44 protein-coding genes (1 of these 44 running past the window's edge) are annotated in these 57,671 nt (G+C 50.6%); 19 read left to right on the top strand and 25 right to left on the bottom strand.

All coding sequences use genetic code 11. The features are described from left to right. From NDI52_RS24050 to NDI52_RS24020, 7 genes are all read right to left on the bottom strand, one after another. On the bottom strand, positions 1-1,894 hold the 5' portion of the coding sequence (locus NDI52_RS24050; protein WP_190772156.1) for an alpha/beta hydrolase. 59 nt of this gene lie to the left of the window's left edge; only the first 1,894 of its 1,953 coding nucleotides appear in the window; the start codon lies at positions 1,892-1,894; the stop codon falls past the left edge of the window. A 237-nt stretch (positions 1,895-2,131) separates the two neighbouring features. After that, positions 2,132-3,235 carry an FAD-dependent oxidoreductase gene (locus NDI52_RS24045; protein WP_190772157.1) on the bottom strand — a complete coding sequence of 368 codons (1,104 nt, stop codon included), beginning with the start codon at positions 3,233-3,235 and terminating at the stop codon, positions 2,132-2,134. Between the two features lie 128 nt (positions 3,236-3,363). Then, positions 3,364-3,810 carry a photosystem II protein PsbQ gene (gene psbQ, locus NDI52_RS24040; protein ID WP_190772158.1) on the bottom strand — a complete coding sequence of 149 codons (447 nt, stop codon included), beginning with the start codon at positions 3,808-3,810 and terminating at the stop codon, positions 3,364-3,366. A gap of 133 nt (positions 3,811-3,943) precedes the next feature. Beyond that, positions 3,944-6,676: a CHAT domain-containing tetratricopeptide repeat protein gene (locus NDI52_RS24035; protein ID WP_190772159.1), complete on the bottom strand. Its 2,733-nt coding sequence runs from the start codon at positions 6,674-6,676 to the stop codon at positions 3,944-3,946. Positions 6,677-7,083: 407 nt separating this feature from the next. Next, positions 7,084-8,004, bottom strand: coding sequence for a hypothetical protein (locus tag NDI52_RS24030; RefSeq protein ID WP_190772160.1), 921 nt, complete (start codon positions 8,002-8,004; stop codon positions 7,084-7,086). Positions 8,005-8,224: 220 nt separating this feature from the next. Further along, positions 8,225-10,507, bottom strand: a complete 2,283-nt coding sequence (locus NDI52_RS24025; protein ID WP_190789278.1) for an FG-GAP repeat protein — start codon at positions 10,505-10,507, stop codon at positions 8,225-8,227. Positions 10,508-11,266: 759 nt separating this feature from the next. Next, on the bottom strand, positions 11,267-14,482 hold the full coding sequence (locus NDI52_RS24020; protein WP_190772162.1) for an alpha-mannosidase: 3,216 nt from the start codon (positions 14,480-14,482) through the stop codon (positions 11,267-11,269). 255 nt (positions 14,483-14,737) lie between these two features. On the opposite strand from NDI52_RS24020, the gene NDI52_RS24015 reads away from it, so the two are divergent. The 6 genes from NDI52_RS24015 (at position 14,738) to NDI52_RS23990 (ending at position 21,429) form a co-directional block, all read left to right on the top strand. Further along, entirely contained in the window at positions 14,738-15,904 is a 1,167-nt protein-coding gene (locus NDI52_RS24015) for a hypothetical protein (protein ID WP_190772163.1), read from the top strand. A 77-nt stretch (positions 15,905-15,981) separates the two neighbouring features. Continuing rightward, positions 15,982-16,098 carry a photosystem II reaction center protein I gene (locus NDI52_RS24010; RefSeq protein ID WP_190772164.1) on the top strand — a complete coding sequence of 39 codons (117 nt, stop codon included), beginning with the start codon at positions 15,982-15,984 and terminating at the stop codon, positions 16,096-16,098. A gap of 96 nt (positions 16,099-16,194) precedes the next feature. Then, on the top strand, positions 16,195-19,359 hold the full coding sequence (locus tag NDI52_RS24005) for a DUF3769 domain-containing protein (protein WP_190772165.1): 3,165 nt from the start codon (positions 16,195-16,197) through the stop codon (positions 19,357-19,359). Between the two features lie 21 nt (positions 19,360-19,380). Next, positions 19,381-20,064 (top strand): hypothetical protein, encoded by a 684-nt coding sequence (locus tag NDI52_RS24000; protein WP_190772166.1) that lies wholly within the window; start codon positions 19,381-19,383, stop codon positions 20,062-20,064. Positions 20,065-20,233: 169 nt separating this feature from the next. Further along, on the top strand, positions 20,234-21,007 hold the full coding sequence (locus NDI52_RS23995) for a hypothetical protein (protein ID WP_190772167.1): 774 nt from the start codon (positions 20,234-20,236) through the stop codon (positions 21,005-21,007). 143 nt (positions 21,008-21,150) lie between these two features. Next, positions 21,151-21,429 carry a DUF2087 domain-containing protein gene (locus NDI52_RS23990; protein WP_190772168.1) on the top strand — a complete coding sequence of 93 codons (279 nt, stop codon included), beginning with the start codon at positions 21,151-21,153 and terminating at the stop codon, positions 21,427-21,429. Between the two features lie 40 nt (positions 21,430-21,469). Here NDI52_RS23990 and NDI52_RS23985 read toward each other — a convergent pair whose 3' ends face one another. Continuing rightward, a complete protein-coding gene (locus NDI52_RS23985) occupies positions 21,470-22,357 on the bottom strand; it encodes a phosphodiester glycosidase family protein (RefSeq protein ID WP_190772169.1) in 888 nt (295 codons plus the stop codon). Between the two features lie 275 nt (positions 22,358-22,632). Here NDI52_RS23985 and asnS point away from each other — a divergent pair, with 275 nt between their 5' ends. The 6 genes from asnS to NDI52_RS23955 all read left to right on the top strand — a co-directional run bounded on the left by asnS (position 22,633) and on the right by NDI52_RS23955 (position 29,602). Further along, the gene (gene asnS / locus NDI52_RS23980; protein ID WP_190772170.1) at positions 22,633-24,027 is read left to right on the top strand and encodes an asparagine--tRNA ligase; all 1,395 of its coding nucleotides are present in this window, start codon (positions 22,633-22,635) and stop codon (positions 24,025-24,027) included. A 105-nt stretch (positions 24,028-24,132) separates the two neighbouring features. Then, positions 24,133-26,343, top strand: a complete 2,211-nt coding sequence (locus tag NDI52_RS23975) for an ATP-binding protein (protein WP_190772171.1) — start codon at positions 24,133-24,135, stop codon at positions 26,341-26,343. A gap of 1,147 nt (positions 26,344-27,490) precedes the next feature. Next, complete coding sequence (locus NDI52_RS23970; RefSeq protein ID WP_190772172.1) at positions 27,491-27,868, top strand: hypothetical protein; 378 nt, start codon at positions 27,491-27,493, stop codon at positions 27,866-27,868. A 427-nt stretch (positions 27,869-28,295) separates the two neighbouring features. Continuing rightward, entirely contained in the window at positions 28,296-28,493 is a 198-nt protein-coding gene (locus tag NDI52_RS23965; RefSeq protein ID WP_190772173.1) for a hypothetical protein, read from the top strand. 239 nt (positions 28,494-28,732) lie between these two features. Beyond that, the gene (locus NDI52_RS23960) at positions 28,733-29,119 is read left to right on the top strand and encodes an alr0857 family protein (RefSeq protein ID WP_190772174.1); all 387 of its coding nucleotides are present in this window, start codon (positions 28,733-28,735) and stop codon (positions 29,117-29,119) included. A 42-nt stretch (positions 29,120-29,161) separates the two neighbouring features. After that, positions 29,162-29,602, top strand: coding sequence for a DUF202 domain-containing protein (locus NDI52_RS23955; RefSeq protein WP_190772175.1), 441 nt, complete (start codon positions 29,162-29,164; stop codon positions 29,600-29,602). Positions 29,603-29,824: 222 nt separating this feature from the next. On the opposite strand, the gene NDI52_RS23950 is transcribed toward NDI52_RS23955, so the two are convergent. Beyond that, entirely contained in the window at positions 29,825-30,223 is a 399-nt protein-coding gene (locus NDI52_RS23950; RefSeq protein WP_190774635.1) for a DUF202 domain-containing protein, read from the bottom strand. A gap of 277 nt (positions 30,224-30,500) precedes the next feature. On the opposite strand from NDI52_RS23950, the gene NDI52_RS23945 reads away from it, so the two are divergent. Together NDI52_RS23945 and NDI52_RS23940 are read left to right on the top strand one after the other, a co-directional pair. Then, the gene (locus tag NDI52_RS23945; RefSeq protein WP_190774636.1) at positions 30,501-30,893 is read left to right on the top strand and encodes a DUF202 domain-containing protein; all 393 of its coding nucleotides are present in this window, start codon (positions 30,501-30,503) and stop codon (positions 30,891-30,893) included. 147 nt (positions 30,894-31,040) lie between these two features. Next, a complete protein-coding gene (locus NDI52_RS23940) occupies positions 31,041-32,468 on the top strand; it encodes an MFS transporter (RefSeq protein ID WP_348256528.1) in 1,428 nt (475 codons plus the stop codon). Between the two features lie 72 nt (positions 32,469-32,540). On the opposite strand, the gene NDI52_RS23935 is transcribed toward NDI52_RS23940, so the two are convergent. Beyond that, positions 32,541-34,043: a protein kinase gene (locus tag NDI52_RS23935; RefSeq protein ID WP_199307685.1), complete on the bottom strand. Its 1,503-nt coding sequence runs from the start codon at positions 34,041-34,043 to the stop codon at positions 32,541-32,543. Positions 34,044-35,127: 1,084 nt separating this feature from the next. Between NDI52_RS23935 and NDI52_RS23930 the strand changes: the two genes are divergently transcribed. Next, the gene (locus NDI52_RS23930) at positions 35,128-37,659 is read left to right on the top strand and encodes a response regulator (RefSeq protein WP_190774638.1); all 2,532 of its coding nucleotides are present in this window, start codon (positions 35,128-35,130) and stop codon (positions 37,657-37,659) included. 404 nt (positions 37,660-38,063) lie between these two features. On the opposite strand, the gene NDI52_RS23925 is transcribed toward NDI52_RS23930, so the two are convergent. Together NDI52_RS23925 and NDI52_RS23920 are read right to left on the bottom strand one after the other, a co-directional pair. Next, the gene (locus tag NDI52_RS23925) at positions 38,064-38,579 is read right to left on the bottom strand and encodes a pentapeptide repeat-containing protein (protein ID WP_190774639.1); all 516 of its coding nucleotides are present in this window, start codon (positions 38,577-38,579) and stop codon (positions 38,064-38,066) included. Between the two features lie 179 nt (positions 38,580-38,758). Further along, positions 38,759-39,103 (bottom strand): hypothetical protein, encoded by a 345-nt coding sequence (locus NDI52_RS23920; RefSeq protein WP_190774640.1) that lies wholly within the window; start codon positions 39,101-39,103, stop codon positions 38,759-38,761. Between the two features lie 467 nt (positions 39,104-39,570). Between NDI52_RS23920 and NDI52_RS23915 the strand changes: the two genes are divergently transcribed. Together NDI52_RS23915 and NDI52_RS23910 are read left to right on the top strand one after the other, a co-directional pair. Continuing rightward, positions 39,571-40,605 (top strand): isochorismatase, encoded by a 1,035-nt coding sequence (locus tag NDI52_RS23915; RefSeq protein ID WP_190774641.1) that lies wholly within the window; start codon positions 39,571-39,573, stop codon positions 40,603-40,605. A gap of 385 nt (positions 40,606-40,990) precedes the next feature. Next, the gene (locus NDI52_RS23910) at positions 40,991-41,227 is read left to right on the top strand and encodes a lipopolysaccharide assembly protein LapA domain-containing protein (protein ID WP_190774642.1); all 237 of its coding nucleotides are present in this window, start codon (positions 40,991-40,993) and stop codon (positions 41,225-41,227) included. A gap of 70 nt (positions 41,228-41,297) precedes the next feature. Here the strand turns inward: NDI52_RS23910 and NDI52_RS23905 are convergent, their stop codons facing one another. After that, positions 41,298-42,092 carry a hypothetical protein gene (locus NDI52_RS23905; protein WP_190774643.1) on the bottom strand — a complete coding sequence of 265 codons (795 nt, stop codon included), beginning with the start codon at positions 42,090-42,092 and terminating at the stop codon, positions 41,298-41,300. A gap of 305 nt (positions 42,093-42,397) precedes the next feature. Between NDI52_RS23905 and NDI52_RS23900 the strand changes: the two genes are divergently transcribed. Next, positions 42,398-43,450 (top strand): Fe(3+) ABC transporter substrate-binding protein, encoded by a 1,053-nt coding sequence (locus NDI52_RS23900; RefSeq protein ID WP_190774644.1) that lies wholly within the window; start codon positions 42,398-42,400, stop codon positions 43,448-43,450. A gap of 399 nt (positions 43,451-43,849) precedes the next feature. Here the strand turns inward: NDI52_RS23900 and NDI52_RS23895 are convergent, their stop codons facing one another. The 7 genes from NDI52_RS23895 to NDI52_RS23865 form a co-directional block, all read right to left on the bottom strand. Beyond that, on the bottom strand, positions 43,850-44,113 hold the full coding sequence (locus NDI52_RS23895; protein ID WP_190774645.1) for a phycobilisome linker polypeptide: 264 nt from the start codon (positions 44,111-44,113) through the stop codon (positions 43,850-43,852). 166 nt (positions 44,114-44,279) lie between these two features. After that, the gene (locus NDI52_RS23890) at positions 44,280-45,143 is read right to left on the bottom strand and encodes a phycobilisome linker polypeptide (RefSeq protein WP_190774646.1); all 864 of its coding nucleotides are present in this window, start codon (positions 45,141-45,143) and stop codon (positions 44,280-44,282) included. 115 nt (positions 45,144-45,258) lie between these two features. Then, the gene (locus NDI52_RS23885; protein ID WP_190774647.1) at positions 45,259-46,077 is read right to left on the bottom strand and encodes a phycobilisome linker polypeptide; all 819 of its coding nucleotides are present in this window, start codon (positions 46,075-46,077) and stop codon (positions 45,259-45,261) included. A gap of 113 nt (positions 46,078-46,190) precedes the next feature. Further along, positions 46,191-46,679 carry a phycocyanin subunit alpha gene (gene cpcA / locus NDI52_RS23880; RefSeq protein ID WP_190774648.1) on the bottom strand — a complete coding sequence of 163 codons (489 nt, stop codon included), beginning with the start codon at positions 46,677-46,679 and terminating at the stop codon, positions 46,191-46,193. Between the two features lie 86 nt (positions 46,680-46,765). After that, on the bottom strand, positions 46,766-47,284 hold the full coding sequence (locus tag NDI52_RS23875; RefSeq protein ID WP_190774649.1) for a phycocyanin subunit beta: 519 nt from the start codon (positions 47,282-47,284) through the stop codon (positions 46,766-46,768). 791 nt (positions 47,285-48,075) lie between these two features. Continuing rightward, positions 48,076-48,435 carry a hypothetical protein gene (locus NDI52_RS23870; protein ID WP_190774655.1) on the bottom strand — a complete coding sequence of 120 codons (360 nt, stop codon included), beginning with the start codon at positions 48,433-48,435 and terminating at the stop codon, positions 48,076-48,078. 308 nt (positions 48,436-48,743) lie between these two features. Beyond that, positions 48,744-50,660: a response regulator gene (locus tag NDI52_RS23865; RefSeq protein ID WP_190774650.1), complete on the bottom strand. Its 1,917-nt coding sequence runs from the start codon at positions 50,658-50,660 to the stop codon at positions 48,744-48,746. 254 nt (positions 50,661-50,914) lie between these two features. Here NDI52_RS23865 and NDI52_RS23860 point away from each other — a divergent pair, with 254 nt between their 5' ends. After that, positions 50,915-51,607, top strand: a complete 693-nt coding sequence (locus NDI52_RS23860) for a glutathione S-transferase family protein (protein ID WP_190774651.1) — start codon at positions 50,915-50,917, stop codon at positions 51,605-51,607. Between the two features lie 56 nt (positions 51,608-51,663). On the opposite strand, the gene NDI52_RS23855 is transcribed toward NDI52_RS23860, so the two are convergent. From NDI52_RS23855 to NDI52_RS23835, 5 genes are all read right to left on the bottom strand, one after another. Then, entirely contained in the window at positions 51,664-52,020 is a 357-nt protein-coding gene (locus NDI52_RS23855) for an iron-containing alcohol dehydrogenase (RefSeq protein WP_242035678.1), read from the bottom strand. Beyond that, positions 51,914-52,630 carry an iron-containing alcohol dehydrogenase gene (locus tag NDI52_RS23850; RefSeq protein WP_347280017.1) on the bottom strand — a complete coding sequence of 239 codons (717 nt, stop codon included), beginning with the start codon at positions 52,628-52,630 and terminating at the stop codon, positions 51,914-51,916. The genes NDI52_RS23855 and NDI52_RS23850 overlap by 107 nt, the downstream gene beginning before the upstream one ends. Then, the gene (locus tag NDI52_RS23845; protein WP_190774653.1) at positions 52,602-52,862 is read right to left on the bottom strand and encodes a hypothetical protein; all 261 of its coding nucleotides are present in this window, start codon (positions 52,860-52,862) and stop codon (positions 52,602-52,604) included. Before NDI52_RS23845 ends, NDI52_RS23850 begins: the two co-directional genes overlap by 29 nt. 543 nt (positions 52,863-53,405) lie before the next feature. Then, positions 53,406-53,657 (bottom strand): ChaB family protein, encoded by a 252-nt coding sequence (locus NDI52_RS23840; protein ID WP_190769811.1) that lies wholly within the window; start codon positions 53,655-53,657, stop codon positions 53,406-53,408. 303 nt (positions 53,658-53,960) lie between these two features. Continuing rightward, positions 53,961-56,822, bottom strand: a complete 2,862-nt coding sequence (locus NDI52_RS23835; protein WP_190769812.1) for an FG-GAP-like repeat-containing protein — start codon at positions 56,820-56,822, stop codon at positions 53,961-53,963. Between the last annotated feature and the right edge of the window lie 849 nt (positions 56,823-57,671).

The raw sequence follows: 57,671 nt of genomic DNA, 5'->3' as shown, positions 1-57,671 counted from the left end.
TTTGCCGGAAAAAACGCCCCGCCGAGAGGGGAAAACTACCTGGCAAAATAAACATGGCTACGGGCACCCCGAGCAACAGGAATGTGATGCCAGCATAGGTAAACGTCAGCACCCGAGCCTTTTGGGGCTGTTCGGGGCCAGGGGTGAGGGTCATTTGATCCAGGGGCATTGCCGCCATGTGCAGCCAGTTCGACAGCTTGGGTGGCACTTTAGTATTCAACCGCAGTTTTATGGCTTCGGTGGAAAAGGACTGGGCGTAAGCGGGGGTTAAAAAAGACCGATAGCGGGCAGCTTCGGGAGTTTCCTGCTTAGCAAAGGACAGGGCTACCCCTTGCAGAAGGCGTCGTAAAGCCTCGGTTTGATCGTTACCGCGCTCCCGAGCAAACAGACTGCGACTGAGAGCGGGATTTAGATTCTCTGGATCACCAACACTGAGATGGGTTGCGCCAATGGCCGTGAGCAAATAACGTTCATCTCCATGGAGATGGGTGTAGGGCAGGAGCTGCTGACTCACCGCAGGGGTAATGGCGTCGGCAGTAGAGGCCACCATCAGCACAGGAATGCGAACGTTTTTCTCCAGGCTAGATGTATCAAATAAACGGCCGATGAGGGGGTTGAGGGTGATAATACGGCGCACCCGGCGATCGCGCAGATCTGGTACATCTTTAGGCAAATCTACGGCTGTACATTGCAACCAATCGGCTACAGAAAGGCCAAACTCTTTCGACCCGTTGCAGAACTGGCGGAGATTATCCAAATTTAGTTCTGCCCCTGCCAGAGCCAGAGCTGTATACCCTCCCAGAGAGTGGCCAATCACAATGGTGTCATCGGTATTGAGCTTGCCCTGGAGATAGCCAGGGTTGTGATTGATGCGCTGTAACTCGCTGAGGAGAAAACTGACGTCCCGAGGGCGGTCAATGAATTCCGACGCGGGTAATAGATTAATAAAGCTATTGTTGAGGACGCGCCCACTGATAACGGCCGACAACCAGGTAACGTTACTACCGGGATGCTCCAAGGCCGCCACGGTAAAACCATGGGAAGCCAGATGATAGGCAAGGTAACCCATGAATCGGCGATCGGCCCCAAAGCCATGGGAAATGACCACGAGTGGCCCTGAACTGTGGCGTGACCAGTAAAGGTCAACGGGGATGGTGCGATGGCGATCGCGATCGCGCAGCACCATAGTTTGCCGCCGTACCCACAGGTAGCCGTTTTCAGTGGGGTCTAGTTCATGGGCAAAGGCCGCCGCCTGGGGCACCGTCAGTTCCCGCTCCAGAACCGAGCTGAGAGACTGGCTCTGCCAGTAGGGCAAGTTCATCTCAGAGGTGAGTGTGAACAGCGCCGTAAGGTCAACGGTTACCTCCTTCTGCGGGAGCTTTTGCATAAAACCCAGAAAGGTCAACCCTTCAGGCCGGGTAGCCGCTTCTGTCAGTGCCTTAAACAGATCAGCACGCTTGGTTTGGGGAAGAATGGTTTCGAGGGTTTTGAGGAGGCGATCGCCCGCAGAGGTTTGCAGCAAATCACTGACCACCTCACGCCCCACAGTCGGTTCTAGAGGAACCCGGCTGGTTAAAAGCTGCCGGGCCTGATCGTTCAAAAGCCAGCCATACAATCGCAGCGAATCGGGTACATCCCCCGTTTTGGCATACTGGCTTAGCTCTTTAACCGTCACGCTCTGTTGCAACGGACCCGCCTTGACCGTTAATCGTTCAGCGGCCCCAGCGGGTAGAGTGCCACCGAGCAACCACCCCAGCAACGTACTACAGGCTAGGGAACCGAGCGCCTTCACTCCCCACCGGAGTCGTCGCCTCGGGCAGGGCAATGTGCTGGAGGCTGCATCAGAGTCCGCAGCATGACAGGAGGTGTGAGAGTGAGCGTCAGGCCAGTTCACGGGCTTCTACTCGAATACGAGGGTGCGACAAATATCGGCCCTTGTGAGGCCGATAGCTTTTGCTCATTAAGAGCATTTGAGGATCAGCATTCCCCAGATTGTTTATGAACATAGCAGAAGTTCATTTCTGACCGGGGATGGGTTCTTTTACAAATAATTACGCCTAAGAGAGCAATTGAGCGTCTATCCCCTGAAGCATTAAGATTTGGCCTCTTGGGGGATAGCCAAATGCAAGGGTTAAAGCAGGGGGGAATCGGTAGCCAATCCCATCAATACTTTAACGCGCTCTGCTGTAGCTGGAGCTAAAAGTACCCCATTCCGGTAATGCCCTGTTGCCAGGATCACATTGGTCGCTCCCGGTATAACCTCGATTACGGGCGCAGGCTGCTGTGAGGGGCGAGGCCGTAGACCGGACCAAGTTTGCACAATCTCAGCCTGGGCTAAGGTAGGGCAGAGGGCGGTCGCCCCCTCCAGTACGGGTGTCAAATTCTCGGGATTGACAGCAAGTTCTCCCCCATCCGGGGGAAATTCCACTGTGGCCCCAACCCAATATTCCCCCTGCCCCAACGGAACGATATGAATGTCGTACCCGGTAATGACTGGCTGAAAGTCAGGATGGCCCATTGGTTGGGATAGCTTCAGGCGGGCGGCCTGTCCTAAGACTGGCCCTACAGCCAGGGGTGTCTCTAAATCCTGAGTTAATGAGGTTGTGCCCAGCCCTGACGCCAAAATAATCCAGTCTGCCTCCTGCAACCCCTGCCGAGTGTGTACCCCCCGACACTCGGATATATTCATATCGAGAGCCAGGGCCTCTACTGGAGTATTCAGCAGAAATGTGACTCCACGTCCTCTGGCTGCTGTTACCAGAGCCTCTGTCAGGTAAGCCGGATGCAGTTGTCGATCCTGGGGGGAGTAGACGGCTGGAACTATTGGGGCGACCTGAGGGCAATGGGTCTGCATTTGAGCCGCATCCCAAAGTTCCAGCGACCAGCCTTGTTGTTGGCGGGTTTCTGCGAGCGATCGCCAACCCGCCTCGTTGTCTTCGTCCAGGCGCAGCAGCACAATCCCTTGTCGGTTGTATGGGATATGCGTGCCGGTAGCGGTCTCTAATTCTGGAATTAACGTTTCATAACGACGCAGGCTAAACTCGCGCAACTGCCAGGCCCGTCCTCGCACCTTGTGGCTGATAGCCCCCATTAGAACACCCAGTGCGGCTCCAGTCGAACCTTGAGCAGGAGGCTGCTGATCCAGCACCGTAATCGTGAGGGAGGGAATCTGGGAAAGCTCGTAGGCGATCGTCGCTCCGATGATGCCGCACCCGACGATGATGACTCGTGTCATACACATGTCCTAACCAAACTGTGTAAGGCTATCTAACGATTAAAAAATCAGACAGGAGATGCCTCCTGCCTGATGGGAATGCCTTGCTGAACCGCAAAGGTCGGCTGCAAGACAATTAAGATGCTGGCCTAAGCTGTTGGAATCAAATTCAAGAAGGTATCAAAGTCACGAAGTGCTTCGTTGTAGTTCTTCAATGCCTTAATGCGATCATTGGAGACAGTTGCTTCATCAATGGTATTGAGATGCTCAAATACATCACGGGCTGCTTCCAGAGCTTCCTTTTGAGCTTTCTCAGGACGTAACTGACGAGCCAGACTGCTCATCTTAAATCGCAGTTCCCCTAAGGGGCCATGAATGTATGTTTGTACGTCATTCCAATCGCCCTTTTGCACCAGACTGGGAATTTCTAACATCCGTTCCCGTAAGTCTTGAACCGTTGCCAACGACGTCTCGATTTGGGTCAGTTGGTCGGTCGTATAAAGCGGGCCTTTAGCAACGGGCTGACCACTACAACTAACCATGAAGATGGCGAGTGCCGCCACCAGTAACATCAAAACTGACCGAAAACCTTTCATAGAACGAAGTCTATCCATATATAAGGTGTCACCCTTATAGGGTATCGGGTGGAGGGAATTGGGTAAAGGGGTGGATGAGTGGATGATTGGATGAGGTGAATTTAAATTCACCTCATCCAATCATTACACCTCCTCACTCGGCTTCTCCAATCAGGGTGAAGGCGGCCCATTCTCGGGAGGAGGGATATTGTTGCATTGTGGTGAGCATGGCCTGACGGAGGGCCTGTGCTTTGTCAGGGTTTTGCTGGAGATTGCGGTAAAACGCGGTCATTAGGACAGCCGTGGCGTCGTCAGGAACGGCCCAGAGGGACACCACGACGCTTGACGCGCCAGCAGCAATGAATGAGCGTGAGAGGCCCAGAACTCCATCTCCGGTGATGCGGCCTCGACCAGTGTCGCAGGCGCTGAGTACAACCAGATCGGCGTGCAGATTAAGATTGAGGATTTCGTTGGCGGTGAGCAGGCCATCATCGCCTGGATTGGGAGCGAGGGCGATCGCCCCCGGTACGCCCAACCCTTCTACGTCATCTAAAAACCCATGGGTTGCCAGATGAATGATGCGAGATTGCCCCATCTGTTGCACCACTCGCCCTTCTGTAGCCTGCGCCCCCACCAGTGCTGAATGGTGTAAGAGTTGGCTAATTTCCCGTGCTTCCGCTTCCGCGTTGGGAAGGGGGGGCAGGGTTTCTGGCGGGCTACCGACTGTGGGCATAACGGGATTGCCAACTACCAGGGCAGGATTAGCGGCGGGTTGGGAGGCTAACCGCTCTTGCTGGGTGTGAGTCAGTCCTAATACCTGAATGGCTGGGGCAGTGAGTAATGTATGGCGCTCGATTAGATAAGACAGGTTCTCATCCTGAAGGGCTGCAAAGGGGACGAGGAAGAGAGAACCCTGGGGAATAAAGATGACCCGTTTCTCGGGATCTGTGGGCAGTAGATCAACGATGGGATCGATCAGCAGTTGATGAAGCCGTTGCAGGCGTCGGCTAGAGCGGCGAGAGGTGCTTGCATCGGGAGGTGGGCCAGTAGCCCGGCTATTATCGGTGTTTTCCAAGACCGCTTCCCGCGTGCCCCGAACTAATCTGTCCAGGATGGGGGCTGTGGCAGCTCGACCACGCCCCTGAGCGGCGGCTACCCGGGTGTCTTCCACGAGTTCTTGAACGGAGGCATCCTCTGCATCTACTGCGGCCAGGCTGGTTTCCCGGTAACTTATGGTGCCGTCGGGCTGGATAACCCAGATGGCAATGCGATCGCCCACTAACAGCGAATACTGCACCAGGGTTGCGTCTGCTTGCCGGGCAATCTGCCGAATCTCCTCCAGGTTTGGGGGTGCCGTGTCTAGTTGTTCTGCGGCTTGGGCCGAGAAGCGGCGGGCAACCAGTTCGACAAAGGTACGGGCTCGTCCTCGCTCGGAAATTTCCAGAGCATCGTCGTAGCGTTTCAGGTCAATGAGTACCTGCTGCAACACCCGGTAGGCCGACATCTGCGTCTCAAACAGTGATACTTGATCCGCCTCATTTAGACCCGGCCGCAGAGATTCCCAAATCTCAACGGCGTCCAGTAACGAATTGGCTGCATCGGTTAAATCTCCCTGTTCGTACTGAGCAATGCCCAGGTTGCTGAGGCCCTGCCCTTCCCGAACACGATCGCCCACTCCCCGCGATAACTCTATACTTTGCTGATATAGCTCAATCGCTTTGGTATTGTCTCCAGCTATATCAGCGGCGAGGGCCAGGCTACCCAGGGCAATGCCTTCACCCCGGCGATCGCCCATTTGCCGCATCAGGCTAAGACTGCGCTCAAAGTAATCCTGAGCTGCGGGTAAATTGCCTTGATCGACAGCCACATTGCCCAGGCTAATCAGGGCTGTGCTCACCCCATCGCGTTCGTTAAGGCGCTCCAATCGTTCCAACGCACCTAGCAAGAGTTCCTGGGCTTTATCCAGTTCCCCCTCCTGCCGATATAGCTGACCCTGGCTACCCAGGATGTAAGCTTCCAGGCTAGTGTCGCGAATCGTTTGAGCCAACGTCAGGCTTTCGTCGTAATAGCTGAAGGCCCGACTAGGATTGCCCAGGTCTCCATACAGATTTCCCAGGCGTTGCAATACGGCGGCTTCCCCGGCTGTGTTCTGAAGGCCACGGAAGAGGGCTAAAGCGGCTTCGTAATGGTCAATTGCCTGCGGATAATTGCCGCGATCGGTGTAGGCGTTGGCCAGGTTGCCCAAGACGTTAGCCTCACCTTGACGGTTATTGTCCTGGCGGGCTAGTTCCAGGCTCCGCTCATAGGTGGCGATCGCCCGGTCATAATCTCCCGTGGATTTGTAAAGGATGCCCAGGGCATTTAAGGTGTACTGCTCTCCCTCGCGATCGCCCTGTTGCTCAGCCAGGGTGAGGGCTTCTTCCTGATAGGTTAGGGCCTCAGCGTAGTTCCCCATTCGCTCGTGGGTATGGCCCAGGTTATTGAGGGCGTAGACGATCCCCTCGTAGTCATCAATTTTGCGGGCAAGCTCCAGGCTCTCCTCAAAGGCGGCGATCGCCTGAGGGTAGTCTTGCAGGGCCTCGTACACCGCGCCCAGGTTTCCCAGAATGCGTCCTTCACCGACCCGATTACCCGATTGCCGATACAATCGCAGGGCTTCCTCCCAGGATTGTAGTGCTGCTTGCACCTGTCGCCGTTGCAATTGCTGAGCTCCCTGATTCATCAGGGTACTGGCTTGCTCATCAAGAGACGGCTGAGCTTGGGCTAGACGAATGGGAGTTTCCTCTAGGCTCCATCGAGAGGAGGCAAGAGCAGTTCCAGGTAGGCTTACGGTGAAGGCAAGGGCCAACCCACCGAAAAATAGGCGACGGACGCTGCAAGAACCCATACGCTTAATCCTGGAGAAAACGAGAGTCTGTTCTTTGGGGTCGAAGCGCACGAAGAAACACCTAAAGCACGCTCCAAAGTTAAAGTTCCCGGAACGGCAAATGGTTTATCGTGGGTTCTCAGTAGATGTACTAAACTTCAGTTCGGGTTAAGCTGAAGTGCTCATTTTGGCGTGCACTATGTGCACGCCAAAATGAGCGTTTTCGAGTGCCGCGCAACGCGCGGCACTCGAAAACGCCCTTAACCCGAACTCAGCGTTACTAAGGATTACAAATAAACAACCTGCAATTCTTTTGTGGGAGGGATGTAAAGCCATCACTCTTACAAAAAGAATTGCAGGTTATAGATGCAGGATCATTAGAGGAGAGAGCTCAGCTCTCACCTTCTCTCAACGAGCGATCGCAAGATTCAGGAAACAGGCGTGGCGTCCAGGTAGAAGCGCCGGCACATGGTGACGCCAGAATCTTCGCAGCCGTTTAGGGGACAGTCGTGGTTGGCACAGAGGGAGCAGTCGGCCCGGGTTTGGAGGGCAAGTTGTTGGGCGGTGTAGATACTAATGCCCTGGCTGATGAAACCTCGGGCTTCCAGCTCTGAAATTTCGTCACAGATCAGAATGGCATGGGTGATCCCCAGCTGAGTGCGTGCCAGGTTGATGTGATCTAGAGTTTTTCGGAAGCTGCGCTGTTCCGTTTTGATTTCAATCAAGACCCGTTCTTCCTGGCTGGTAAAGACGGTGGGTTTATTTTGAGCGAAAAAATCTTTATAGTGCAGCTCGAACGTGCCATCGGTGAAGCGGATGGTCCGCATCATCCGCATGAACGGTTCGGTGAAGTTACCAAACTCATCGGGGCCGTACCACCAGGAGCGGTGCCAGGCCTCAGCGGGTAAGTTGATAATGTCGTCTACCTGTTCCTGAGAGAAGCCGGACGTGCCAAGTATAGTAATCGCTTGAGCCAACGAAAGCTTTTTCCCTAAGCAATGAGTTTCTGACTCACAGCGGGTTAGCATCAGGTACTCGCGCTTCACCAGATGGGGGGCCGTCGTGGCAGCAATGTGCTCCTCAATTTCTTGAGGAGATTCCGCCAGGACGGAGTGAATGACTTCGAATTCGACCACTCCATCCACTGTGCGGCGTGCCTCAAAGGGCACCCCAATGGATGCTTTCACCGATCCCAGACGATGAGGCTGAGTAAGCGGTGGTGTGCAGTGGGTCAGCAGGGATTTGAGGAGAGGAGTATCGGCGATCGCCAGGGCTATTTGAACACGGTCATGAAGGGAAATGGCCTCTGGGCGATCGCTCGACAAATGGGTCAATGCGTGATCCAGCATGGGAAACCTGCCCCAGACTTTTAGATTCTTATTATGGAGAGTTCAACCTGAAAGCAGGTAAAATTCCGTGGATCTCTTAAGAAAAAGAGATATAGTCTTCACCAGCAAATTTCTAGAACTCGTTATACAGCACTGTGCAGATACGTTCATTACGGAAACGGTGGTGTAGGGCACAGAATGTCCTACACCACCATACTTAGTAAACTTGTGACCGATTGAACTATGCCTGAATGACAAAGTCAGCCGCTGTCAGTGCGGCCTGATTTTGTAGAAGGGCAAACTGCCCACCCGAGCCAAATCCGTTTTGGCGCCCGTTGGCGTTGTAGAACAACGCCCCCTCACTCCGTACGTAGGTGATGAGCGCCCGGCTACGGGCAGCTTCTTCAAGGTTTCGCACCCTTGTAAAGCTGGGAGTGTTGCTTCTGAAATTGGTAAAAGTCGTACGGTCGAGCACGATTTTATCGATACCCACACGGAAATCTACAACCCGGTCAATACCCATGCGAGTGCGGCTGAAGGCCTCTCTCATGCCGAAGCGGAAGCGATCGCTTCCCCCGTCGCCCTGGAGCCGATCGGCACCAATATCCCCCCATAACTTATCACTGCCAGCACCACCAACCAGGTTGTCGTTGTTGCTGCCACCAACCAGGGAGTCATTGCCATTTTCCCCAATCAGCTGGTCGTTACCTGTGTTGCCCCCAATCTGATCGTCTCCGGCGCCTCCGAAGAGGGTGTCAGCCCCAGCCCCACCAATCAGGCGATCATTATTGCCAAAGCCTCGGATGCGATCGCCACCGCCGTTGCCCGTAATAAAGTTACGCACGCCACTGCCCAGCAGCTGATCCTGGAAATTACTGCCCCGAATCCCTGTGTAATTCGCGAAGGCGCGGTCTATCAGACGGGAACCCACGAGAATCTGTAGCTTTCCAGTTTCCAGATTGACATTGATGCCCCGATCCAAATCTGTAGCATTGACGGTTGGTAATTCAAACACCAGACCTGCAATCGGTCCGGGCTGCCCATAAATGACATAGCTCTCGCCAGCGCTGGAGTTGCCGTCGGGATCTGCATTGGGGGCACCAATAATCAGATCGTCAACGCCGTCGCCGTTGACGTCGCCGATGCGGCTGAGCGATCGCCCCGACTCATCTCCTGCACTGATGCCGTTGATCTGAAACCCATCGGCACTATCTAAATCACTTAAATCAAGTTGGGCTGAGTAGCTACCAGTCCGTCCAAACACGACATAGCTTCGACCGGAGGATAACCCATTGGGATCTGCCCCAGGGGCTCCGATCAGAAGATCATCAAAACCATCATCATTGATATCCCCAGCAGACGAAATGGCAGCTCCCACCTGGTCTTCTCCAGCGGCACCATTTAACACAAAACCATTCGTGCCATTTAACTCCGATAGGTTAAAGGTGGCTGGAAAACCTCCCGATCGCCCAAAAACTACATAAACGCGCCCCGATGCCGTGGTGTTACGGTCAGCATTTGGGGCACCTACCATAAAGTCGTTGATACCATCGCCATTAAAGTCGCCAGCACCACTGACCGCAGAGCCCAGCCTGCCTTCCTCGCTGAGGCCGTTGATGCGGAACCCAGTGCTGCCGTTTAAGGCAGACAACCCCAGGTTGGCCGGAAAACCACCGGAGCGCCCAAATACAACATAGGCTTGCCCCGAAGAAAAACCGTTTGGATCGGCACTGGGAGCGCCAATGAGCAGGTCATCAATCCCATCGTTATTCACATCGCCAATTTGGCTTACCGCATAACCAGCCTGGTCTTCTGGGCTAATGCCTGTAATTCTGAATCCATTGGAGCCAGTTAATGCTGAGAACGTGAGGTTTGCTCCAAATCCAGCTTGCTGGCCGAAGACCACATAGCCCTGGCCAACGAGGGAGGAATTAGGATTGGCTCCATAGGCTCCGATGAAAAGGTCATCTAGACCGTCACCGTTCACATCCCCGGCTCCACTGACCGAGAAGCCAGAGAAGTCGTCGGCGTCAATACCATTCAAAACAAAACCGTTGGTGCCATTGAGGGTCGATAGTTCCAGGTCACCAGAAAATCCTTCACGCTGTCCAAATATGACATAGCTGCGGCCTGCACTGGCAGCCGTCGTATCGGCCCCGTAAGCTCCAATGATGATGTCGCCCAGGCCATCACCATTGACATCTCCTGCTCCACTAACGGAGTAGCCCGTTAAATCGAGTTCGGCGAGTCCGTTGATCCGAAACCCATTGCTACCGTTAAGAGCTGATATGTTGAAGTTATTGGGGAAGCCACCCTGACGACCAAATAAAACATAGGCCTGGCCTGAACTAAGGCCATTGGGATCGGCAGTACTGGCTCCCACGATAAAGTCTTGCAACCCATCACCATTGACATCCCCTGCACCGCCAACCGCAGTGCCGAGCTGATCGCCAATCTGAACGCCGTTGATAGCAAACCCGTTCGTCCCGTCGAGGTTTGCTAATTCAAGTACTAATGGAAACATAGGAGATACGTGCAGGAGGTGAAAAAAAGCAATGGATGAGGGAATCGCTCAACGCTTTCTGAATGGATGAAATAATTTCGACGAGTTTTGTAAAAATAAGTTGATCTGGAGTTCCCCCTGCCACAGGGGCTACGCTCCTTATGGGAGCAAGTTATTCTTACAAACCGTTTTTATCCAATAGCAGCACTTAAGCGAAAGGCTTAAAAGCACTGAACCAAAGTAAATGTCGTTACGCCATATACCCTGCTGCAAATGATAATCTGACACTCTCAAAAAGGCTCAACTTTTTCCCTATTGTTGAGAACGTATAGAGGGCTTTAGAGAGGTGGAGACTAAAACTGGAAACATGGTACTGAGTAAGGAAGATTACCTGATATTCAGTTTTTGGCACTGACTTTTCAGTATACTTATCCAGATGTTCAACTAGATTGAACTTTGTAGGCTGAAGAACCTGCTACGGCTGAATTACAGCTGAAAAATCAGAAAATTTACTGAGCTGGAAAATCCCAGACCTGAACTCTCCGCAGGGAGTATCCATAAAAACTGCTGCAAGCACTACAGCAATGTGCAAGTGCATTAAATACAGCGACGGTGTTTTGGGTGGGGGATGACGTGCCCCACAACACCGTACTTAACCTCAGTTCGGGATAAGCTGAAGTGCTCATTTTGGCGTGCACTATGTGCACGCCAAAATGAGCGTTTTCGAGTGCCGCGCGTTGCGCGGCACTCGAAAACGCCTTTAACCCGAACTCAGGTTACTTAATCAACGCGCACAGCGCTATAGGGTGACGGAGGTGCAAATTGGAAGGTTTGCACTTGCCAGGGCCGTAGCGAAATAGTGCTCTGAGTATCTGGCGTCTCGTCAGATGTTTCCAGGAGGGTGATAGGTTCTAGCGTGAGAGGTTGAGGATTCGAGACATCTGCTGTTCCAGTTGGTATAGCCCACTGTGCTTCTAGGCCAGCGCCGACCTCTCCGAGGCATTCATAACATCGTAAAATCCAACGATTTGAATGCTCCTCGCTCAGCTTCAGGGCTGACAGGATGAGATTTTCTCCAGGAAGTTTAAGCAGGGTATGGATGGATGGCAGGGTGGGGGAAACGGCTGGGGTGTTTTTCTCTACAAAAGCCACCATGGGCTGGTTTAATTCATAAGCCCGCTGAACAATTTGTGCCGTTTGCCAGGAGCCGGAGTGGGGGGCGATCGCATACGTAAACTGATGATGACCGCGATCCGCTATCGGGTTGGGAAACAACGGGCTGCGCAGTAAAGATAGCCGCATTTGCCCCGGCTTTACATCCACCCCATGCTTGTACCCGGTTAGCAGGCTGACGCCAGACTGTTGATCACTCATGTCTACCCAGCGCAGAGCCGGGACTTCCCACTTGGCTTGCTCCTCGGGAGTAACGGGCTGGGTGGGGTGGGTCATGGCCCCAAAAGGTATTTCGCGGGTGAAGCGATCGCCCACAACCGCAATTGGAAATGCTGCCTTCAGTAGCACATGAGTTTCCTGCCAATCCACCTCGGTGTCGATGTACAACACCGCCGAATGAACAGGTAAGCGATACCGTTGCTCTAATTGGGATTGGCCAAGCTTCCAGACGGCGCGAATGCTAGAACCTAAGGCCGTCTGATGCACCTCCTCCAGTTTTGCCAGTTGGGGGGCGGGGAGGCGGTGTTGTTCATAGGCGGGGTCAATGTTCCAGGCGTCCCAATACTGGCCACTGTCTTGAAAGGCTTGAAGTTCATTGCCGGGGCCGCTTAATACTTCCCGTCCCTGGCGTTTGTCGAAAATGCTTGCCAGGAAACCGGTACGGGGATCAACCTGAACCCGTAAATACTGATTTTCTAATTGAAATGAGGGAGGAAATCCAGAGGGCTGCGTTTCTGCTCCCTGCTGGCAGGGAATTAACCAGAATGACCGATAGCCGACACCCGGAACCGCACTGGCTTGAAAGGAGAGTGTTAGCTTGTCGGAAGATGGCTGACCGTGGGAGGCGATCGCTCGTCCCTCTAAATCCCACACTTGCCAGTCTTCTCCGGTTAAGGGTAGGTCCAGGGTAACGACCTCAGAACGTACCCAATTTAGCCCGTTGAATACTACAACAGGACGGGCTTCAGAATGAGGTGGGTCAGGTAGGGCAATATGCTGAGCGATCGCCCGCAAAGCTTCCTGTTGAATTTGGCTTGCTGTCTCCGCCGCTGCTGCCCACTCGGGGTTGGCATCGTCGTAAACCTGGGTAATGGCTGAACCTGGCAGAATGTCGTGGAACTGGTTGAATAAAACTTGTTTCCAGGCGGTTTCTAATGCCAGGGCAGGAAAGGGTTGGCGATCGAGGTAAGTGGCGATTGAAGCCCACAGCTCTGCTTCATACAGGCTTACTTCACAGTGAGTGTTCCAGGCTTTCTGGTCGCCGTGGGTGGTGTAGCAGCCACGATGGTACTCCAGGTAAAGCTCATCGTTCCAGAGGGGCAGGTTTTCTGGCTGGATGGCGGCCTGGGCGCGATCGAGAAACGCTTCGGCGGTATCGAACACGAGTTGGGGGAAGAAGGGCGATCGCTGCCAGCGGCGAGCCAGGTGCAGCATGTCCCGACTGGGGCCACCGCCATGATCACCCACTCCAATGAGCCAGAGGGCTTCTGTCAGCCCAGTCTTACGTTCCCATGTGCAGGCGTAGTCCGTCATTTTAATAGGGTCAATGCCTTCCCCAATGGGGGCAGAGTGCAGGCTAAAAATAGGGGTACCATCGGGAGCTTGCCAGATAAAGGCTTCGTGGGGAAAGGGGTTGCTGTCATTCCACCGCAGCTTTTGCGTGACGAAGTAACGGACGCCGCCCTGTTGCAGAACTTGGGGTAACTGCCAGCAGAACCCAAAACTGTCGGGCAGCCAGGCGATCGCACTCTTGCGCCCAAACTTCTGCTCCACATAGCGTTGCCCGTACAACACCTGCCGCACCAGGGATTCGCCACTAATGACATTAAACTCGGGTTCTACCCACAGTCCCGCAGCTACTTCCCAGCGGCCTGTCGTTACCTGCTGCCGAATTGCCTCAAACAGCGCAGGACGATGGGCCTCCAACCAGGCATACAAGGCGGGAGAGGAATGACTGAAGATGAGCTCAGGAAATTCTGACTGCAATTGCAGCACTGACTTAAAGGTGCGTTCGGCTGCATCCCAGGTATCGCTGACGGGCCATAACCAGGCGAGATCCAGGTGTGCGTGACCGAGCAGCGTGATCTGTCGCTGTTTCAGCGCCCCACTGAGGGGGAGGAGGCGATCGCGCAACCTTACCAATTCCTGATCAAATTTGTGGCGATCGCCCACACAAAGCCAATCGAGCGATCGTACAGCCTCTTCCAGATTTACCCGATCAGGGGCAAACGCTTCAGTGTAGCGCTGTAACACGGCCAGCTCATCGGCTACAAACCCAGGTTCCGGGCAGGGTTCCAGGCTATGGTCGGGCCGCTCGTATAAGCAAACGGAGCGCACCAGAGCGCCATCATCATGGCCTGGACTGATCAGGCGCAGGGCAACAGCGATCGACTCCCCCGGCCGCACTGCCTCCCGCAAAAGAATTCGGGCGGAGCAGTCAAATAAATCGCCCTCCTGTACCAACTGCCCATCGATAAAGATCTGAGCTGACTCTGCCCACCAGGTTAGGGCCAGGCGCAGGGTTAATCCTTGTAGGGGATACGCCGCCAGGGTTTCCGGTACCTGGAGCCGTAGCCCCAGCCACCGCACCCGACGTCCCTTTTCCCAGGCGACATGACGGCGGGCATTGAGAGTAACGGATGCCCACTCACTCCACAGGTCGGATTGAGTGGCCTGCTCGGAAGAGAGGTTCTGGCCACTCTCGCGCCAAAACGACTGGACGTCCTGTTGGGTGAGAGCTCGCAGGTGAGCGATCGCCTCCTCTACGCCCCGAGGGGAATTTGCGACATCAAGGTTCGGCTGTCCGGCAGTTGATTGAGTCATTAATCTTGTAGGGTTAGGGCATTAGGGTGGGTGGAGGTATTGCCCCACTCACGTCTGATGCCCTAACTAACCCGCCAAAGGTTATAAGATCAGGTCAGAATGCGCTGTAGGGCGCGGACTCGCACTCAAGGGAATGGTTGAAGCGTTGATCGTGGCTTTGCCCAACAAACAATCAACGCCCTGCTTGTTCAAACAAACTCTAAAGGGTTGCGGGAACCGTGTCTAGAGGCGAGGTCACCGCTCAGATTGCTTCCTATGCCCTCTTCTGGTCGTTTCCAAAGCCGTGTGCTGAGCGAGATTTCTCGCCAGAGTCTCAAGTTGCGCGATCGCCTCGAACGTTTGGTGCGTCATACTCGCATGGCTGCTACCTGGACTGCGCAGGTGTTGCTGTATCCCATTTATGTTGGCTTCCAATCCCTGCGCATGGCCTCTCGTCAGCTGAGCCAGGCGAGCCATAGTCCCCGCTCCCCGCTCAAGGCTTTGGTGGCAGCTTTTCGCCGTGTCACTGGGCAACCGACCTCTCCTCCGGCAAAACCCCTATCTGCTTCAACCCCCATTTTTAGAGCCCTGGCGGCCGTGGAAGAACTGGGCTTACCCCTGGCTTTGCCGCTTGCAGATGAGGTTTTAGGGCAACTTCCATCCAGGCAATCCCGAGCCCTCCCTGGCACTTTAGCTATGGCGAAAGGCCAGGGATCGTCTGCTGTGGCAGCCCCTACTGTCACAGTCCGTGCCCTTGCCTCTAGTCTGGAAACCCGTTCCCTGGTGTTGATTTCTCCGGAGAACGAAGTTCTGGATGTGTTGACTCCAGACCAGCATGATTTCTTGCGACGGCGCATTGCTGATGCCCTGGCAGATTATTGGCGCGATCGCCGCGAACTAACCCTGGCAGAAGCTCGAGTGCTCCCCCTTCCTCCGCCCTTGATATCGGACAACTTGCTGGCCCCGGTGAAGTGGTTTTATCAACTGATGACCTGGGAACAGCGGAGTGCTGTGGCGATCGCCGTTGATCTCTTTCAGGAAGCAACCTTAGCCTTTTATTTCTCCACCCTTGAGAAAGCAGAACTCGCCGCTTTACCCCATGAGCCTGTCCAGAATTCCCAAGCGCTAATATATTCGCCGTCCCGGTGGCCTGTGGTTGCTGCTGGCCCCGGTGCCTTGCTGAGCCAGGAGCCAGAACCATCGGAAACGGCATTGGTGTCGGCTACAGGGCAGGGAACGGTTATACCCCATAGCCGAGAAAGTACAACGGTTTCAACTCAAATCAACAATGCCCTGCAACCCTACATTGAGACGCAGGCTCAATTAGTCGCCTATGAGCAGCACCCTCTAGAGCGCCTGCTGCAATGGTTAGATCGGGGTATGTTGTGGCTGGAGAATCAGGTGACTCGATTGCAGCACTGGTGGAAACAATTTCAGCGCTAAAGCGTCCTAAAGCATGTCCTGCAAAATCAGGCCCATCTTCCTATAAGATAAGGGAGCCTGTTTTTTGAGAAGATCCCATGCTGACGCTCAAAGTCGTTGTTTATATCGTTGTTTCTTTCTTTATTGCGCTGTTTGTATTCGGTTTTCTGTCAAATGATCCGGCTCGCAACCCAAATCGTCAGGATCTGGAATAATTCCAGAGAGCTTGCGATCGCAGACCCCTAACCATGGTTCTGCGAAACTTCCAGGCCCTATCTTTAGGGCTATTTTGTTGTCTGTGTGTGTGAGGTATGCCCCATTCGGTTCCGCCGCCAGCGCCACCCCCTATTGTTCATGTCCTGTCCCCGGAGACGGCCAACAAAGCCTTTACGGCGGCCCATCAGCCTGCAGCACCAGACACTCCTATACAGGATCCTCTGGTGGTGGAGCGGGTGCATGTCCCTGAACCTTCAGCCCCAGCCAGTGCAGTATCCTCTGCTCCTGCTGAGACACCGGCTGCACCCCGTCCCCGCTACGATCGACCTGATACACCCCGTACGGTTGCGATCGCCCCTGAGATCGCCGCGCTAGACAAATCAACGAACACGCCGTCTGCTCGCGCTCGCTACCGCCGCCCTGAGGCTGTGGATGCGGCGATCGCGCCTGAAGTGGCCGCGCCTGAAGCCAGCACCTCCGGTGATAGGCTTCGGTCTCACCATGGCCAGGAGGCGGCAAATGCTTCGGTGGTCGCCCCAGCAGCACCTGTCATTCCAGAGGCACCTTCTGAGCCAGACGCCACCGTCCTGAACGAACCACCACCGCGCCGTCGCGATAACCGGGCTGAAGCAGTGCCTGCGCTGGCCACCTCTACAGAAAACCCGGTAGACATCGCATCAAGCCAATCGCAATCCGTTCCCCGGCAGTTTGGGAGCGGGCCCATCCCGTCCCTTTATTCTGAGGCAGGCGCTCCGGCCCCTGGGGAGCCGGTGCCGGCAGAGGAAGCTTCGCCACGTCAACGTCCTGTTTTTCGGCGGCGCGAAAGCTATCCCATTCCGCCCTTGTATTCAGAGCAGGCGAACCTGGCGGGCGATCGCAGTCGAGCCTCTGAGTTGGGTGGGCCCATTGGAATTAGCCTGGATGATCTTTTTCCAGTAGCGCCACCTCCCGAGATCTCTGTTGGGGTTACCCCCATTGCCGCCCCCCGCCAAGAGTCGCTGGGGGAGGAACAGGTGGTGAGCCTGGCTGGAAGCACAGTGTTATTACCGATGCTGCAGGAATTGCAGCAACTTTCGGGTGCTACGATTGTGGCCCAGAGCCGACAGGATGTATCCCAGCGACAAATCCTCACCATTCCAGAGGAGGATGAACCCGGTTCAGCAGAAACGGGGATTCCCGAAGATTTGCAGGTGCCCGATGACGAAACCTCCGACACGGAGACGCAGGAACCGAGTCCAGATGATAGCGAAACGGTCTCCCCTGACGGAGTAGATGACTCTCCCGAGGGAAATGCTTCAGAGGAAAATACTGCCCCTGATACCGATAATGCAGAGAATGAGGATAGCGATCCTACGGCCGCTTCACCCACGGGCGAGGCGACAGACGAAGTAACAGTCGCCCTCCCTCCCGATGTTCTAGAGATAGATTCCGACTACCTGGACTATGACACCCTGCGAGAGGTGTTTTACGCCGAGGGTAATGTGGAGATGCGCTTCCGGCAGGCAGTGCTGACGGCCGATCGCATGCGCATTAATATGAGCAATCGGCAAGCGGTAGCGGAAGGCAATGTCGTCTTTACCCGAGGGGATCAGATCCTGCTGGGCAATCGCCTGGACTACAACATCGTTCAGGGTGCAGGTAACGTTACCGGGGTACGGGGAGAAGTATACCTGCCGACCTCAGGGCAAGATCTGACAATTCTTCCGAATGACGTCGGCGCTCAGGCTCTGCCGAGTCGTCCGTTGTCGGGTACGATCACCCAGGGGCAACCCGATAATCCGGTTGCTGGGCAGGGTGGGATTCAGATAGGAGTTGGGACGGCAGGTCGAGGCAGCGGGGCTCTGGGGTTGGGCCAGTTTGGTGGAGAAATTCGGCGTTTTCGATTTGAGGCAGACACGGCAGAGTTCTATCCCAATGGCTGGACTGCCACCAATGTACGCCTGACCAACGACCCCTTTTCGCCGCCCGAACTAGAGTTGCGATCGCCCTATGTCACCTACACACGGCTCTCACCTCTACGTGCTGAAATACGGGCTCGTAACCCCCAAGTTGTCTTTGACCAGAATTTTCGGCTACCTCTATTTCAAGACCGCATCATTATTTCCAGCGAACGGCGCAATAATACGCCTCTGGCTCAGATTGGCTATGACGATAACTTAGGCGGATTCTTCCTGGAACGGCCAATCAACCTCATATCTACAAGCCGCGCGAATTTTTCTATTTCGCCGCTGATTTTGGTGCAGCGGGCTGTTGAAGATAATGGCTTCAACATTTTCGACCCTAGCAGCTTGGGGCTGACCACTCGCCTTGATTATGAGTTTGGCCCCCAAACCATCCTCACTTGGCGAGCCGTATTGGAGAGCTTAGCCTTTGACAATCTGGAGGAACAGGTGCGCACTAGTCTGCGCTTGCGTCAGGGCATTGGCAACCACCAACTCAGCTTAGAGTATGCTTACCGCAATCGATTCTTCAATGGTTCTCTTGGTTTCCAGGAGGTCGATAGTAGTCTTGGCTTCGTCCTCACCTCACCAAACTTTGTGCTGGGGGACTCGCGTATCAACCTGAGCTATCAAGCAGGTGCACAATACATTAGAGCTAACACAGACAGAGACGATTTGATAGAAAGTCGCCGACGCATTGCTCCTGTTAGATTGTACCGGGCTCAGGGGAGTGTGGCATTGAGTCGAGGGTTCTCCCTTTGGCAGGGGCGGCCGTTACCCAGCACTCGGGACCAGGGGTTACGCTTTACCTCTGTGCCTGTTGTTCCGTTCCTGCGGTTAGTCGGTAGCGCGCGGGGTGTCTTTAGTGCGTACAGCAGTGATGATACTCAGGCGACTTTGACCGGTAGCCTGAGTCTGCGAGGGCAGTTTGGCCACTTCGCACGAAACACACTGGACTATACGGCATTTAATGTGACCTTCTCAGAAACTCTTGGGGAAGGGGAATCGCCGTTCCGATTCGACCGGGCTGTTGATCGGACCGTGTTGTCTCTTGGATTTTTGCAACAAATCTATGGCCCTTTCCGTTTTGGAGTTCAAGCTTCCTTTAACCTGGATCGGAGCGATCCTATCGACACCGTTTATACTTTGGAGTACAGCCGTCGAACTTATTCCATAACGCTCCGTTATAGCCCGATACGAGAATCGGGTTCCCTCAGTCTACAAATCAATGAATTTGATTGGAATAACCTACGGGATCCCTTCTCAGGGCCGACGGGGGCTGTTACGGTAGAGTCGGGTGTTCCGCTCTCGAACGATTAATCTGCATGGGCCATCGCAATTATGATGGAAGCATCCCAGGATCCAACGGCGATTGCGGCAGCCGATTTACTTGATCGGTATGGTTTTGATGTGGGCGCTTTTAGTGCCCAACAACTGGTCGGTTATTGGCTGCGCAGCTATCCGGCTATCTGGGTACGGGCAGCAGTGGTAGAAGCTCTGTATCAGGGCCGCTATAAGTCTGTTTCGGTGGGGCAGATCTTAGCCATTTGGAAGCGGCGCGGCCAGCCTATTTATCACTTCAACTTCGAATTTGAGCGGATGATCTGTGGGAATATTTCCCGTATTTCTACCCAAGAATTGCTATCTGATTTCTCTGCAGCTGATACAACTGGCACTCCTGCTGAATCGGGAGTTTCCGAAGAACCATCGGTTGTTAGCGAAATTGTAGCTAATGAATCTCAGCACTCTGAGCTACCAGAACCTATCGAACTACCCTTATCTGAGGGGGTCTCTCCACAGCGGGAGTTGGAGGCAATTTCTCTGGGAGCGTTAGAGCAGAATGCTGACAGCTCTATCCCAGCGACAGACGACTCGTCCTCTGGCCTGGAACTCTTAACCCGTGAAAATTCATGGGGGAAGAACCAGGAAGGGGTTCAACATCCGATTCACCAATTTGTGCCCGATCCCGAAATTTCGATGTTTTACGAAAAGTTACGGGCCGTTGCTCAGGATCAACAGAACTAATTCTCCTGAGTTCGCGTTCAGGACTTTTTCAAGGGGTGCGCAGACCGCACACTAAATGAGCACTCAGGATGCTTTAACCGAATTGAGGTTGATTCGGTTAAAGCATCCTGAGTGCAATGGGTATTCTGAAGACAGCCATTCCCCTTCGCCGATTCGGAGCCTTTTCCCTATGACGGTGCATGAGTGCCCAAAGTGCTCCCGGCCAATCGGAGCGCCTCTGTCGAGCGGGCGACAGGTATGTGCGGGATGTGGTTGGGCCAGCCACTCCAAGGTATCGGAAACTCAGAAGCGGGCAGCCGGGACGTCTATTTACCCCAATACCCCCCGGAATCTACTATTCTATGGCGTTGGCGTGTTGGTGGCCTTGCTGGCCGCGCTTTATTCATCAGATGGTTACCGGCTGACGTGTGAGAGGTCGCTCTCTACTCAAGGAGGGGTATGCCGGATAACTCAGTACAACTATTTAGGGAAGACCCAAATGGTACGTGGTTTTCCGTCCTCGTCCCTGGTGTCGGCCCAGCTCCATGAAGAACGACGGGTTCGCCGTCGAAGGCGTCGAAGCGATTCCTCTTACACGCTCTACCACCTGATTTTGACAACCAAGGGTGGGGAGATCACAACTCCCCTCAGTTCCCGTAATCGCCACGAGATTGAAACCGATGTTCAACAGGTGCAACGGTTTACAAGTGATCCCATTCAAACCCTTTTAAAGGTAGATGATCGCGGTACGCCCATGACCACTGCTGCAATTTTTATAGGGGGGGGCAGTTCTTCTGGTCCACTACGTCCTATTACAGGTTCAAAAAGGGAGCTTTCCATTTCTCAATCAAAGCAACTCCAATTAAACCCTCGCCATCTTTCTCAAGCCCTTGGTTTTGGGTGCGGGACGTGCATGCAAAATCAATGGCTTGAGAAAAATGGCGAGCATGTTCAAATAAAATAACCTGTAGTTCTTTTTGTAATTACAGGTCGTTAAATGCATAATCCTAAAAACCTGTTTGAAAAGCTTGAGTCTCTACCGAAGAGTATGAAAAACCTCACCTTTTCAAACACTTTTTAATCAGCTTTTTAGAGAGAAATGAATTTATGGATGAGTGGCAGGCGATCGCCCAATTTCTAGATGAATCTGGCTGTGTTACAGCGTGGCCTTCCAGACGCAATCGCAAAGCTCAACGCCTGGTTTTGCAGTATCTCATTTCCAAATTTGACCCGACTCTGTTCTATACCGAAAAAGAAATTAACTACATTCTCAACCGGTATCATCGCTTTCAAGATCCGGCTCTACTCCGACGAGAAATGTTTGAAGCAGGCCTATTAAATCGCAAATTGAACGGTTCTGCGTACTGGATTCCATTTGATATGTAATGCGACCTCTGGTTGAAGAATCATCCGCTTTGAAATCGAGTTATGGCAGTGGAGCTGCATCAAATCCTAGATGATTCGCTACAGGTCGTTCTCGCATAGGAATTTTGGTGTGAATGGGAGCATTTAGCACAACCGAACGCTCTCCTTCTGCCATAACCAATGTTGTAGACCCGCCACCATCTAAATTTAACGCTGTATCAACCCCCAATTCCATTAGCAACTCTGCCATTTCGGCGGAGGTTACCCCTTCGCTGTAGCGAGGTTGCTTATCGTCAATCGCCACCAACCACAGCGTTCTTCCTGCAGCATCCAACGCCACAACGGTTCGCGAATGTAATCCCTGGTCGATGTCATACTCGCTCAGTGGCATTGGCTGACCATCCTGAATAAGCAAATGACTGCCTGCAACCCCCTGATGTGTTCCTGTAGGACAGGTGTCGGCTTGGATCTGTGCGAGGTTATCGGCTGCAAAGCACAGAACGGGCCAGGATGGCTCGGCTTTGGAATAGGGGGTACCGTTGGCGATCGCCTCTCCCACCGCATGCACTCGCTGCCCTGACTGGGGATAAAAATTCCACGGGGTTGCCTCTCGAAACTGATAGAAGAAGTTGGCATTTATCGCCAGCTTCAAACGAAATTCCTGCAAAAATTCGCTGGTTGTGCGGGCCGTTACTTCCGTCCGATCCTCGGCTACATTCCCCGGCGTGACCTGCACGCGGATGCCTGGCTCCATCAGATCAATCTCAACAATGTGAACCATAAGCGGACGAGGGAGCGATCGCACTTCTCTGCGATAGGTTATTCCCCGAAATAATGGCCGCTCCACATTCTCCCGCTCGGGTCGTTGCCCGTGCTTCCAGGCAAACCCCATCAGCGGTAACACTGCTAGCAAGGCTCCCAACCCTAACCCAATCCAACGGCTCACCATAATCCTCACTTAGCTAGAAAAGGTAGCGGGCCAACGCTAAAGCTGCACTGCCTACTCTATATTGCTACTGTCCGGTTGATTAGGGCATCAGGAGCGATTGAAGGCATTGCCTTCAATCGCTCCTGATGCCCTAATCAACCGGGCCAAGGCTATTAGTCTCACCCCTCCACTACCTGATCCAACCCCTCCTCGATAGGCTAAACCCCTGCTCCCCTGCCCCACCACCCAATCCCTTGCTAAACTCAAATTCAGCACGTATCCCTAATTTCAGTACCATGCCAACGACTCGACGTATCCGCGACATCCTCCAGAACGGGCAGCCCGGCGAAACTCTGGCCATCCAGGGTTGGGTGCGCACGAAACGGGAGCAGAAAGAATTTAGCTTTGTGGAAGTGACTGATGGGTCTTCCATGAACGGATTGCAGGCCGTTGTTGGCCAGGATTTGCCGGGGTACGCCGATACCATCAAGCAGATCAACACCGGAGCTTCTGTTGAGTTGACTGGAACCCTGGTGGAGTCCCCTGCGAAAGGTCAACGGGTCGAGCTTAAGGCAGAATCCATCCAGGTATTAGGGGAAGCCGATCCCGAAACGTATCCCTTGCAGAAGAAACGCCATAGCTTTGAGTTTTTGCGGGATATTGCACATCTGCGATCGCGCACCAATACCCTCGGTGCCGTCTTCCGGGTTCGTAATGCCTGTGCCGCTGCTGTCCACCAGTTCTTTCAGGAGCGTGGTTTTCTGTGGGTACACACGCCCCTCATCACCGCCAGTGACTGTGAAGGCGCCGGGGAACTGTTCACTGTCACCAATTTGAATTTAGAGAAATTGCCTAAAACCAAAGATGGGGCCGTTGATTTCAGTCAGGATTTCTTCGGTAAGCGCGCTTACTTAACCGTGAGTGGTCAGCTGGAAGCAGAAATTATGGCGATGGCTTTTACCAACGTCTACACCTTTGGCCCCACGTTCCGTGCTGAGAATTCCAATACCTCGCGCCACCTGGCTGAGTTCTGGATGATCGAGCCTGAAATGGCCTTCTGCGCACTGGACGGCAATATGGAGTTGGCTGAAGACTTTCTGAAATACGTCTTCCGCTACGTGCTCGAACAATGCCCTGAGGATATGCAGTTCTTCAACGATCGCATCGAAAACACTGTTTTGGAGACGGCTCATAACATTATTAATAACGAGTTTGCTCGTATCACCTATACCGAAGCCGTAGCTCTTCTCGAAAAAGCCGACAAAACCTTTGAGTTCCCCGTGGAATGGGGCGTAGACTTGCAGTCAGAACACGAACGCTATCTGGCGGAGGAGCATTTCAAGAAGCCGCTGATTGTAACCGACTATCCTAAAGACATCAAAGCCTTTTACATGCGGCTCAATGAGGATGGCAAGACGGTGCGCGCGATGGATGTGCTCGCTCCCCGCATTGGTGAAATCATCGGAGGTTCTCAACGGGAGGAGCGCCTGGACGTACTGGAACAGCGCATTGAAGCCCAGGGTATGCCGAAGGAATCCCTCTGGTGGTATCTGGAACTGCGGAAGTACGGTACCGTACCCCATGCAGGCTTTGGCCTCGGCTTCGAACGGCTAATTCAATTCATGACCGGGATGCAGAACATCCGTGACGTCATCCCCTTCCCCCGCACGCCACAGAACGCCGAGTTTTAGATTGGTTCCAGGGGTTAGGAAGCCAATGTCTCGGAAGCTATAGCCTCTGTTGTTCCACCTATTCCACAGGGAACACTAGGAGAAGTGTGTTTTCCTAACGCCCTGATGACTTCTCCTGTTCAGAAGCCGCGAAAAGTACCGCTGAAGCTGGTATTAATCCTACCCTTCATGCTTCAGATTTCTGCGGCTGTTGGGTTGACAGGATGGCTTTCTCTACGGAATGGGCAGAATGCTGTCGATAGTCTGGCGGCACAATTGGAAAACGAAGTGATTGAACGCATCGATCAGCACCTCTCGAGCTATCTAGACGTTCCTCAGCGCTCAACACAAACTCAGGCAGAAGCTGTACGTTTGGGCCTACTAAACCTGGACGACCCGAATCAGTTGGCACGTACCTTCTGGCAACAAATTCAACTCTACCCCTCCATCAGCTACCTCTATTTCGCGAAGGAACGAGATGGGGGTTTTGTGGACGCTGGCCGGCAGCAATCGGGTCGATTGGTCATCGAACAAACCGAAAACTATGTAGCCGGAAACTTTTATACCTACGGTACCGATAACAATGCGAACCGTACCGAGGTCTTGAGTATTAGCCCAGACTATGATCCACGAGTTCGGCCCTGGTACACCATCGTGAAAGGGGCATCGGATTCTGCCTGGAGCGCAGTTTATACTGTCTTCCCCGAGAGTATTTTGGTGATCACGGCGTCTACCCCGGTTTATAACGAAGTCGGGGAATTCCTGGGCGTGTTTGGGGCCGACCTAACTCTGTCCCAACTGAGCCAGTTTATGCAGAACCTACGAGTTGGGCAATTGGGACAGGCTGCCATTCTGGAGCGATCGGGCAAAGTTGTAGCTCTCTCGACTCCAGAGGATCCCTTCAAGTTATGGAAGCCTGGAGCAGAACCAGAACGATTGAATCTCTCAGAGGTTGAGAGCCCAATGTTACGGGCTGCTGCTCAGCATTTAACGCAGTCTTTCGGCAAGCTAGAGGATATTCATTCTGTTGAGCAGATAGATTTTAGAGTCAATGGTGACGCGACCCTCAGTGGTCAGTCGGAGCGTTATTACCTCCAGGTTGCCCCCTACCGAGATGCCCGAGGGTTAGATTGGCTGATTTTGGTGGTAGTGCCGGAGTCTGATTTCATGGCTCAGATCCACGCTAATACGCAACAGACAGTTGTACTGTCGCTGATTGCCCTGATGGTGGCGATCGCTCTGGGTGTCTACACCTCCCGCTGGATTAGCCAGCCCATGGAGGAATTGAGTGAGGCCAGTGAGGCGATCGCCAGCGGGGAATTAGAGTACACCGTCAGACCTCAAAATATTCGAGAAATTGATGCCCTGGCTCAGAACTTTAATTACATGACCCGTACCTTGAAAAAGCTAGTGGTGGAATTAGAGGCGGTCAACATGGAACTGGAGGACCGTGTAGACCAACGCACCGCCGAGCTAACCAAAGCTATGGAGGAACTGAAAAAAACACAGTTGCAATTGGTTCAAAGTGAGAAAATGTCGAGCTTGGGCCAATTAGTGGCAGGCATTGCCCATGAGATCAACAATCCTGTCAACTTTATTCACGGTAATTTGAGTCATGCATCACACTATGCCAAAGGTTTACTAGACTTACTGGCCATCTACGAACAAAGCTATCCCAGTACTACCAGTGATATTCATCAAACACAGCAAGCCATTGATTTAGACTTCGTTCGCGAAGATTTTCCTCGGCTAGTCAACTCTATGCGTCTCGGGGCCATCCGAATTCGTGAAATTGTGGCATCCCTGCGCAACTTTTCCTGCCTGGATGAAATAGACCTACAACAGGCAGATTTGCATACCGTTATTGAAGAAGCTTTCATTATTGTAGAGAACCGTCTGAAAACTTCCCCTCAGGATAAGAGCTCAGTCGTTAAGGTTATACGACAGTATGGAGAAATTAAACCAATTGAGTGCTATCCCAGCCATTTAAACCAGGTATTTCTCAACCTCTTCACAAATGCCTTTGATGCTATTGGCGAACGGCTAGCTTTCACTGCCAACGCGTATCCTCCCTACATACCCGAAATTCGGATTAAAACATGGATGGAAGATCAAAGATGGATACGAATCAGTATTCAAGATAATGGTTCTGGTATTCCAGAAAAGTTCCAGGCTAAATTATTTGATCCCTTCTTCACAACTAAACCTGTGGGCAGGGGAACAGGCTTGGGATTGTTTATGTGTTACCGCATTGTTGTGGATCAATACGGGGGAGAACTAATATTTACCTCTGTTCCTGAAGTGGGAACCGAATTTATTATTAAATTGCCAGCCTAACAAGTCGCCCAACGCGGCTAAGCATAAACTCTAAAATGCTGTGCTACCTACTTTAGGGCAGCACAGCATTTTAGAGTTTACATTTAATTATGACTACCTACTTAAAACTCTTATATGCAATGTCCAAGTGCGTTAAGTACAGCAACGGTGGTGTGGGGCACTTCGTGTCCCACACCACCGTACTTAATTGACGTGCACAGCACTATAAATAAGAAATTAGGACTCAGGAAGTGTGGGCAAAGCTTACGTTCTCAAAGGGCTAACCCACTTTATAAGCAGGCTGCATAGTCTTTTAGCTCTTACGTTTAATTGAGTTCAGCTATTTACTCCTCCAAATCAGAGCTCGGTATTAAAATTTATTTGATTTTGTGCCAAGCCCAACCCCTTCTTTTTACCGCCGTAAAACGACAACAAAAAGAAGGGGTTGGGCTTGTTTTCGAAAAGGTATAACGTAAGAATCTGTAAGTCTATTAAATATAATTACGTCTGTACAGTGCGATACAAAGGTAATCAGAATTACATTCTTTACTTTTCTACATGGTTTGGCTCCGGATCGCTTTGTCAAGTGGCTGTAAGTTTTATTTGTTAGAAGATATAACGTATATAGGCTGATCCTCTCTGGTTCAGACTGAGCGATCGCGATCCCTCAAGTCTGGCATCATTATTTACGGCATACGGGCAAAAACTTAACCCCTCTACGTTGTGTCCCGTGACTAGTATTGCGGAACTAATAGGCTGTTTTCTGAACCCACCCTGATTGCTGAAATAAAATTTTATCTATCACGCTGGATTCAGAAAATTTCATCTTTATGGGCACCAATTCCCTACACATTGGCATTGATTGTGCATCGATTCCGTGCAGCCAGTTCAGCCTTTGTTGAAAGGGTTCCTTGAAGGAATCACGGGTAGTTCACCAAAAATTTATTATTTGTCAAAGGGTTTTACTAATTACTCATGTCAATTGGTCCTAGGAAAGATAGGATGAATAGTAGCTTCATAAGTAGCTGATTTTTGCCTAGTTCCTTTTCGTCTCAATAGCACAACGCTTCGTTGGCCTTTTACGGCAATCTTATTCAATCATTACAAATCTGATTGGAAAGGATTGCTAAATTGACCCAATTGCAACGGCCCTCTCCTCTCTCCCATCATGTTCAACTTCTTCTCCAAACCGTCCAATATCTATAAAGAGTTAACCCGTGCAGCATCTAGTTACATGATGATCACGGTGTCTGAAGGTAAGTCTGTCCCCGACATCTCTGAAACTTACTATGCAGGGAACTATGGCATTGCACTCTGGTCACGCGATGGTGATTCAGGTTTTGTTGTTTTACAGTCTGTTGCAGGGGTATGGGCTACGCTCGGTGCTGAAGCTGGAGTTTGTGATGTAATGCAGCTTTGCAGTCAATTTGCCGTTCCGCAAAAAGAAGCTGAAAGCCTCTGTCAGCAACTGGCTGGAATTCCTGCAAGCCAACGTTTCCCGTTGTCCAACGGCCAATTGGGAGATTTGAGCTTCAACGAGATCTAATCTCAGATTTATAAAAGAAAAGTACGAAGCGGATGATATTCAATGTCGCCCCCTTCCTATTTTTCTCTCAAATCCAATAGTTCTTGGTAGTTCAAGTTGACCTATGTTTGGAGGGGGAGGGTATGAAAGACTTTCCATCTTCAAACATGGGTTCCTACTCAGTAGCTCCACCTAATCAAACGTAAGGCCCAAAAGTCAGTGCCGCCTGTTTTACAGGCGGCACTGACTTTTGGGCCTTACGCGAAAAATTGGCCTTTAAAGCAGATCCTAGATGCTTCCAGAGAGCGATAAGGGCGATCGCCCTATAAAAAAATCTTCTCCCCCCTAGACATTCTTGTATTACACGTGTAGCATTAGTCTGGTTGGTAATTTTTTGCCCAAAAAATCTTCGATGTTATTCAAAGCCCTACTGATACATGTGTGTGCGATGCAAAAGCGACCTCAAGGCGGCTTGAGGGCGATCGCATCCGTTGTCATGGGTGTCTCTCGTGCAAGCAATGCGAAATCCTATGAGTTGTCCGCCTATCTCCATCTAGATAGTTTTGCCTTTGGCGGCAATGTTACTCAGCTTTGGCTGAAGCCTGGATTTGTACAACTTAAGAGCGGGAGGATCGGGAGTACCTGACCTCACCATCGGGTAAGCCTATCGCAACTTTCGCCCCCCGCTCCTGGTAATTCAGAGGCGGGGGTTGTTTTTTAGGAGTGTCACCCATGCAAGCACAGCAGCGAATTTAACCTTCTACAACCTTCGGCTATTTCAAATCGGACTTATAAACGTGATTTTTGGGCGCGCCCCAAACAATGACCCTGGTATTTCGGGTTCGCTAAGCCCCTTTATTTCGAAGCGAGAGAGGCTTCTCCGTCATGCTGAAATTGACGTATATCGAGGATGGATTGTACATGGAGCAGATCGCTGCTCCTCTGGAAATGCTGGTAGCTCAACGGGTAATGTTGGCTTTGCGGGGTGGACAAATCCTCCATGTTGAGCCGGGACGTGCTGCATTTCTGATCGCCCATGATGTTCCCGCTCTAACCCATCTGGTCACAGAACTGCGAGTGGCACAGGTAAGTGATGTTGTCCTGACTCCCGTAGATGACGAGTTCATCGAAATCAGTCTATATGGTCATTGGATTGCCGAAAACGCGCAAGCTCACGAAGGTATGTTCATCTGCGCTTTGCCTGCACGCTTGGAGTACTCTGTCCACAAATTGTGGAAGGTGACTCAGGAGCAGATGATTTCGCTGCAATGATATCTACCTATGTTGGTTGAATACCTATAGAATGTGTGCGGCATGTCGCACACATTCTACAACTTGGCTCAGGCAGCCAATCAATGTATGGAAGTGAATGATTCAACCCCAACTTCTCATTCACCAGATCTTCAGGTTGAGCTAGCAAAGGAACGCAATCGACTGGCCGCTGATCGCACGTTGCTCACTTGGATTCGTGCCACTATATCTTTTATTGGCTTTGGCTTCGGCATCGATCGCATTTCAACCCTACTTCATACTGGCTCCGGTAGCTTCATCCGTCTTTTAACTCCTCAAGCCGTCAGCTTATTTTTTGTGGCTTTGGGCATTCTGACAGTTTGTTTAGCGCTCTTCGATTATCAGGGGGAATTTAATCGGTTTCGGCAACCTGCTTATACGTATACTGCCAGGTTTTCAGTGGGAATGCTTATTGCCGCAATCCTTCTCGTTATTAATATCTTTGTCTTACTGTCAATGAGATAACTCAAACCTAATACTGTTTTTATATGAAGCTGCACAGAATGAGAGTGGCGGCGCGTACATGCCGCCACTCTCATTCTGTGCAGCTTCATATTGATTGGTATAAGAACTCATTAAAAGAGTTTGGTTTTCTATGTCATTCGGGCACGAAAAAGCAGACTTTCTAAACCCTTTTTAAACACTCAATCTACCTTCCAAAAATACTTCACGAACTATGTAGAAACGCTACAGACCGAGAAATATGACCAATACCCCAACAACGCCAAACCCAATAACGGTTGCAGTTGCTATGAGATTGAGCTTGGTGCTTGATATAACACTATTGTCATCTCGCTCAAGAGATTGAACCGAGATGGAATGTTGAATCATGGCGATCGCCAGCATAATAATGCTCACCACCATAAACACCAGGCTAATTTTCTGAGCCAAACGTTCAACGATCAATGGATCTTTGTCTGGCAAGGTATCAAAGACTCTTATATAAATTTGATCAATTGCAATGCCGAAACCAATTAAATGAATGCTACTGGTAATCCATGCTCCAAGGGTTCGTTCCGCCGCTGCCCGGTTGCGCTCCTTCGCCAGCTCATTCACGGTTTCTGAAAGTTGCTCTAGACTACGCATCGTTCGATAAACCCAATTTATTTAACCTGAGTTCGGGTTAAGGGCGTTTTCAAGTGCTGCGCAACGCGCGGCACTTGAAAACGCTCATTTTGGCGTGCGCTTCGCGCACGCCAAAATGAGCACTTCAGCTTATCCCGAACTGAGGTTATTTACTCATATCCTGCACCTTTCTAAAACTAAAACCTAGAAGGATGATTTTTCACCGCTAAGCGGCGAAAAATCATCCTTCTAGGTTTTAGTGCAAGATATGAGTTTACTTACATCTTGCACTAAAACCATGAGTCAGCTACCCCTAGCTACAGAACTGGCGAAAGAACGGAACCGAGCTGCAGAAGAACGTACATTGATGGCTTGGATTCGAACCGCTCTTACCCTCATCAGTTTTGGCTTTGGCCTCGATAGCATCATCTCTATGCTGCATCAAAACCTAGGTGGTGCATTTGCCTCCCTCCACTTCTCTCGCATCCTTGGGCTGGGGTTTGTTGCCTTGGGTACGGTCGCCATGCTCTATGCGGCTTCTGATCACCGTTATCAACTGAGGCGTATCCAACGGAACGACCTGACCTATAGGCCACGTACTTCAGCGGCTTTGCTTGTTGCCTACTGTCTGATTGTTTTTGGAGCGATCGCCTTTTTAGGAATTTTGATTGGCCGTGTGGAAATGCCATAACTCATGCAGAGGGAAGGTTTCAAAAAGTACCCGTTTTCTTAAACTAGTCAAGGCTTGCATATAGCGACTTGCGTGCAGCACAGGTTACCTTCGTGCATGGGTTCCATTTATGCGAGCAGCAGTGGTTTTACAAGGAGTACCTGACCCATGAATCCAGCGGCAACCCCGACCGTTAAGCCGCCATCTCGCTCTTTTTCTCAGCAATTGGATGCTTCTGAAATGACCCGCACTATGTGGTTGCTTTGGGGGCTATCCGCTGGATTAATTGCCTTGGATGGATTCGACTTTTTTATTATTGGCGTAGCGCTGCCGTTTGTGGGACAAGACTTTCACCTCAGCCCGACCCAAACGGGGGCCGTTGCTGTCGCGGCACTGCTGGGTTCTCTGGTCGGTTCTCTCACCCTTGGCCCTATTACCGACAAGGTTGGGCGACAGCGAATGCTGATGGTGGATGTAGCGCTCTTTGTGCTAGCAACAGCCGGAACCGTGTTTGCCTGGAATGCTCTATCTCTGATTGGGTTTCGCTTCCTGGTTGGGGTGGCGATCGGAGCAGATTACCCTATTAGCGTCGCCTATGTCAGCGAAAATGTCCCCTCTCGATTACGGGGGCGGATGGTAATTGGAGCGTTCACCTTTCAAGCGATTGGTGCTCTGCTAGGAGCCCTGACGGGCTGGGGGATCATTTATCTCTTTCAGATGCTTTATCCTGACTCAGTACAGCCCGCCATCCATTACGCATGGCGGTGGATGTTGGGGATCGGATTGGGGTTGGCGATCGCCATCGCCCTACTTCGCTTCCGCTGCCTGCTCGAAAGTCCCAGCTACCACATCCTTCGCGGAGAATACCAGGAAGCCTCCCAAGCGGCTTCTGCGCTCTTGAATACACCCATTAACCTCACCCCCGAGACCGATCCACCTCCCCAAACGTCTCATGTGCCCTACAGTGCGCTTTTTTCTCCCCTTTACCGGCGACAGACCTTGCTGGCTTCGATTCCCTGGTTTCTGCAAGACATTGCGACCTACGGCGTTGGTATCTTTACCCCAACGATTTTGGGAGCACTGGCCTTTGCCCGAGTCGACAGTTTCATGGCTCGAGAAGCAGCTTCGGCAAAAGGCGCAGCTCTGGTCGATATCTGTTTAATTGCGGGTTTTCTTCTGGCTATTCTGCTCGTCGAACGGGTCGGGCGCATTCAGCTCCAAATCATGGGCTTTTTGGGGATGGCGGCGGGGCTCACGATCCTGGCTGCCTCCGATATGCTGGCAGTGGGGCCAAAGGTGGCGATCGCCCTCGTATTCATCGGCTTTTTCGTGTTCAACCTGATGATGAACGCTGGTCCCAACGCCACAACGTTTCTGCTATCTGGAGAGGTCTTTCCAACGGCCATTCGGGCTAGTGGTGCTGGTTTTGCTGCTGCTGTCGCGAAAGCCGGGGCAGTGCTCGGTACCTTTGAGCTACCCATTCTCAAAACAACCCTGGGAATTGCGCCTCTTATGCTACTTCTATCCCTTTGCTGCGTTCTAGCTGCTGCTGCAACCTACCAATTTCGCATTAAAACTCAACCCTCAGTCTCCTAAATCCAACTGGGTTCGAGTTAAGAGTATTGTAGAGGGCTGTGTCTTGCGCAGCACTTGAAAATAACTGCTTCCCTACTCCTTCACCTTTTCTCCTTCCTGTCTTTCCTCCTGACTGCTGCCCTCCTGTTCCTGCTGCGCGGCCTGACCTTCCTCATTCCCGGCTCGTTCTGCTGCGCGGCTTTGGTTGTCTCCTCCCTGCGCTTCTACTGGTTCACGCTCTTCCCCTTCCTGCTGTTCTGTTCCCTGTCCGGTTCCTGCTTCAGCGGGGGGAGCCGCCGGCTCAGCGGAGGGTGGTGCTGGTTCAACGGGAGTTGTGGATGCAGGAGGCGAGGGTTCAACGGACTCAATTGTGGGTTCTAAATCTTCAGGGGATAGATCTTTAGAGAGAGTAGTATTGGACTCGTCCCTTGATGAAGACTCTGGTAATGAAGGCCTAGGCTCATTGATGACTGGCGAAGGCCTTACCGTCGCCGGTGTAGGAGAAGCAGAAGGACTGGTGATGACGGGTGTCGGGGCTGTAGTGGCTGGAGCCGTAGGACTACTGGATGGTTTTTGGGCGCTTAGCAATGCAAACCCCAGCCCAAACGGGACAAGCGCTGCAAGCCCTATAAGCCCAATGTGCCAGGGACGCAAACCGCTTGGCTTCGCTAAAGGAGTCACGGCGACCGGTGCAGGCTCCGTCTCAATAGGGCGGTGGACTGGAGCGACAGCAACCGTCGCTATCTGGCTCATAGGACGATTGGGTGTAACCGTCGCCATCTCATGCGGCACCGTGGCAATATCGGGAAGAAATGCTAACCATTCATCAACGCTAGCAGGACGATGATGGGGCTCTATTTCCATGCCCCGCATGACGGCCGCACTAACACTGGCGCTGATCCCCGGGTTCACGTCCCGAGGAGAAGCGAGTGGGAGGCGATCGCGTAAGGTTGCCGTAACAGGAACCTGAGCGGTCAGCAACGTATAGAGTGTAGCCGATAACCCATAGATGTCGGTTGCAGGCGATCGCTTGGCTTGTGGGAGGTACTGCTCAATTGGCGCATACCCCTCAGAAACAAGGTGGGTATGGGTCTGCGTCAATCCAGGGGTAAACTCCCGGGCAATGCCAAAGTCAATCAAAATAACGTTTTGGGTGCCCTGTTGCAAAATCAGGTTCTGGGGCTTGATGTCCCGATGCAGTAGCCCATTTTGATGGATGACCCGAACCGCAGCACTGACCTGTCTGATGTAGTGAAGCGCGATCGCCTCAGGCAGCGGATGGTTGGGCAAAACAAGCGTATCCAGAGTCTGCCCAGGGATGTAGTCCATCACAATGTAGGGCAATCCGTCTTCTACAAAGAAGTCATTGACCCGAACAATATGAGGATGAGCAAATCTTGCTAACCGCCGCGCCTCATCCTGAAATTGGCGCTCGGAGCTAGCAAATCGTGGGTCTTGCCGTAAGGACTCGTTCAGGGTTTTGACGACAACGGCTTGGCCCAAAGCAGAATTGACAGCTTTGTAGGTAACCCCAAACCCCCCGCGGCCTAACTCCTGCTCGATAATGTATTTACCGTTTTGAAGAGATTTACCCACGACACACACCGACGAAATTGCAGTTAACAACTCTTCCAATCATCAACAATAAGGCTCTGGACAGTTTTTGGGGAGACTTCCCATGAGATGCTTCATAACTTTCCAGTTTGGCTGACAAGAAAACCAATCTTCTCATCCCCTAGATTGAAGACTATAACGTTTCTCCACAATTTGTGAACTGCTTTTTGAAAGCTAGGATAGCTGTGCTCGCCCTACCGTTCGAAAATCATTGAGAGTTCTTATCCTTGCAGATGAGTAGGTGAGCATAATTAAACATAAAATCTCAAATGCTAGGCTACTCGTATAGCGGGTGACATGGTATCTGAGATTTTATATTTAATTGAGTTGCGCTACTTGTGTTTAAGCCGATCGCTCAGAAGGCTACTTAAGGAGTGGTTGAAGAGATTGATGTTTCATACCTATAGCTAGAAAAAATTAACCTCTTTGAGCAATATTCTAATTATTACCGTACCTATATCCTCCGCTAAACTTGAAATCCACTTTTGCTACTGTAAAGTGATGGGAGAAGAGTTTAAATTTGATGAAAGCAAATTATGAGTCTGTGGATAATTAACAGCATTTCCCTATCAGGTGAGGTACGAGAGATAGATGGAGAAATAAGCCATATATCCATCTCCCGCACCTCGTCAGAGTGGAGGGAGTTATATCAGTAGCGTAGGTGAATTCTTTTTGTGGAAATAGCCGCTTCTCCACCACTTCTATAAAAAGAATTACAGGTTGAATTGTATTGCTAGAAAATACACGGATGCACCTGCTCTGAGAAAATGTTATAAAAGTATAGGAATACCTGTCCATTAAAGAACTATCATCATTAGCTTCAAAGATCTTTGAGAAGTTAATTCTAATGGGTGTAGCATACGAAAAATCAATTCTTGTTGGAACTTCTCATATATTCTTTTGAACATGCTTTCTTAAAAAATGGATTTTGTCAGCAGGACGTGCGTACAAATCTGTCTTTTTAGAACGCCTGTTGAAGGTATGAGATAGTTAGATGGGTACTATGGTGTATAAGCGCTTCAAACCATTCTTAAGAAAGATTAAATAGGGTTGCCCTATTGTCCCTATGCAACCTCCCCTCCACCTCCTGCTGCTAGGAGAAACTCTATCCCATTCTGATCTTCAGTCATTTCTCGTGCCGCTTTTTCAGAAACCCCAGTGGGCAACCATTCAGGTCAGTTCCATGGGCGAGGCATTGGATTACCTGTATGAAGCTTCTTTTGATGGAATTCTGATAGATCTGACGATTCCTTATGCACCTGATTTAGAGGCGATCGCCCACCTCTGCCGCACCTTTCCTAGCGTCGCTACGATCACGCTGATAGGAGCAGATCAGGATTTAGGATTGCAAGCTATTCAGCAGGGAGCTCAAGATTACCTGTTTAAGGATGCGACAAGCTATGAGGTGTTAGAGCGATCGCTCTACTGTGCCATTGAGCGTGTGCGTTATCAAGGCCGGAGCCGCTCACTTGATACACCCAAATTTGTTGAAGGTCGTGATCTCGCCAACCGTAAGCGTGCAGAAATTGCTCTTCACCATAGTGGACATATTTATGATGCGTTGATTCAGCCACTTCCCGATCTGATCTTACGCATGTCGGGGGATGGCAAATACCTTGATTTTTTTCCAACAGACACTTTTCAGGTGTTGGGAAGTCCCGATGTTGTGGGCAAAAGCATTTTTGATGGTAGCTTGCCTTACGAACTCGCCGTTCAACGAATGCAATATATTCAGCAGGCTCTAGAAACTGGGGAGTTGCAAGTTTACGAGCAGACACTTGAGATTGATGAGATTGTTCACACGGAAGAGGTACGCATTACAGTCTGTGATGACCACGAAGTTCTCATCATTGTGCGAGATATTACCGATCTCAAGCAAACAGAAGCTGCCCTTTATCAGTTAAATCAAGAACTTGAAGCACGGGTTAAACAACGCACTGGAGCTTTACAGGAGAGTGAGGAACGATTCCGCCAAATCTTTGAGCAAAGCCCCTTGGGCATTGCCATTTCTGACTTGAATGGTTGCATCAGCCGACTCAACGCGAGTCTGTCAGCCATGTTAGAATGCCCTGCCTCTGAGTTGTTAGATCAGTCTATTTATGACTTGCTGCAATCGCCCCAGCAAGATGACATTCCGCAACTTCAACAAATTCTAGAACATACCCTCACGATTGTTTCCTTTGAACGCCAACCTATTACGAAAACCGGCAGGAAACTATGGGTCAATGTGACGAGTGCCCTAATTTTTAATGCTTTTGGTCGGCCTTCCAGTATCCTGCACTTAATTGAAGACATTAGCGATCGCAAACAGACCGAAGAAAAACTCCAGCAAGTCAACGAGCGGCTGACATTGACCAATGCTGAATTATATCGAGCCACCCGCATGAAAGACGAATTTCTAGCGGTAATGAGTCATGAGTTACGTACGCCACTCAATGCAATTTTGGGCATGTCAGAAGGCTTGTTGGAAGGTTTTCTGGGAGAGTTAAACGATCGCCAGAAACACTCTATCTCGGTGATTGAGCGTAGTGGCAAACATCTCCTTGACCTCATTAATGACATTTTAGATTTATCTAAAATTGAAGCGGGAAAGTTGGAGATTCAGCTTGCCCCTGCTTCGGTAAAATCCCTATGTGAAAATAGTCTGGCTTTTGTCAAACAGCAAGCCTTTAAAAAACAGATTCAGCTCACTGTCGACATAACGGAATCCTTACCTAACATCATCGTGGATGAACGGCGGATTCGTCAGGCTATCATCAACCTTCTCTCAAATGCCGTGAAATTTACTCCAGATAGTGGCAGTGTCATACTAGAGGTTCGCCCCCTGCAACAGGCGGCCCAACTCTGGCTGCAATTTGCGGTAATTGACACGGGGATTGGCATTGCCCCGGAAGATGTCAAGCAGCTCTTTACCCCCTTTGTCCAGGTAGACAGCAGTCTCAACCGTCAATATGAGGGAACAGGATTGGGATTGGCTTTGGTTCGCCGCCTTGTTGAGCTACACCAAGGCAAAGTAGAGGCGACCAGTACCCTTGGGAAAGGCAGTTGTTTTACTATCTGCCTGCCCTACACGGTGCAGTCTTCAGCATCTACGTCTAAATCTCTGATAGAAGAGTTACCTTTGGCATCCATACAAAGGATTGGGCAGGAATTTCAGGCATCTGGGGAGGCGATCGCCCCCCTAAAATTCCAGCCCAGTTCCACAGTTACGACGCTGTCTACTACAAGAATTCCCAGCATCCTGCTGGCAGAAGACAACCCTGCCAATGTGGATACATTGTCCTGTTATCTCGAAAGCCACAGTTTTCAAGTAAAAGTGGCAAAGAATGGACGAGAGGCGATCGCTCTGGCCCAACAACAGGCTCCCGACCTCATTCTGATGGACATTCAAATGCCCGACATCGATGGCCTGGAAGCCATTCGTATTTTGCGGGCCGAACCCCAATTTGCCGCCATTCCCATTATTGCCCTGACGGCTCTTGCCATGGTTGGCGATCGCGAACGTTGCTTAGCCGCAGGCGCAAACGATTATCTCGCTAAACCCATTCCCCTCAAAGCCTTAGTAGAAACAATTCAACAGTTTTTGTCAGCCTTTTGATGCCCATTCAACATGAGGATGTGTGTGGCGTGTGAAGCACACCTTACACAACAGAAATTCACCAAACATAGTGAACTCGCGTCTTAAAAATATAAAAATTTTGAAGGTTATTGAAAAAGTTGATTGGAAGTGTGCGAACAGTACCCAAAATTAACCTTTCTCAGCGAGTTCCAGGATAAATGGACCGTGAGTAGTGCAAGGCACTTCTTACACCTAATAGACTAAGGAGGTTTCTGCATAAGAATTTACTCAGAATGTTGGTGCTTTGCCCGCGAAGCGGGCAAAGCACCAACATTCTGGGGGTAATTTCATTACTGGAAATCTCCTAAAACCTCTACGTTAGAGCCGTTCTATAGCACAGCCCTAACGTAGAGGTTTTAGCCTCTCATATTCAATAGCCCTCATTACTTTGCCAAAGCAATAACCTCAGCAGGGGCAACAATTTGAGGCAAAGTTGCTCCCTCTAACTTGGCCGTATTCAGGCGAGTACTGCTGAGGTTGGCATGGCTCAGGTCGCTAAAGCGTAAATTAGTCACTTCTAGGTGTGCACCTCGCAGATTAGCGTAGTACAAATCGGCTCCACTAAAGTTAGTGCGAGTCAGGATGCTCCCAATCAGATCAGTACCAACGAGGGAGCTACTGAGCAGAACTGCATCAGTCAAATCTGCACGAAACAGGTTAGCCCCACTCAAATCAGCCATTGGTAGACGGGTTCGATATAGGTTGGCCCGTGTCAAGTTTGCGCCAATTAGTCGGGCACTGGTGAAATTACTGCCGGATAAATTTGCCCCAATGAGTTGAGCACCGGACAAATTGATGCCATACAAATCCAATTCATTGAGTGAGGCGTTGCTCAAATCCACATCTTCAAAATCTCGTTCTCCGGCTTTATATCGTTCCAATAACTCGCTTAGTATCATGACTTTGTGTCCTGCTTATTTATGCCAGGGTCTGTTTTAAACGTTGCTTTTTCGTATGCGAGACGCCCGAAAAAGCAACGTTTAAAACAGACCCTGGAGCTGGCGCATACATGAGGTGAATTAAGATTGTCCACGCATGCATCAGGCTTATGGATGCTGAAGTGTGTCAGCACTCCTGATCAATCCCATTCCACGGAAAGGCTTGGCATTAGCCGTTGTAAGTTTTTGAGCGATCGCGTTTGCCACAACACTTTCTGGCTCCCTTGGATGCAGAGATGGGTGTTGCGTTCGTGCCGCAATTTGACCACAAATCGCGACAACATACTAATTCCAGAGCTATTCAAAAACTCTAGCTTACGTAGATCCATCGTGATGTTGTTCTGATCTTTTGAAGCATCAAGCATTGAACTGATCGGCGCGTAGTCAGTGAGACTTGGTAATTTGAGCAAGCCTTCAAACACCACAGTTGCACAGGTGGCATCATACCAGACACGGAAGTCATCGCCTTGAAGCGTATAGTTCATAAAGTTGGTCGAGAGTTAGTAAGCCAAATACTTATCCACTAAGGCATCATTGCTGTGAATGTTGACATGAGTGGGGCTGCAATTCATCGCAATGATGTGATTTAGTCTTAAGAGTAAATTGGTTTACTCTTAAAAATTACCAAGCACTAAGAGGCTGTTTGAAGAGTTATTTCTTTGTGCGCGTAGCGCACAAAGAAATAACTCTTGGCGGACCTTTTCACATAGTCTCTAAGATTAATGAACCAGGAAAATCACTTTAGGAAATCGCAGAAAATGCTGAGATTTTTTGAAATTGCAACTTTGTTATTGGTTTATCTCCGCTAATTCTCTAGCTAATCTTTGTTACGCCCATTAGTTCGCCGCTCTATGGGTGGCGTGAGGTGCTTCACATCTGAAGATGGGCATGGTGTTCCACCGATGGTTTGAGTGATAATCGTGGCAGAGTTTCCGGTTGAGGTGAACGTCTCATGACTATCCTGACTCAGTTACCTACCCCAGCCCATTTTGATCCAGCACGGGTTGGCGAAGTATGGCGTGTGCCCTATCAGGAGCGGGCTGTGGAGGCGATCGCTTGGGCCAAACGACATAATCTACCTCCTGCTCAAGTGGATGGTATGCGCATTTGCTTGTTAGCTATTGATGTGCAAAACACCTTTTGTATTCCCGATTTTGAATTATTTGTGGGGGGACGATCGGGGACGGGAGCTGTGGAAGACACGGTACGGCTCTGCCAGTTTATTTATCGTAACCTAGAGCAAATCACAGAAATTGTGGCCACGATGGATACACATACGGCCACCCAAATTTTTCACTCTGTTTTTTGGGTTGATGCAGCGGGCAATCATCCCTCCGCTATGACCATGATTTCGGTGGAGGATGTGAAGAGTGGGAAATGGCGGGCCAATCCGGCGATCGCTCCTCATCTCTCCATTAAAGATGTCGACCAGTTACAAGCCTATGCATTGCATTACGTGCAGCAGCTTCAGTCAGCAGGCAAGTACCTGTTAACGATTTGGCCCTATCACTCAATGTTAGGGGGGATCGGCCATGCCCTTGTACCTGCTTTTGAAGAAGCCTGCTTCTTTCATGCCATAGCCCGTCAACGGCAGACGCGCATTGAAATGAAGGGAAGTAACCCGCTCACGGAGAATTACTCGGTGTTGCGACCTGAGGTCATGATTGATCCGAGCAGTCGGGCGATCGCTCAGAAAAACCAGTCTCTTATTGAAACGCTGCTTACCTTTGATGCGGTGGTAGTCGCAGGGCAAGCGAAAAGCCACTGTGTTGCCTGGACCGTAGCAGATTTACTGAGTGAAATTAAGGCAATCGATCCATCATTAGCGCAAAAGGTTTATCTCTTGGAGGACTGTTCGTCCCCAGTGGTAGTGCCAGGCGTTATAGACTTCACGGATAGTGCGGACGAGACGTATCAAATGTTTGCTGATGCTGGAATGAATCGGATCTGCTCTACGGATCCGATGGAGTCCTGGCTGCGATTGTGATACCTCTTCAATGTGAAGCTACAGCTTATGTTCCGCGTCTCTAACGTGTCAGGACGGAGAATATAAGCTGTAGCTTCTATTGAATTGGATAAGAGACTTTTAGGTGACTTGAGTCCGGGTTAAGGGCGTTTTCGAGTGCCGCGCGTTGCGCGGCACTCGAAAACGCTCATTTTGGCGTGCGCTTTGCGCACGCCAAAATGAGCACTTCAGCTTATCCCGAACTGAGGTTAGGTAAGGCACTTCGGGTTACTCCCCGTGTTTAAGGTTGCCAGTGCTATCCTGATCTTGGGCGATCGCCCCACTGGATCGGGCCTTGCTGATGCTTTCATCCTTTACGGCTCCATGGTTTCAGTCCTTATCCCCAAATGAAAACTGAGTTTGAACGATGGTGAATTTTGTAGTGTCAAGTTTGACGGCAATTTGGGTGAGTGCGATCGCCCTGCTGTCAGTGCAAAATGCAACCCCGGTAACACTGCGCCTCCTGGGGTTTCAAATGGTTCCTATCCCTATCGGCTTGCTAATGGGATTTAGTGCATCTGCCGGCTTGGTAGGGACGGCTGTTTTGACGGCGGGTAGTCGTTCTGCTGCGCGATCGCTCGATCGGGATGATGATTTTGAATAACTACTTGCTCTCTACAATTTTGCAACCAACGGGAGGGTATTGCTCAACATGCAATACCCTCCCGTTGGTTTTAGAAACCCGAAAGTTGATCTAACTCTGCTTCGCTAAGAGGTTCCTCTGTGTTGAGGTAGCGGGTGCTGCCGTCTGGAGTTGAAACCATATTTAGGTAGTACTGGGGTTCATTGCCCTTTTCAACGGCAAAAATGCGTCGTCCAGTAGTATTCGAGAGCCGCTGTTCGGTAATGTCATTAAGAACATAACCTTCGGCTTGCAAAGATTGCTCAAAATCTCGGAACAGTTGTTGCCAGCGGGATTGGGGAGCCATCCAACAATTTTCTACACCATCGCAGGTTGCAACACCTTGTGGATGGGGAAAAGTGGCCCATGCGGTGGGTGGTGGGGTTTCTTCGGGAAGGGGTGAAGACTCGACCGGGGAAACCGGTGCGACGGGGGAAGGAGCCGGTGTGGTCGGGGAAGGTGATGGGGTTGATAGAGTTGGTGGGGCTGCTGGGGCCGGGCTCATGGGAGAAGGAGCAACGACTGGAGCCACGGAAGGGGGTATGGGAGCGGCAGCCACGGGCTCCGGAGATGGAGCCACAGAAACCATTGGAGATGGTTGCGAAGAAGGAAGTGCTGGGGGGGAGGCGGGGAGCGATCGGGAAACCTTTGGGATGTCTGTCAGGCTAACCTGTTCATCTTCCGGAACTTCAAGCACAGGTGGGGGATCAGACGGCATAGGTAGCAACATCCATAGACCATGCAGCACCAGGGACAGTATGAGCCAGGGGCGCAGACATAGCCGTAAAGGGACCGGGAGATTTTTCCAGAACAGTACCCACAGGTTGGGTGAGTCAAGAGTTGTCATTGCATACCATCTCGATTCAGCGATTCACTATTGAAAAAGATTGCAAGATAGTGACAGGCATAGTCGCTCTGACAGGTCAAGAAAAACATGACTAATTCTGAATGAGCCAGTAACCAAAGGCAGGAAATGCGCTTTAGTGGAATTAAAGCTCCTAAGTAATTAGGAATTACTTTCAATAGTGTACAATGCTTGTGGTTTATACCGTACAGCCTGACCTAAATTATCTGGGATCGCCGTTCAGAAAACGGTGGCTGTCGTGCGATCGCGTTTCATTCATTAGACGTCGTTACGAGGAGTCGTAAAACATGGGTAAGATGACGCGGCGGGTATTTCTCGCCAGCGGGGCAGCGACAGCGGCGATCGCCGCCGGAGCGTGGAACCGCTCTCAGCGGGCCGTAGCCCAAACAGGAGTGGTGAACCTCTACAGTTCACGCCACTATGACACGGATGAGTCGTTATATCAGGGCTTTGCAGATCAGACCGGAATTCGGGTGAATGTGGTCGAAGCCGAAGCTGATCAATTGATTGAGCGGATTAAGAGCGAAGGAGCCAACAGCCCGGCAGACTTGCTGATGACCGTTGATGCGGGCCGTCTCTGGCGCGCTGAGCAGGAAGAATTGTTCCAACCTGTTTCTTCTTCTGTATTAAGCGGGGCTATTCCTGCTAGCCTTCGCCATCCCGATGGGCTGTGGTTTGGCTTTACCCGGCGGGCACGAGTGATTATGTATCACAAGGATCGGGTGAATCCAGCAGACCTCTCTACCTATGAAGATCTGGTTGATCCCAAATGGCGCGGTAAGATTCTGGTTCGTTCCTCCAGCAATATCTACAACCAATCTCTGACGGGTTCGCTGCTGCATCACTTAGGTGCTGCTGAAACCGAAGAATGGGCCCGGGGTCTAGTTGCGAACTTTGCTCGTCCACCGGAGGGCGGCGACACTCCTCAGATTCAGGCGGTTGCTGCTGGCGTTGGCGATCTAGCGATTTCCAATACCTATTATTTAATTCGGTTGCTGAAGTCTGAGAACCCTGAGGAGAAGGCTGCAGCCGAGAAGGTTGGTATTTTCTTCCCGAATCAGCGCGATCGCGGAACCCACGTTAATATTAGCGGTGCGGGGGTGCTGAAGACCTCTCCTAACGCTGAAGCTGCGACTCGTTTCTTAGAGTATCTGGTAAGCCAGCAAGCTCAGGAAATCTTCGCTTCTGGGAACAATGAGTACCCTGTTGTAGAAGGAACGTCGGTAGACCCAACTCTGAATAGCTTTGGTACATTCAAGCAGGATGAGCTGAACGCTAGCGTCTTTGGGCGAAACAACGAGGAAGCTCTGCGGATTATGGACCGCGCAGGATGGCGGTAGGAATGTTCTGGTACAACATTCCTACCCGGTGAAGCGTGAACTCATCTAATTGGAAGCTGTGCTCACGTCATCATTACTATAGCGCTGCACGCTTTGACTCAACGGGTGGAGTGGGATATTAAGTGCCTCACTCCACCTTTTCAAAACCCAGGAATCTATTCGCCGTTACAAAATAACAGCCAAATCAGATGTCTGGGCTTTAAACAAAAGGTAAGCCTATAACAATACTCTGGACAGTTTTTCTGAAATCCTTGATTTTGCGTGCGCTTCGCGCACGCAAAATCAAGGATTTCAGAAAAACTGTCCGAACTAATGTATAAAGAAAGCGCAGTTTTTAAACTGCGCTTTCTTTATAGGCTTGGTACAGCGTTACCACGTTTACTTGTGAAGAGTTATAGATTAACCTTCAGAAGATTCTTGGCTGGCGGTGTACTCAGATTGGGGGTGAATGGCGACAATTCTGCCACCCAGACGGGTAATACGGCGCATTTCTTCGTTCATACGGCTGTAAGGAACTTGAATTGCGATTGTGCCACTATTGCGCACAGGGTAGCGATTGTTATCCGTTTGATCGCTTTGACGCAGGCCTTCTACTTCGTATACAAAAACACGGTTCTCAGAAGGGGCGCTAGAAGCACTAACGAGAGCTGAACGTCCTAACATGATGATCCTACTTTTATTCCTAGAGTGTGGTTGTAACGTTGATTATTCGTATCTAGTTGATTAGAAGCTAGTGTACGAAAAATCAACTCTTCATACAACCTCGATTGTTACAAAATGGGTAATTTATGCGTCATAAAACCCATAAATTACCCGTGCACACGAGCGCTTATTGAGCCACGGTAATGCTGGCTACTTTACCGCCCAGCTTGTTGATCCGCTGAAGTGTGTCAGAGAGTTGCTCATAGGGTACAACAAACTCTTTGTTGCTGCGGCGAACTTTGGGATAGCCGGGCAGATTGGTACCAGATACTTCAATGCGATAGAGGCGATCGCTCGACCCTGCACTGGACCGACCAAATACGCGAGTGGGAGCTGTCGCACGCTTTGAAGGACGATAGGCAAACCCTTCACCCGCAGGGGCTACCACAGCAGAAGCGCTGTTGCGAGCCAGTTCGCCAGCGAGGCGGGAGCTGGTGCCTTCCAGTTGGGAGCGATCGCTGTTCGCATAGCCACGGTAGAGACGGAACATGCGGGTGAAACCAACGGTTTTTTGGTTGGTTTGGGTGGCGAAACCACGGTAGTAAGGCACGATATTGTCGCCGAAGCTAGAATCGTATTCCGCAGAGTCGATGTAGGAATCGATGTCGGCTTCAAAGCCCTGATTCTGGTAGCGATCGAGGTGCTCAATCACTTCAGCTTCATCGTAAGGCGCGCGGCCTAGAAGGTGTTTGAAGTTCAGCTCGATAACGCGGGTTTGGAAGTTGGGATAGAGAAACTTGGTTTTGTACAGATCCGATTTGGCAACGGCCCGCACAAAGTCCCGAACCGAAAGCTTTCCGTTGACGAGGAGGGACTCCAGTCCGGTCAGACGCTCAGATTGCATCAGGTAGTCGTTACCCAGCACCTGACGATAGACCGCTTGCACAATAGCTTTGGCATCTTCTTGGCTCCAGTTGGGACGGAGTTCCATGGGAGATACATTTTCAAAAGCGGTTGTTCCGAGACGGGATGCAGCAGTCGTAATTGCCATGTAGGATTCTCCTAGCTCACATGTTAGTTAGGCGTGTAAACGCTGTTTGCTGATGGTTTGCTAAAACGCCTTTTGAGACGTAAAGCACTCAAAAAAATGACCTTCAAAACACGTCCTAAGCCGGGGTCACACTCACCACACGGCCGCCACGTTGATTGAGTCGTTGCAGAGTGGGTGAGAGGTCATCGTAGGATACGATGTATTCGGACAGGCTCCGACGTACCTGAGGTCTACGGGTGTTAGCCATCTGCATAGTTCGGATGCGGAACAGTTGGGAGCGATCGCCCCCACGGGTTCCCATTAATCCCTGACCAAAGGTTGCCGTGTGTACAGGAGTTGCCAGATTGCGGCCCAAGTCCTGGGTTAACCAGGCAGCATTGTTTTTGCCCTGGGCGCGATCGCTATTGGCATAACCCCGATACAGTTGAAACATGCGGTTAAAACCCACCGTTTTCTGACCCCGTTGGGTTGCAAACCCCCGGTAGCTTGGAACGATGGATTCACCAAAGTTTTCTTGATATTCGAGCGAATCAATATATGAATCGATCTCTGCTGCATACCCTTCGCAGGTATAGAGATCGACGTGAAATGCGATCTCTGCTTCGTCGTAGGGCGCACGGCCCAGCAGATGCTTGTAATTCAGCTCAATAAAACGTACTTGCGGTGTGGAATGAAAAAACTTATTTCGATAGAGCTCGGATTGAGCCAGTGCCCGCACAAAATCGCGCACTGAAATGCTGCCCTGGCGCAGGAGTGATTCTGCCGTGGTAAGACGCTCACTCTGCATCAGATGATCATTGCCGAACACCTGACGGTAGGCGGCTGTGATAACCGCTTGCACATCACCTTCCGTCCAGTTAGCCCGCAACTCTACCGGAGACACTTGAGCAAAGGGCTCAAAACCAAGCTGCCGAGCTGCCGTAGAACTTGTCATGGAAAAATCCCCTTAATTAAAAAAGGACAAACCGACAAATACGACCAGAACCCCAGAAAACTACCAGGGGGTTGCCCTGGACAGTTTCCTGCGGTTCTGGATTGGCAGAGCAATTAGCTCAGAGCGTTGATAGCGTAGTCGATGTAAGAGTTCGCTTCAACAGCGGCGTCGCCAGACAGACCGTGGTTAGCTTTAACGTGCTTCAGAGCTTCAACGTACCAGCTGGGGGAGAGGTCGAAGGTCTTGTTGATTTCAGCCAAACCAGCGATCAGGTAGTCATCCATGGGGCCGGTGCCACCTGCGATGAGGCAGTACGTAACCATGCGGATGTAGTAGCCGATGTCACGAACGCACTTGTCCTTACCACGCTGGTCAGCAGCGTAGTTAGCGCCCTGCATTTGGGTGGTGTAAGGGAACTTCTGGTAAACCGCGTTAGCAGCACCTTGAGCCAAGCTGTTAGATTTGGAAGCCAGAGCCTTAGCAGCATCCAAGCTAGCAGCAGCTTGACGGAAACGACCGAAAGCTACTTGCATCTCGGTGGAGCTCAGGAACCGACCTTGAGAATCAGCGGCGGCTACAGCTTCTGTTAAAGGCGTTTTCATTTTGATAATTCCTTGTCTTTGCTACGAAATGGATGAATGTCGTTCGTCAAAACTTGTTCAAGCTTTGAATTAAGCTAACGTCGGGCTTAGCCTACAGCAGAAGCAGCGCGATCGAAGTAGCTACCCAGTTCAGCCATCAGGCTGGAGCAATCGCCCTGGGTGATGTTGTTACGATCGTTAGCGATCGCGATCGCAGCTTCTTTCATCTTTTGAACACCAGTAGCAACGGAACCACCAGGTACGCCCAGTGCCAGGTAGGTCTCACGCAGACCGTTCAGGCAGCGATCATCCAGAACGCTAGCATCACCGGTGAAGGCTGCATAGGTTACATAGCGCAAGATGATTTCCATGTCGCGCAGGCAAGCTGCCATCCGACGGTTGGTATATGCATTACCGCCAGGAGAGATCAGTTGAGGCTGCTCAGCAAACAGAGCCCGAGCGGCATTGGCAACGATGGTGGAAGAGTTGGAGGTGATCCGGTTAACCACGTCCATCCGCTTGCTGCCTTCAGCAACCATTGCTTTCAGAGCATCGATTTGAGAATCGCTAACATAATCGCCCCGGGTATCCGCTTGAGACACCACTTTGGCAAACGCATCTAACATTCAAGTAGCTCCTAAAATCATGTTGATGGGCATTCGATTCAATCAGGCGTACGCTTAAAATCGTCTGAGGGCGGGCAAACGAAACTATTCCAACAGAAAAACCTGTAGGCTAGGACAAATGCAACGAAGCGTAAATCCTATATAAATAGTTGTCGGTTTGCTCAGAAACCTCAGTTCGACTTCGGCAATCTTGCGAACATCTGTAACGATGCCTCTCTTCAAAACCCGTCAAGTTCAACCAATCAATGGTCTCTTGAGGAGGGAAGAGATATGAACCTTGGCTCCTTTCCGGGCTTTTGGTTCAGCGCCTCTCGAACCGATGCCTACGATTAAACCAATCCGTTTGTGCAAAACCTGTGCAAATTGAGAGGTTTCACTGATGTTATAGATTAAAAAATGTTAAGCGATCGCTGAAATTAGTATCAGGCTTAGCATTCGGCATGTTGTGACTGGGATTACGGACAAGGTTGTTTGAAACAAACGTTTACATTTGGTTACATTCTGTCTCAGGATTTTGCGTGAAAGTTCAGATTCAGGGCGTGGAACTAGTAGGCTACGGCCTAAGTCCGCAACCTATGTTTTTGTGTAGGGTGCGAAGCACCCTACACAAAAACATAGGTGATGGATTTCCGCCTCAGCGTACTAGCAGCTTCCACGCTCTGAATCTAGATTTCTATCAGGGTTTTATCCAATTCTTAAGATAGGGTGAACACTCTGGATGTGGGGGAACTGCTTTACGATCTGCATTTGCACAAATAAACCGTTTCGACGAGGATCCTGAGAAGTCTGGCTCAAGTGTTGCTAATGGTTTCTGCGCGTAAAGCCATATTGCAGATGGGATCGTAGTCCGAGTTGCTGACGGTCGTGCAGGCGATGGCCTCATCGTTCTGAATTTGCTTCCCCTCTGGATTGATGTGCAGATTGAGGAGCGATCGCACTCGTGTTCCCTTGCGTTGTGTGAAACTGCCACGGAAATAACCCAGGGTGGGGTAAGGTAAGCCACAGATCCAACAGCTATCGATGTCACCGTCATCAAACTGCTGTTCTCGTTTCTGCCAGGATATATCGTTGGTAAAGCGAGTCACAACACCTAAATGGCTTCTCAAATAACGGGTGATAACATGACAGGTTGAATTAGCATTCTGAGTCATGCGAAAAGCAAATTCGAGAATATCTATCAACAGATATTTATGGTTTATGGCATAGGCTTTAGATGTTAAAAATACAAAATATTATTTGGTTTGAAGCGGTGTTTTGGATATTCTTTGTAACTAAAGCTCGAAATAAACGAGACAACTTTTTGAAATGTCTGAACATATTGGATGAAGGCGTAGGGGCGGGTTTTGACACAATCTCAACTACTAAAGTGAGATTTCCAATCAAACCCTGTCCTTGCGATCACCATCAATGGCAGGATCGCAAAGCGGGTCTTGTTGTCATGACAACGGTGGCTTGCTTGTCACCCTATGTAGGCGCGTAAACGGTGTAAACGGCTAACGATTCGGGCGGCTAGATCGGCACCAATGATGGGTTTGTAGAGGTAGTCATCGGCCCCAGCCGCAAATGCCTGGTTTTGGCTTTTAAGGTCGGTAAAATCGCTCAGAAATACAACGGGTAAGCGTTGCCAATAGGGGTCGCAGCGGAGAATTTGGCAGAGTTCGTAACCCGTAATTTGAGACATGTGAGCATTTAATACCAACACATCGGGATTGACTGCTTGAAGTACAATCCAGAATTGCTGGGGATCATCTAGTGTGGTCACCTTAAATCCCCAGGGTTTAAGCAGCGTAGGAAGGGCGCGCAGCCAATCCACATCGTTGTCTACGATCATCACCTTGGCAGGAGAATCCGGTACATTAAGGCGATGGGTAATGGCACTAATGGTCTGCTCAGGAGGTGTCACGGCTGGAAGGAATAGATGGCTGCCATGCCGAAGTGCATCCAGGCGATCGCTCAACGTATCGCGATCGCCCATCACCAGAATGGGTAAATTGGGAAACCGTTGGGCAAAGCTCTGAACCATTGTTAGCACCGCATTCCGGTTCTCTGCTAACTCGGGGCGAGATTCCGAGGGAAGTTGTACCAGCAGGGCATCGGGAGGTTTGATGGGGAGGCTGGCGATGGCTTCAGGCGTGAGCCAGGAAGCAGCACTGGTGGCAGTGGGTAGGGTGACGGTACGGAGCTGGCGAGCTTCAGCAGAAGCGGCGATCGCCTGAGCTTGGCTTGATCCCAGCCCTACCAGTAGAAGCAACGGTCCCTGGTTACTGGGTACCTGAGAGGAATGGACAACGGTACTGTTTTGAATTTCTTGCCGCAGAGCTGTGACCAGAGGGAACATCAGGCTAGCCTGGCGGGGAAGCAGAGACTCCTGGCTTCCCATCCAGTTTTCCAACTGGCGAGTCAGGTGTACAGCTTTGTGGAAGCCGAAGAGGCCGAGGGTTCCAGCCAGTTTATGGGCGATTTGTTTGGCCTGTGTTTGGAGGGGAGGCGTAAGGCGATCGCTCTGCAAGGCTTCCACAGCCTGCTCAAGCTGTCCAACTTGCTCCAGGGTTTTGGGCTGGGTGATTTGAACCCAGTTTTGGTTTAGAAAAGCAACGTATTGTTCTTGAGCCTCGGGGGTGATAGGAGCGAGGGCTGCGGTTGCTGGGGCGAGGGATGACGGCCCTGGATCCGGTAAAAGGCAGACTAACTCTTCTACGGTTTCTGCGGGTTTCAGATAGTAGCCGCGCCCGTGCAGGGTGGCGACGAAATCCGGAGGGGCACCTGCGGCGGTGAGCTTATTACGAACTCGACGGATGTGCGATCGCACCGTCGCTTCTGAAGGAAACTCTTCGGATGACCAGAGGCGATCGAGAATTTCTTCGGTGCTAAACACATGCTGGCTGTCCCGCAGGAATAGCTCCAACAATTCGTATTCCTTGCGGGTCAAGGTGAGGGGTTGGCCGTCATAGCTAACGTCGCAGGTGCCGGGATTTAGCATCAAGTCTCGCCAGATTAAAAGTGGCAGGGGATTGGTGCTACTGCGACGCAGGAGGGCTCGAATGCGAGCGATCAACTCCGCTCGATCGAATGGTTTCACGACATAATCATCGGCCCCGGCATCCAGACCCTGTACTTTAGCGGTGCTGGTGTCTTCAGAAGTCAGCAGCAATATCGGGGTTGTGTAGTCCTCGGCTCGAAACTTTTTGCACAGGCTGATGCCATCCAGCTTGGGCAGCATGACGTCCAGCAGGATCAAGTCGTAATCAAAGGTAGAACCGTAGCTCCAGCCCATTTCGCCGTCGGGCACAGCATCCACGACAAAGTTTTGGGCCGTCAGGCTGCGAGTCAGAGCTGCCGCCAGGGTTTCATCGTCTTCTACGAGCAGGATCTTCATATTCAAATTCTGCACTAATTGGGCCTCGTGCAGGTTTTAGATATGTGAATGGGTGCATTCCCAGTTTTGTGAGCGGGAATGCAGCTTGCGTAAATGGCCGTTCAACGCTGGCTCAACTTGTGTCGATTCACCTGAGCCTGAAGGCCATACGGAAACACTCGAATTCTTGCGGTTTAATCGTAGGTAAGTCTTAAAACTTGCCTACCTACCTGAGAAGGGATGTAGCGCATTATCCACCTATTTCCCCACCGCCTATGCCTTCCGTTCAAATTTTTAGTGCCAACGGCTGCCCCTACGCCCAACGTACTCGATTAACTCTGCTAGAAAAAGGCATTCCCTTCGAACTGATAGAAATTGACTTGCAGAACAAGCCTGATTGGTTTCTGGAGGTATCTCCCTATGGCAAAGTGCCTGTCATTCAGCATGAGGGAAATCGGGTCTGGGAATCTGCTGTGGTGAATGAGTACTTGAATGAGGTGTTTCCAGAGCCGCCGCTATTGCCAACGGACCCAGGACAACGGGCGATCGCCCGGATCTGGATTGACTTTGCCAACACCAAATTTACGACCGCCTTTTACAAACTGCTCCTCAGTCAGGACGCTGACAAGCAGCAAGAATGGGCCGCGGAATTGCGAAAGCACCTGCTATTTCTGGAAACGGAAGGGTTACAAAAACTTTCTGATGGACCGTTTTGGTTCGGAGATACCCTCAGTTTAGTGGATTTGACTTATTACCCCTGGTTTGAGCGATGGTCTGCGTTGGAGCATTACCGGGGATTGGCCTTGCCGGAAGAGTGCGATCGCCTCCGTCAATGGTGGGCTGCCATTCAGGCTCGTCCATCTATTCAAGAAACCATCAGTCCTGCCGCTTACCATATTGAGCAGTATGCCAAATACGCAAACAATACTGCTTCCGGTACCACTGCCCAGGAACTACGCAAGTACTAGGGCTGGTTTCAAAAGTTGTTTTTTTGTGTGCTTTGCGCATGAAAAAACAACTTCAGCTAAAGACGAGCTTCAACCAGAGCGCGAATTTCATTGCGAGTGAGCTCAATGGGATTATTGCGGTTCTGTGTTTGATCCAAAATTTTGTTCAAATCCGATGTCTGAATGTCGTACTTATTCAGGCGGGGCAGCTCAAGCTGTTCCGTCCAGTCTTCCAGAATGGCAACTAACGCGTCGCAATAGTAGGCATCAGATTTGCCAGATTCCTTTGAGAGGCGCTGTCCCAAACGAGCCATTTTGGCAATTGCCTCATTCCCTGGCTCTCGTGCCTTCATCGCTTGCCAGTTGGCCCGCACTGCCGCTGCCATTAACGTTCCACACACCACTCCATGGGGAATGGGGAGGAAGCCACCCATAGGAGAGGCGAGCCCATGCACGATGCCTAAGCCCGCATTTGCTAATATCATGTCGCCTTAAATGCACATAATACTCACTTTTGCACAATGACGATTTAGCAAGCACTCCAGCGTTTTTCCCTGACCTTATATCATGTGCATTTAACCAGACATGATATAAGGCAATACCGGAGCACAAAGACGCATAGGCCATGCTTTCTCGGACAGCAATCTCGGTTGCACCTTCACCACAGGCAAGAAGTAGATTGTCGGCGATCGCCTCTAATCCGCTCCAGGCGATCGCATCGGTCAAGGGAGAAGCGGTTGGGGATAAGTAGGGCTCCAGCAATTGGGTAAAGGTATCCAGCCCACAGGCCGCAGTAACAGGCTTGGGGCAAGAGATGAGTAACGTTCCATCCACAATCACCGCATCGGGAATGAAATTATCGTGGCGCAGAGACTTTTTGTAGCCGTTCTCGCCAACCTCACTAATGACAGCATTTTTGGTTACCTCGCCCCCTGTTCCAGATGTTGTTGGAATAGCAATGTAAGGGACTTTAGTTCCGCTATGAGGGAGATTACGCCCAACTCCTTCCAGGTGGTCAAAGATGGAGTTTTGATGGGGCAGCATGGCTGATAAAGCTTTGCCCGCATCGATAACGCTGCCACCGCCAATTCCAATGACGACGTATGTCTTGAGTGTTTGGGAACAGAATCTTCGTGCGATTGCGTTTTACCGTAGATGGGGTTGTAATGCCGTCGATACACAGGCGTTTCAGATTGGCCGTGATACTCAAAGTGATTTCTTGATGCTTCGTAGTGCCAATTCCTAAAACTGTGAAGTTAAAGGATACCTCTACCATTTTTCTAAAGTCATTACTTTTGTATGTGCGATGGGCACGCAAAAGCAATGACTTTAGAAAAATGACGACCATGTTGTAATAAACCCTCGATTTTCTTGGAAAGCTCACCGTAGTCGGGCTCTTCAAGAAAACCGAGGGTTTATTTTGTACGAGTCCCTAGTGCCTAACACCTGTGTAGGGGAAACCTTGATATAACATTTCTGCCATGCGGATGTTAGGCGATCGCAACCAACCAATCGTTTTGAAGAATGACATTTAAGTATGTTTTAGAACTAGTATGCTGAGGCGTAAATGTATCACCTATTTTTTGTGTGGGGTGCAAAGCACCCCACACAAAAAATAGGTGACAAACTTAGGCCGTGGTCTACTAGCTGAATTTCTTTGTATGAGGTGTTCTAAAAGAATCAATACGGGACAAAATCTGGGCTTTAAGGGTAGTTCTAATTTTTTGCCCCATCCTGAGATTTACAGTATTTATAGTTGCTGATTTTCGTGCATGAGGTACACGAAAATCAGCTTCTTTAAAAAGCGCTAGAGGGCTTTCTAGGCGCCTTGCTGCGAACCCAGCGGGCTATCTGACGCCGTTTTGTCTCTTTCACCACGATGATGCCACTGCCCGTCGCCGCCTTCCTCGTAAGTGTTTCTAACGGAGTTCCAGGCAGTTTTGAGGGCAGACTGCTCATCCATGCCATCAGAGGAAGCACTATTAAAGGCAGCCATAAAAATCTGCTGCGCAGCTTGAGGTAGGTTAGATTTAACGTCTTCAGGTAAAGCTTCTAGATTTTCATAAGGCATAATCATTTCCCCCTTATTGTTTCGGGATCAACACTTAATACGGATACCGAAGTTTAGCCAAAGTCAACATCTGTCATGGGACGCAACTAGGATTCAGAATTTATCTATATTTAGACTTCTCTGCTCCTCGGCTTTTTTGGCAAAGGCAAGCCTAGACGAGCTTTTGGTCAGTTTTCTCAATTCAACATCAAACCTAAAATGCTATGCCACCTGTCTCGCAGGTGGCATAGCATTTTAGGTTTGATAATGATGCCCACCTGTCGACGCGGAAAAACAGTCTTCCAGGTAGGTTTAGAACATGCCTTAGACAGCTACAAAGTCTACTTCAGTGATCAGGCTGACATTAACACGCCAAAGTTTAGCAATGACTCCATTAACATCAGAAATTGTTGTTCGGCTGCCTTCCTGGGTAATTATCAAATCTTCATAGGTTAACCCATTCGCTAAACCAAGACGATCAACGCCATTCTTAAAGTCAAGAATCTTTTCAATTCCAGAACTAGAGCGCAATACAAAAACATCCGAACCTGCGCCACCCGTAAGTTGATCTACCCCAGTCCCTCCATCCAGAGTATCTTGGCCAATGCCCCCGTTTAAATCATCGTTACCCGCATCACCGTTCAAAAGGTCATTTCCAGAACCGCCAAATAACCGATCTTTACCATTTCCTCCCTTAATCCAGTCATTCCCCTGGTTTCCGTAGAGGAGGTCATGGCCAGCAAGTCCTTCAATTTCATCAGGAGCCGTTGTACCAATGGTTGTATCTTTCCCTGGAGTTAGCCGAATCAGGTTAAATACAGTCAGCTCAAAGGAATCACTGACGGATAATCCTGCTGTATCTGTGGCGGTTACTGTGACGGTATACGCTCCTGCGCTCGTGGCAGTCCCCTGTATGATGCCTGTGTTTGGATTCAGCACCAACCCACTGGGTAACCCAACAGCGGAATATAGCAGGTCATCATCGACATCGGGATCCTGGAAGGAGGTACTGATATCTAAAGTAAACTCACTGCCGTTATTTGTGATTGCATTGGGAATGGGCTGGGCGATCGCTGGCGGGTTTGAAAGCTGGCCTACTTCAAATTCAACAACCGTGTAATTCGTACCCACAAGAATTTCAACTTTTCCATCGGCATCGGTATTGGCAACCATCAGGCTGTTATTGTTACCAACACTGGCCCCTAACACTTCACTTTTCCAAAGTGTCATCGAGTGCTTCAAGCTATAGATACCGACCGAAGTGCTGTCTGTGTAAACTAGCTCAACGGTACCATCTTCATCAAAATCGTAAGTTTGCAACCCAGTGATGGGGCTGGAGCCAAGCTGTAAACTCTGTTGAGTCTGAAACGTTTGTCCCTCTACAACGAGAACTTGTCCACTATTCGTTCCTGCTAAAATCTCTTGTTTGCCATCCAGGGTTAAGTCGTGTAGGTGAGCACTCGTCACCCCACTAAACGAGCTTTGCCATTGCTGGTGTGTCTTTCCATCGAACACAAAAAGACTGTTATTGATCGCTACAATTTCCTGGGCTTCATCATTATCAATGTTGCCCACCTCGATTTCAGAAATGCTTGACCAGTAGCCACCAAGATTGATACTTTTCCACTCAACAGCACCCGTTCTTGCGTCCAGGATGTAGGTATAGACGCCAGGAGCCCCCGTATGGGCTCTGGAACCGCCTGCAATGATTTCGTTGGTACCATCGTTGTCTACATCGGCGATCGCCAATGACTGCATCGGCGCACCTTGATCGTAGAAGTAGGAGTTTTGAATTTGCTTCGTCTGTCCATCAAGAACGTAGATGGCGCCGTCGTAAAGGCGATCGGTCGCAACCACAATCTCCTTCACGCCGTCGCCATTAACATCGCCCAGTTCTACATCATGAATACCGGTCCAAGTCGTTCCTCCAAAGAAATTGGATTGGCTTTGCCATTCAGACGTATGAGTCGTAGAGTCCACAATGGAGACGATACCATCACCATAACTACTGTTACTTCTAGATGAGGCAAAGACAAGTTCTTGGGTTCCGTCGTTATCGATGTCGTCAACGTCAATGGCATTAAATGGTCCGTCAAGGTGGCTACTTTGCCATTCCTGAGTTCCCGTTGCCAGATCAGAAATATACAGATAATCAGGGCCTGTTGATGTTGCTCCAGACCCCCACACTATCTCTAACGTTCCATCACCATCTAGATCGGAAATCGCGATATTGGTTACACCATGCTCAGGGTTATTGATGGTACGTTCTTCCGTCAATGTTTTAACGTCGTACGCATGAATGGAACCCCATTGCCCGTCACCGTAGAGGATTTCATCCACTCCATCTCCATCGATATCGGCAACTTGCAAGGTGCCAATATCCTGGCGTGTGTTAATCTGCCATTTTGGAGATTGGAGGTCTGCATCGAAAGCTGTGATGTAATACCAGGCAGACGCTCCGATAATTTCCTGGATACCATCTCCGTCAACATCTGAAAGTGCGATCGAGCTGCCAAATTCACCTCCAGCATAGGTCCACTCAACTGTTGCGGTTGTACCGTTTAGTTGGATAACTTGCCCACTGGACAAAACAATTTCATTGGCCGCATCACCGTCCACATTGCCGACTCTGACATCTCCAGCACCATAATTAAGTTGATGCTTGAGTGTTAGTGAACTTGCATCATAAATAAAAAGATTATTGTTGTTGACTACAACAATGTCATCTACAGAGTCATTGTCAGCATCCGCGAAAATAATCTGATTGATGGCGCTTCCTGTAGGGCCTAGAAGCGTTGTTTGTTCGAGTGTTTTGCCATCATAGACAACAATGCTACCGTCTCCAAGGCCTAAAAAAATACTGGAGATTCCATCACCATCAGTGTCAATGGCTGAGATTTGAGAGATGCTGGATGTGTAAAGACCACTGATCCAGGATTGGGTATAACCTCCTGTAGCATTAGGCTTCAAAACATACCAAAAACTGTTGCCTCCAAATGTTGAAGTAGAGCCACCCGCAATAATTTCAACGGTACCATCGTGATCAATGTCTGCAGTAATCAATCCACTGGCACCAATTCCTGTACCCAAAATGCCGGTCGTCCAGGCTCTCTGAACGCTGGGCTGCAATTGTTCATCCGGTAAGTTGCTTGCGGATAGAGTTGATTCAATACCATTCTGGGACATATTCATTCCTTCTGAAGAATCACTATTGCAATGACGAGTTAGGCTGATGAATGAATTAGGGTCTGTGGGAAATTGCTTGATGAACTGGCAGAGTGAATTTTGTTGTCAGTTGTGGTTACTGGTTAATTGCGTGAACTTTGAAGAGTTGCGATCGCTTTAGCAACACTAGCTTCGTTCCGACCTTTCACTTTGGAAGTGGGTTCGTTGCATGATTCATTCGACTTTTGCCTGAAGTCTGGATTCAATCGGAACATCACTTATGTCTAATTTTATACTTAATCGCAATTAATAAGAGTACCCATGAGGGTACTTTACTAAACGCTAGCGTCAGTTAATACCGGGAAGATCAAGAAGTGAGTTACCTATTCTGATACCTGTATCAAATCCGTTGAAAGGGACAGAGTATGCGGTGGTGCAGCCTATTCTGCTCCTTTAAACGGAGATCATATTACAGGCCCTGGAAAGCTGTTTGAGAAGTTATTGAAACGGTTGATTTTTCGTGCTCGTTGGATACGGAGAATCAACCGTTTCAAACAGTAGTTGGCACACGTTGCATGGATTGCTTACTGCCATATTATAGGCTTCCGTGAATCCATTTTTGAGGACGTGAATTGTTGCGCTGCAGAGGCACGTAACGACTCACGCAGGAAGTTTAATGATTGGGCTTTAAACGTATGGTCACTTGTTGGGAAAGGGGCGCAAACTGCCCTTCTCAAACACTCACTAAAATAGCAGACTAGTGGGTCATCTGGCGTGAGTATTGCCATTTCAGGTGGAGCATTTCAGGCCACCAAGGACTGGGTTACAGCCCCAGACCCTCCTAATCGATGCTTAGGTCGTTTAGATCGC

Source organism: Leptolyngbya sp. PL-A3 (assembly GCF_039962325.1).
GTDB lineage: Bacteria > Cyanobacteriota > Cyanobacteriia > Elainellales > Elainellaceae > Vacuolonema.
This window is presented reverse-complemented; position numbering and strand designations above follow the sequence as displayed.

What these genes read in the sequence shown, in the direction of transcription:
- NDI52_RS24045 (WP_190772157.1), bottom strand. Translation starts at nt 3,235, where the DNA reads ATGACACGAGTCATCATCGTCGGGTGCGGCATCATCGGAGCGACGATC.
- psbQ (WP_190772158.1), bottom strand. Translation starts at nt 3,810, where the DNA reads ATGAAAGGTTTTCGGTCAGTTTTGATGTTACTGGTGGCGGCACTCGCC.
- NDI52_RS24035 (WP_190772159.1), bottom strand. Translation starts at nt 6,676, where the DNA reads ATGGGTTCTTGCAGCGTCCGTCGCCTATTTTTCGGTGGGTTGGCCCTT.
- NDI52_RS24030 (WP_190772160.1), bottom strand. Translation starts at nt 8,004, where the DNA reads ATGCTGGATCACGCATTGACCCATTTGTCGAGCGATCGCCCAGAGGCC.
- NDI52_RS24025 (WP_190789278.1), bottom strand. Translation starts at nt 10,507, where the DNA reads ATGTTTCCATTAGTACTTGAATTAGCAAACCTCGACGGGACGAACGGG.
- NDI52_RS24020 (WP_190772162.1), bottom strand. Translation starts at nt 14,482, where the DNA reads ATGACTCAATCAACTGCCGGACAGCCGAACCTTGATGTCGCAAATTCC.
- NDI52_RS24015 (WP_190772163.1), top strand. Translation starts at nt 14,738, where the DNA reads ATGCCCTCTTCTGGTCGTTTCCAAAGCCGTGTGCTGAGCGAGATTTCT.
- NDI52_RS24010 (WP_190772164.1), top strand. Translation starts at nt 15,982, where the DNA reads ATGCTGACGCTCAAAGTCGTTGTTTATATCGTTGTTTCTTTCTTTATT.
- NDI52_RS24005 (WP_190772165.1), top strand. Translation starts at nt 16,195, where the DNA reads ATGCCCCATTCGGTTCCGCCGCCAGCGCCACCCCCTATTGTTCATGTC.
- NDI52_RS24000 (WP_190772166.1), top strand. Translation starts at nt 19,381, where the DNA reads ATGATGGAAGCATCCCAGGATCCAACGGCGATTGCGGCAGCCGATTTA.
- NDI52_RS23995 (WP_190772167.1), top strand. Translation starts at nt 20,234, where the DNA reads ATGACGGTGCATGAGTGCCCAAAGTGCTCCCGGCCAATCGGAGCGCCT.
- NDI52_RS23990 (WP_190772168.1), top strand. Translation starts at nt 21,151, where the DNA reads ATGGATGAGTGGCAGGCGATCGCCCAATTTCTAGATGAATCTGGCTGT.
- NDI52_RS23985 (WP_190772169.1), bottom strand. Translation starts at nt 22,357, where the DNA reads ATGGTGAGCCGTTGGATTGGGTTAGGGTTGGGAGCCTTGCTAGCAGTG.
- asnS (WP_190772170.1), top strand. Translation starts at nt 22,633, where the DNA reads ATGCCAACGACTCGACGTATCCGCGACATCCTCCAGAACGGGCAGCCC.
- NDI52_RS23975 (WP_190772171.1), top strand. Translation starts at nt 24,133, where the DNA reads ATGACTTCTCCTGTTCAGAAGCCGCGAAAAGTACCGCTGAAGCTGGTA.
- NDI52_RS23970 (WP_190772172.1), top strand. Translation starts at nt 27,491, where the DNA reads ATGTTCAACTTCTTCTCCAAACCGTCCAATATCTATAAAGAGTTAACC.
- NDI52_RS23965 (WP_190772173.1), top strand. Translation starts at nt 28,296, where the DNA reads ATGCAAAAGCGACCTCAAGGCGGCTTGAGGGCGATCGCATCCGTTGTC.
- NDI52_RS23960 (WP_190772174.1), top strand. Translation starts at nt 28,733, where the DNA reads ATGCTGAAATTGACGTATATCGAGGATGGATTGTACATGGAGCAGATC.
- NDI52_RS23955 (WP_190772175.1), top strand. Translation starts at nt 29,162, where the DNA reads ATGTCGCACACATTCTACAACTTGGCTCAGGCAGCCAATCAATGTATG.
- NDI52_RS23950 (WP_190774635.1), bottom strand. Translation starts at nt 30,223, where the DNA reads ATGCGTAGTCTAGAGCAACTTTCAGAAACCGTGAATGAGCTGGCGAAG.
- NDI52_RS23945 (WP_190774636.1), top strand. Translation starts at nt 30,501, where the DNA reads ATGAGTCAGCTACCCCTAGCTACAGAACTGGCGAAAGAACGGAACCGA.
- NDI52_RS23940 (WP_348256528.1), top strand. Translation starts at nt 31,041, where the DNA reads ATGAATCCAGCGGCAACCCCGACCGTTAAGCCGCCATCTCGCTCTTTT.
- NDI52_RS23930 (WP_190774638.1), top strand. Translation starts at nt 35,128, where the DNA reads ATGCAACCTCCCCTCCACCTCCTGCTGCTAGGAGAAACTCTATCCCAT.
- NDI52_RS23925 (WP_190774639.1), bottom strand. Translation starts at nt 38,579, where the DNA reads ATGATACTAAGCGAGTTATTGGAACGATATAAAGCCGGAGAACGAGAT.
- NDI52_RS23920 (WP_190774640.1), bottom strand. Translation starts at nt 39,103, where the DNA reads ATGAACTATACGCTTCAAGGCGATGACTTCCGTGTCTGGTATGATGCC.
- NDI52_RS23915 (WP_190774641.1), top strand. Translation starts at nt 39,571, where the DNA reads ATGACTATCCTGACTCAGTTACCTACCCCAGCCCATTTTGATCCAGCA.
- NDI52_RS23910 (WP_190774642.1), top strand. Translation starts at nt 40,991, where the DNA reads ATGGTGAATTTTGTAGTGTCAAGTTTGACGGCAATTTGGGTGAGTGCG.
- NDI52_RS23905 (WP_190774643.1), bottom strand. Translation starts at nt 42,092, where the DNA reads ATGACAACTCTTGACTCACCCAACCTGTGGGTACTGTTCTGGAAAAAT.
- NDI52_RS23900 (WP_190774644.1), top strand. Translation starts at nt 42,398, where the DNA reads ATGGGTAAGATGACGCGGCGGGTATTTCTCGCCAGCGGGGCAGCGACA.
- NDI52_RS23895 (WP_190774645.1), bottom strand. Translation starts at nt 44,113, where the DNA reads ATGTTAGGACGTTCAGCTCTCGTTAGTGCTTCTAGCGCCCCTTCTGAG.
- NDI52_RS23890 (WP_190774646.1), bottom strand. Translation starts at nt 45,143, where the DNA reads ATGGCAATTACGACTGCTGCATCCCGTCTCGGAACAACCGCTTTTGAA.
- NDI52_RS23885 (WP_190774647.1), bottom strand. Translation starts at nt 46,077, where the DNA reads ATGACAAGTTCTACGGCAGCTCGGCAGCTTGGTTTTGAGCCCTTTGCT.
- cpcA (WP_190774648.1), bottom strand. Translation starts at nt 46,679, where the DNA reads ATGAAAACGCCTTTAACAGAAGCTGTAGCCGCCGCTGATTCTCAAGGT.
- NDI52_RS23875 (WP_190774649.1), bottom strand. Translation starts at nt 47,284, where the DNA reads ATGTTAGATGCGTTTGCCAAAGTGGTGTCTCAAGCGGATACCCGGGGC.
- NDI52_RS23870 (WP_190774655.1), bottom strand. Translation starts at nt 48,435, where the DNA reads ATGACTCAGAATGCTAATTCAACCTGTCATGTTATCACCCGTTATTTG.
- NDI52_RS23865 (WP_190774650.1), bottom strand. Translation starts at nt 50,660, where the DNA reads ATGAAGATCCTGCTCGTAGAAGACGATGAAACCCTGGCGGCAGCTCTG.
- NDI52_RS23860 (WP_190774651.1), top strand. Translation starts at nt 50,915, where the DNA reads ATGCCTTCCGTTCAAATTTTTAGTGCCAACGGCTGCCCCTACGCCCAA.
- NDI52_RS23855 (WP_242035678.1), bottom strand. Translation starts at nt 52,020, where the DNA reads ATGGGTGGCTTCCTCCCCATTCCCCATGGAGTGGTGTGTGGAACGTTA.
- NDI52_RS23850 (WP_347280017.1), bottom strand. Translation starts at nt 52,630, where the DNA reads ATGCTGCCCCATCAAAACTCCATCTTTGACCACCTGGAAGGAGTTGGG.
- NDI52_RS23845 (WP_190774653.1), bottom strand. Translation starts at nt 52,862, where the DNA reads ATGGTAGAGGTATCCTTTAACTTCACAGTTTTAGGAATTGGCACTACG.
- NDI52_RS23840 (WP_190769811.1), bottom strand. Translation starts at nt 53,657, where the DNA reads ATGCCTTATGAAAATCTAGAAGCTTTACCTGAAGACGTTAAATCTAAC.
- NDI52_RS23835 (WP_190769812.1), bottom strand. Translation starts at nt 56,822, where the DNA reads ATGTCCCAGAATGGTATTGAATCAACTCTATCCGCAAGCAACTTACCG.